At 55.2% G+C, this 55,914-nt stretch carries 57 protein-coding genes and 1 rRNA gene (1 of these 58 only partly in view); 26 read left to right on the top strand and 32 right to left on the bottom strand.

The features are described from left to right. Positions 1-216: 216 nt before the first annotated feature. The 3 genes from rrf to BT114_RS00015 all read left to right on the top strand — a co-directional run bounded on the left by rrf (position 217) and on the right by BT114_RS00015 (position 1,794). Positions 217-332 (top strand): 5S ribosomal RNA (rrf, locus tag BT114_RS00005). 245 nt (positions 333-577) lie between these two features. Beyond that, positions 578-1,153: a PRC-barrel domain-containing protein gene (locus BT114_RS00010; protein WP_218163423.1), complete on the top strand. Its 576-nt coding sequence runs from the start codon at positions 578-580 to the stop codon at positions 1,151-1,153. 305 nt (positions 1,154-1,458) lie between these two features. After that, the gene (locus BT114_RS00015; RefSeq protein ID WP_143142732.1) at positions 1,459-1,794 is read left to right on the top strand and encodes a hypothetical protein; all 336 of its coding nucleotides are present in this window, start codon (positions 1,459-1,461) and stop codon (positions 1,792-1,794) included. A gap of 218 nt (positions 1,795-2,012) precedes the next feature. Here the strand turns inward: BT114_RS00015 and BT114_RS00025 are convergent, their stop codons facing one another. The 8 genes from BT114_RS00025 to rsxA are packed head-to-tail and all read right to left on the bottom strand — an operon-like array spanning position 2,013 to position 7,721. Further along, complete coding sequence (locus BT114_RS00025; protein ID WP_218163424.1) at positions 2,013-2,378, bottom strand: hypothetical protein; 366 nt, start codon at positions 2,376-2,378, stop codon at positions 2,013-2,015. Positions 2,379-2,431: 53 nt separating this feature from the next. Then, positions 2,432-2,716 carry an RnfH family protein gene (locus BT114_RS00030; RefSeq protein ID WP_072324284.1) on the bottom strand — a complete coding sequence of 95 codons (285 nt, stop codon included), beginning with the start codon at positions 2,714-2,716 and terminating at the stop codon, positions 2,432-2,434. After that, positions 2,716-3,387 (bottom strand): electron transport complex subunit E, encoded by a 672-nt coding sequence (locus BT114_RS00035; RefSeq protein ID WP_072324285.1) that lies wholly within the window; start codon positions 3,385-3,387, stop codon positions 2,716-2,718. Before BT114_RS00035 ends, BT114_RS00030 begins: the two co-directional genes overlap by 1 nt. After that, a complete protein-coding gene (gene rsxG / locus BT114_RS00040; RefSeq protein WP_072324286.1) occupies positions 3,380-4,030 on the bottom strand; it encodes an electron transport complex subunit RsxG in 651 nt (216 codons plus the stop codon). Before rsxG ends, BT114_RS00035 begins: the two co-directional genes overlap by 8 nt. Then, entirely contained in the window at positions 4,027-5,112 is a 1,086-nt protein-coding gene (locus BT114_RS00045) for an RnfABCDGE type electron transport complex subunit D (protein ID WP_072324287.1), read from the bottom strand. Before BT114_RS00045 ends, rsxG begins: the two co-directional genes overlap by 4 nt. Beyond that, entirely contained in the window at positions 5,109-6,578 is a 1,470-nt protein-coding gene (gene rsxC, locus BT114_RS00050; RefSeq protein WP_072324288.1) for an electron transport complex subunit RsxC, read from the bottom strand. Before rsxC ends, BT114_RS00045 begins: the two co-directional genes overlap by 4 nt. 14 nt (positions 6,579-6,592) lie before the next feature. Then, complete coding sequence (locus BT114_RS00055) at positions 6,593-7,123, bottom strand: RnfABCDGE type electron transport complex subunit B (protein ID WP_072324289.1); 531 nt, start codon at positions 7,121-7,123, stop codon at positions 6,593-6,595. 22 nt (positions 7,124-7,145) lie between these two features. Next, the gene (gene rsxA / locus BT114_RS00060; RefSeq protein ID WP_072324290.1) at positions 7,146-7,721 is read right to left on the bottom strand and encodes an electron transport complex subunit RsxA; all 576 of its coding nucleotides are present in this window, start codon (positions 7,719-7,721) and stop codon (positions 7,146-7,148) included. A gap of 268 nt (positions 7,722-7,989) precedes the next feature. On the opposite strand from rsxA, the gene nifL reads away from it, so the two are divergent. The 5 genes from nifL (at position 7,990) to BT114_RS00085 (ending at position 13,768) form a co-directional block, all read left to right on the top strand. Continuing rightward, positions 7,990-9,528 carry a nitrogen fixation negative regulator NifL gene (gene nifL, locus BT114_RS00065; RefSeq protein ID WP_072324291.1) on the top strand — a complete coding sequence of 513 codons (1,539 nt, stop codon included), beginning with the start codon at positions 7,990-7,992 and terminating at the stop codon, positions 9,526-9,528. Then, positions 9,521-11,092, top strand: a complete 1,572-nt coding sequence (gene nifA / locus BT114_RS00070; protein WP_084661734.1) for a nif-specific transcriptional activator NifA — start codon at positions 9,521-9,523, stop codon at positions 11,090-11,092. Before nifL ends, nifA begins: the two co-directional genes overlap by 8 nt. 275 nt (positions 11,093-11,367) lie before the next feature. Beyond that, entirely contained in the window at positions 11,368-12,882 is a 1,515-nt protein-coding gene (gene nifB, locus BT114_RS00075) for a nitrogenase cofactor biosynthesis protein NifB (protein ID WP_072324292.1), read from the top strand. 35 nt (positions 12,883-12,917) lie between these two features. Then, positions 12,918-13,169, top strand: coding sequence for a 4Fe-4S dicluster domain-containing protein (locus BT114_RS00080; protein WP_072324293.1), 252 nt, complete (start codon positions 12,918-12,920; stop codon positions 13,167-13,169). A 26-nt stretch (positions 13,170-13,195) separates the two neighbouring features. After that, positions 13,196-13,768, top strand: a complete 573-nt coding sequence (locus BT114_RS00085) for a nitrogen fixation protein NifQ (RefSeq protein ID WP_072324832.1) — start codon at positions 13,196-13,198, stop codon at positions 13,766-13,768. A 63-nt stretch (positions 13,769-13,831) separates the two neighbouring features. Here BT114_RS00085 and paaE read toward each other — a convergent pair whose 3' ends face one another. The 13 genes from paaE to paaF form a co-directional block, all read right to left on the bottom strand. After that, on the bottom strand, positions 13,832-14,908 hold the full coding sequence (gene paaE, locus BT114_RS00090) for a 1,2-phenylacetyl-CoA epoxidase subunit PaaE (RefSeq protein ID WP_072324294.1): 1,077 nt from the start codon (positions 14,906-14,908) through the stop codon (positions 13,832-13,834). A 168-nt stretch (positions 14,909-15,076) separates the two neighbouring features. Next, positions 15,077-15,655, bottom strand: coding sequence for a 1,2-phenylacetyl-CoA epoxidase subunit PaaD (gene paaD, locus BT114_RS00095; protein WP_072324295.1), 579 nt, complete (start codon positions 15,653-15,655; stop codon positions 15,077-15,079). After that, positions 15,639-16,415 (bottom strand): 1,2-phenylacetyl-CoA epoxidase subunit PaaC, encoded by a 777-nt coding sequence (gene paaC, locus BT114_RS00100; protein WP_072324296.1) that lies wholly within the window; start codon positions 16,413-16,415, stop codon positions 15,639-15,641. The genes paaD and paaC overlap by 17 nt, the downstream gene beginning before the upstream one ends. Positions 16,416-16,427: 12 nt before the next feature. Then, positions 16,428-16,709: a 1,2-phenylacetyl-CoA epoxidase subunit PaaB gene (gene paaB, locus BT114_RS00105; protein ID WP_072324297.1), complete on the bottom strand. Its 282-nt coding sequence runs from the start codon at positions 16,707-16,709 to the stop codon at positions 16,428-16,430. An 18-nt stretch (positions 16,710-16,727) separates the two neighbouring features. Next, entirely contained in the window at positions 16,728-17,723 is a 996-nt protein-coding gene (gene paaA, locus BT114_RS00110) for a 1,2-phenylacetyl-CoA epoxidase subunit PaaA (RefSeq protein ID WP_072324298.1), read from the bottom strand. Positions 17,724-18,064: 341 nt separating this feature from the next. Then, positions 18,065-19,111, bottom strand: a complete 1,047-nt coding sequence (locus BT114_RS00115) for a 2Fe-2S iron-sulfur cluster-binding protein (protein WP_072324299.1) — start codon at positions 19,109-19,111, stop codon at positions 18,065-18,067. 92 nt (positions 19,112-19,203) lie between these two features. Continuing rightward, positions 19,204-20,229 carry a hypothetical protein gene (locus tag BT114_RS00120; RefSeq protein ID WP_072324300.1) on the bottom strand — a complete coding sequence of 342 codons (1,026 nt, stop codon included), beginning with the start codon at positions 20,227-20,229 and terminating at the stop codon, positions 19,204-19,206. 210 nt (positions 20,230-20,439) lie between these two features. Continuing rightward, complete coding sequence (paaK, locus tag BT114_RS00125; RefSeq protein WP_072324301.1) at positions 20,440-21,753, bottom strand: phenylacetate--CoA ligase PaaK; 1,314 nt, start codon at positions 21,751-21,753, stop codon at positions 20,440-20,442. Between the two features lie 166 nt (positions 21,754-21,919). After that, a complete protein-coding gene (gene pcaF / locus BT114_RS00130; RefSeq protein WP_072324833.1) occupies positions 21,920-23,137 on the bottom strand; it encodes a 3-oxoadipyl-CoA thiolase in 1,218 nt (405 codons plus the stop codon). Positions 23,138-23,151: 14 nt separating this feature from the next. Further along, positions 23,152-23,598 carry a hydroxyphenylacetyl-CoA thioesterase PaaI gene (paaI, locus tag BT114_RS00135; RefSeq protein WP_072324302.1) on the bottom strand — a complete coding sequence of 149 codons (447 nt, stop codon included), beginning with the start codon at positions 23,596-23,598 and terminating at the stop codon, positions 23,152-23,154. A 307-nt stretch (positions 23,599-23,905) separates the two neighbouring features. Continuing rightward, positions 23,906-25,450 (bottom strand): 3-hydroxyacyl-CoA dehydrogenase PaaH, encoded by a 1,545-nt coding sequence (gene paaH / locus BT114_RS00140; protein ID WP_072324303.1) that lies wholly within the window; start codon positions 25,448-25,450, stop codon positions 23,906-23,908. Position 25,451: 1 nt separating this feature from the next. After that, positions 25,452-26,243: a 2-(1,2-epoxy-1,2-dihydrophenyl)acetyl-CoA isomerase PaaG gene (paaG, locus tag BT114_RS00145; RefSeq protein WP_072324304.1), complete on the bottom strand. Its 792-nt coding sequence runs from the start codon at positions 26,241-26,243 to the stop codon at positions 25,452-25,454. A gap of 38 nt (positions 26,244-26,281) precedes the next feature. Further along, on the bottom strand, positions 26,282-27,055 hold the full coding sequence (paaF, locus tag BT114_RS00150) for a 2,3-dehydroadipyl-CoA hydratase PaaF (protein WP_072324305.1): 774 nt from the start codon (positions 27,053-27,055) through the stop codon (positions 26,282-26,284). Positions 27,056-27,511: 456 nt separating this feature from the next. Here paaF and paaN point away from each other — a divergent pair, with 456 nt between their 5' ends. The 4 genes from paaN (at position 27,512) to BT114_RS00170 (ending at position 31,310) form a co-directional block, all read left to right on the top strand. Beyond that, a complete protein-coding gene (paaN, locus tag BT114_RS00155; RefSeq protein WP_072324306.1) occupies positions 27,512-29,182 on the top strand; it encodes a phenylacetic acid degradation protein PaaN in 1,671 nt (556 codons plus the stop codon). 107 nt (positions 29,183-29,289) lie between these two features. Next, positions 29,290-29,883, top strand: a complete 594-nt coding sequence (gene paaY / locus BT114_RS00160) for a phenylacetic acid degradation protein PaaY (RefSeq protein WP_072324307.1) — start codon at positions 29,290-29,292, stop codon at positions 29,881-29,883. A gap of 9 nt (positions 29,884-29,892) precedes the next feature. After that, complete coding sequence (locus BT114_RS00165) at positions 29,893-30,678, top strand: enoyl-CoA hydratase-related protein (protein WP_072324308.1); 786 nt, start codon at positions 29,893-29,895, stop codon at positions 30,676-30,678. A gap of 83 nt (positions 30,679-30,761) precedes the next feature. Beyond that, the gene (locus BT114_RS00170; protein ID WP_072324309.1) at positions 30,762-31,310 is read left to right on the top strand and encodes a Pycsar system effector family protein; all 549 of its coding nucleotides are present in this window, start codon (positions 30,762-30,764) and stop codon (positions 31,308-31,310) included. A 111-nt stretch (positions 31,311-31,421) separates the two neighbouring features. Here BT114_RS00170 and BT114_RS00175 read toward each other — a convergent pair whose 3' ends face one another. The 5 genes from BT114_RS00175 to BT114_RS00195 all read right to left on the bottom strand — a co-directional run bounded on the left by BT114_RS00175 (position 31,422) and on the right by BT114_RS00195 (position 37,650). Continuing rightward, entirely contained in the window at positions 31,422-33,581 is a 2,160-nt protein-coding gene (locus tag BT114_RS00175) for a methyl-accepting chemotaxis protein (protein WP_072324310.1), read from the bottom strand. A 276-nt stretch (positions 33,582-33,857) separates the two neighbouring features. After that, entirely contained in the window at positions 33,858-35,531 is a 1,674-nt protein-coding gene (locus BT114_RS00180) for a flavin monoamine oxidase family protein (protein ID WP_072324311.1), read from the bottom strand. After that, a complete protein-coding gene (locus BT114_RS00185) occupies positions 35,524-36,309 on the bottom strand; it encodes a carbon-nitrogen hydrolase family protein (protein WP_072324312.1) in 786 nt (261 codons plus the stop codon). Before BT114_RS00185 ends, BT114_RS00180 begins: the two co-directional genes overlap by 8 nt. Positions 36,310-36,395: 86 nt before the next feature. After that, complete coding sequence (locus BT114_RS00190; protein ID WP_072324313.1) at positions 36,396-37,130, bottom strand: UDP-2,3-diacylglucosamine diphosphatase; 735 nt, start codon at positions 37,128-37,130, stop codon at positions 36,396-36,398. 7 nt (positions 37,131-37,137) lie between these two features. Further along, positions 37,138-37,650, bottom strand: coding sequence for a peptidylprolyl isomerase (locus BT114_RS00195; protein ID WP_072324314.1), 513 nt, complete (start codon positions 37,648-37,650; stop codon positions 37,138-37,140). A 125-nt stretch (positions 37,651-37,775) separates the two neighbouring features. Here BT114_RS00195 and BT114_RS00200 point away from each other — a divergent pair, with 125 nt between their 5' ends. Then, entirely contained in the window at positions 37,776-39,461 is a 1,686-nt protein-coding gene (locus BT114_RS00200) for a glutamine--tRNA ligase/YqeY domain fusion protein (protein WP_072324315.1), read from the top strand. Between the two features lie 19 nt (positions 39,462-39,480). Then, positions 39,481-40,878: a cysteine--tRNA ligase gene (gene cysS, locus BT114_RS00205; RefSeq protein ID WP_177247032.1), complete on the top strand. Its 1,398-nt coding sequence runs from the start codon at positions 39,481-39,483 to the stop codon at positions 40,876-40,878. A 50-nt stretch (positions 40,879-40,928) separates the two neighbouring features. Here cysS and BT114_RS00210 read toward each other — a convergent pair whose 3' ends face one another. Then, on the bottom strand, positions 40,929-42,023 hold the full coding sequence (locus BT114_RS00210) for a PDDEXK nuclease domain-containing protein (protein WP_072324317.1): 1,095 nt from the start codon (positions 42,021-42,023) through the stop codon (positions 40,929-40,931). 249 nt (positions 42,024-42,272) lie between these two features. On the opposite strand from BT114_RS00210, the gene BT114_RS00215 reads away from it, so the two are divergent. The 5 genes from BT114_RS00215 to BT114_RS00235 all read left to right on the top strand — a co-directional run bounded on the left by BT114_RS00215 (position 42,273) and on the right by BT114_RS00235 (position 47,264). Then, a complete protein-coding gene (locus BT114_RS00215) occupies positions 42,273-42,800 on the top strand; it encodes a GNAT family N-acetyltransferase (RefSeq protein WP_072324318.1) in 528 nt (175 codons plus the stop codon). A gap of 31 nt (positions 42,801-42,831) precedes the next feature. Continuing rightward, positions 42,832-43,254 carry a secondary thiamine-phosphate synthase enzyme YjbQ gene (locus BT114_RS00220; protein ID WP_072324319.1) on the top strand — a complete coding sequence of 141 codons (423 nt, stop codon included), beginning with the start codon at positions 42,832-42,834 and terminating at the stop codon, positions 43,252-43,254. 8 nt (positions 43,255-43,262) lie between these two features. Beyond that, a complete protein-coding gene (gene norR / locus BT114_RS00225; RefSeq protein WP_072324320.1) occupies positions 43,263-44,786 on the top strand; it encodes a nitric oxide reductase transcriptional regulator NorR in 1,524 nt (507 codons plus the stop codon). A gap of 99 nt (positions 44,787-44,885) precedes the next feature. Beyond that, positions 44,886-45,338, top strand: coding sequence for a PaaI family thioesterase (locus tag BT114_RS00230; protein WP_072324321.1), 453 nt, complete (start codon positions 44,886-44,888; stop codon positions 45,336-45,338). 231 nt (positions 45,339-45,569) lie between these two features. After that, positions 45,570-47,264 carry a diguanylate cyclase gene (locus BT114_RS00235; RefSeq protein WP_072324322.1) on the top strand — a complete coding sequence of 565 codons (1,695 nt, stop codon included), beginning with the start codon at positions 45,570-45,572 and terminating at the stop codon, positions 47,262-47,264. Between the two features lie 18 nt (positions 47,265-47,282). Here BT114_RS00235 and BT114_RS00240 read toward each other — a convergent pair whose 3' ends face one another. Next, positions 47,283-47,558, bottom strand: coding sequence for a hypothetical protein (locus BT114_RS00240; RefSeq protein WP_072324323.1), 276 nt, complete (start codon positions 47,556-47,558; stop codon positions 47,283-47,285). 184 nt (positions 47,559-47,742) lie between these two features. Here BT114_RS00240 and BT114_RS00245 point away from each other — a divergent pair, with 184 nt between their 5' ends. Next, positions 47,743-48,759 carry an adenosine deaminase gene (locus tag BT114_RS00245; RefSeq protein WP_072324324.1) on the top strand — a complete coding sequence of 339 codons (1,017 nt, stop codon included), beginning with the start codon at positions 47,743-47,745 and terminating at the stop codon, positions 48,757-48,759. A gap of 64 nt (positions 48,760-48,823) precedes the next feature. Next, positions 48,824-49,222, top strand: a complete 399-nt coding sequence (locus BT114_RS00250) for a NifB/NifX family molybdenum-iron cluster-binding protein (RefSeq protein WP_072324325.1) — start codon at positions 48,824-48,826, stop codon at positions 49,220-49,222. Positions 49,223-49,229: 7 nt separating this feature from the next. On the opposite strand, the gene BT114_RS00255 is transcribed toward BT114_RS00250, so the two are convergent. Then, positions 49,230-49,790 carry an LOG family protein gene (locus BT114_RS00255; protein WP_072324326.1) on the bottom strand — a complete coding sequence of 187 codons (561 nt, stop codon included), beginning with the start codon at positions 49,788-49,790 and terminating at the stop codon, positions 49,230-49,232. A 20-nt stretch (positions 49,791-49,810) separates the two neighbouring features. Beyond that, positions 49,811-50,458, bottom strand: a complete 648-nt coding sequence (locus tag BT114_RS00260) for a DUF2459 domain-containing protein (RefSeq protein WP_072324834.1) — start codon at positions 50,456-50,458, stop codon at positions 49,811-49,813. Between the two features lie 256 nt (positions 50,459-50,714). On the opposite strand from BT114_RS00260, the gene BT114_RS00265 reads away from it, so the two are divergent. The 5 genes from BT114_RS00265 (at position 50,715) to BT114_RS00280 (ending at position 53,603) form a co-directional block, all read left to right on the top strand. Beyond that, complete coding sequence (locus BT114_RS00265; protein WP_177247015.1) at positions 50,715-51,248, top strand: phosphate/phosphite/phosphonate ABC transporter substrate-binding protein; 534 nt, start codon at positions 50,715-50,717, stop codon at positions 51,246-51,248. 13 nt (positions 51,249-51,261) lie between these two features. Then, positions 51,262-52,050 (top strand): phosphonate ABC transporter ATP-binding protein, encoded by a 789-nt coding sequence (gene phnC, locus BT114_RS00270; RefSeq protein WP_072324328.1) that lies wholly within the window; start codon positions 51,262-51,264, stop codon positions 52,048-52,050. Next, positions 52,037-52,189 (top strand): hypothetical protein, encoded by a 153-nt coding sequence (locus BT114_RS15015; RefSeq protein WP_218163425.1) that lies wholly within the window; start codon positions 52,037-52,039, stop codon positions 52,187-52,189. Before phnC ends, BT114_RS15015 begins: the two co-directional genes overlap by 14 nt. 13 nt (positions 52,190-52,202) lie before the next feature. Then, on the top strand, positions 52,203-52,487 hold the full coding sequence (locus tag BT114_RS15020; protein WP_245770361.1) for a PhnE/PtxC family ABC transporter permease: 285 nt from the start codon (positions 52,203-52,205) through the stop codon (positions 52,485-52,487). Between the two features lie 222 nt (positions 52,488-52,709). Next, a complete protein-coding gene (locus BT114_RS00280) occupies positions 52,710-53,603 on the top strand; it encodes a DMT family transporter (RefSeq protein WP_072324329.1) in 894 nt (297 codons plus the stop codon). A gap of 4 nt (positions 53,604-53,607) precedes the next feature. Here the strand turns inward: BT114_RS00280 and BT114_RS00285 are convergent, their stop codons facing one another. After that, positions 53,608-55,563 carry an ATP-binding cassette domain-containing protein gene (locus BT114_RS00285; RefSeq protein WP_072324330.1) on the bottom strand — a complete coding sequence of 652 codons (1,956 nt, stop codon included), beginning with the start codon at positions 55,561-55,563 and terminating at the stop codon, positions 53,608-53,610. Next, a protein-coding gene (locus tag BT114_RS00290; protein WP_072324331.1) for a chemotaxis protein CheV crosses the window boundary here: on the bottom strand, positions 55,560-55,914 show its end. It continues 590 nt past the right edge of the window; only the last 355 of its 945 coding nucleotides appear in the window; the start codon falls outside the window, past its right edge; its stop codon occupies positions 55,560-55,562. The genes BT114_RS00285 and BT114_RS00290 overlap by 4 nt, the downstream gene beginning before the upstream one ends.

Raw genomic sequence — 55,914 nt, forward strand, 5'->3', positions numbered from 1 at the left:
CGCAACCATCCAGGTAACACAGTGAACGAAACACCGGATACAGTGAGACTGATCCCGCTTTGACACAGCAAGCTTCAAGAAAAAGCAACAAGCAGCATTAACAAGCAAGCGTAAATTAAAAACTCGGTTCTTGCCCCTTTTAAGGATGTTGGCGTCGCTGTACAACAGCACAGGCATCACAAGTATCAAAAAACACGCCAACCTCCAACAGTTACGCCTGACGACCATAGCGTCCGGGAACCACCTGATCCCATGCCGAACTCAGAAGTGAAACCGATCAGCGCCGATGATAGTGTGGGGCCTCCCCATGTGAAAGTAGGTCATCGTCAGGCACCTATTCAAAAACCCCTTGAGCGAAAGCTTAAGGGGTTTTTTTATTTTGGTTTTCATCTGATGAATAATTTTTCTTTGTTGTTTGGTGCGTTAGTGAACCGACGCAATAAATCCTTCATTGTATTTTAACACCTCAACCTGAATTCCAGTTCTACTGATAATTCAGTTTTTTTCGCGATAATCATGTCGTGAAGAAATGCTGTGTTGAGGCGGTAAAACAGACATCTTGTCTGGTTACATCCCAATGAAGGATATTCAAATGAAAAAGCTACATTCTTTTGTATTTTATGCGCTAGTTGCACCAGCCATTACCTTGGGCGCAGGTACAGTACTGGCTCAACAATCCACCGATCGCAGTACAGATCGACAGCAGCAGAACACACAGCCAGGACAGAGCGGCAACCAATCCAATCTGAAGTCCCTGCAAGGTGACCAAGGCAACAGGCAGCAAACCGGCCAATCTGGCTCCACGACAGGAACAGATGCTAATACCCTGCGTAACCAATCCAGCATGCAAAATCGTGGTCATATCAGATCAGTTCCTGCCAATGGCAACCAGGCCAGTGATCTAATTGGTGCCAAGGTTCGTACTGCTGCAAATGAAGATATCGGTTCAGTCAGTGAACTGATTATTGACCAGAATGGCCAGGTTGTAGCCATTGTAGTCGGTACTGGTGGTTTTCTGGGCATGGGTAAGAGTGACGTAGCAATCGGCTGGGATCACGTAACCATTTCTGGTGCTGCTGACAAGCGAGAACTACGTGTTGATGTGACCGGTGCCGATCTGCGCAATGCACCCAAGTATGAAAACAAGAAATAAACTCCTATACTCAAAGTTTAGTTGAAGTAAAGTTCGGCAGTGAGGAAACTCCCTGCCATTTTTGTATGGCTGACCCACTACATACAACGAATAGTTTTGTCACAAGTTTTCCTGAAAGGAAAATCCATCTGGGTTATATACCGCACTGAACTGATTTGGGCTTTTACCTAATCTGGTAAGCTGGTTTTGCTAGATCTGCTGAATAATCGAGGTTTCAGGTTATGAAGGATAATGTGCACCCATCACTGGTTAAACCCCATAGCAGTGACGGTATCATAGGTTTGATACACCTCATCAGGAGCATGTTGGCTGACCTGTTAAAACTTATTGCTGTTGAAGCAAAGTTGTTTGGCTACACAGCTCTGACAATGGTGGCCCTTAGCCTGTCGATTGCGCTGTTGATGGTGGGTGGGTGGCTGTTTGCTGGGGTGGCGCTGGTGATGGTGCTGGCTAACCTGTCGGTTTTTAGCCTGACGGGTGCTTTGTTAGCCGTGGCACTATTACATCTTGTGCTTGCAGCGCTGGTTTTCTGGCGGTTAGTGTTTATTACGCGGGACCTTACTTTTCGCGAGAGCAGAGCAAGCATGGATAACTTGCTGACCCATGCTCGAACACTTGTTGACCGGTCACTGGAGGAGTAAGCGTGCCATTAATCCGTAGACACGCTTGATACCGGGTACACGCAGCTGTTCCGCAACCATACCACAAACAAAGACCAAGAGCAGTGTGGCAGGGCAACGAGCAAGAGTACGTAGTTGTTGGAGCAGGCTATTGATACTCTGGTGTACAAGAATGGTACGATGCTCCATTTGGCCACGCAGTTGCGCGGCCTCCTGTTTTAACTGGCTACAACGTGACACTAGGATCGATGCTTCAAGGCTGAAAGCAAGGATCCTGCTGCAAAAGCAAGACCCAAGCAAATCAAGGGATTATCTTGCACATAAGCACTTACAGACTCCAGGGTTTTGTCACTGTATTTTTTGGTTTTGTGTCCGGCATCCTTCACATATTCCTCTGCATCTGCTGCATTATGGCGAATTCGCTCTTCCACCTTTCCTGCACTTCTGGCAATCTGGTCAACCGACTGGTGGGCACTTTCCGACAGCTGATCAGTGGTGGTGTGTTCGCTATTGCTTGGTTTGCTCATGGATTTCTCCGTTGCTGTGGTGGGTAGAGGTGGATACCGATCGATATCCACGATTAGGCAATGGATAGTCTCTTGCAAATCCCACTACCCGTCTGCGCGGCAACGAACAGAGGCATTAAAGAGCTGCAGTTTTAATCATCTTCACTGGCATCTGCAGTTTTGCGTCGTGGCACCAGTTTGGGGTCAGCAATGATTGGGCGGTAAATCTCAATCCGATCAAACTCTTGCAGCTGTTGCTCCAGTTTAACGAGCTTGCCGAAGATGCCAACTTTCTGTGTCTCGAGATTAATTTCAGGGTAGCGAGCAAGAATGCCGGAGGCCTGGATGGCCTGCTCAACATTGGCCCCTTCTTCCACCTGCAGGTCACTCCAGCTTTGTTCACCACTATTGCTGCTGTAGGCAATGCTGATCTGCATTATGCACTCCTCAGTTGTTCTGCTCGTTGTTGGCGTTGTTCAACGCGCTGATCAATCCAGCGTTTCAGTACCAGCAGGAAACCGACAGCAATAAAACCACCGGGTGGCAGGATCATGATCAGGAAACCTTTGTAATCGGGGATCAGGGTGATTTCCAGAAAACCAAAGGCTGGCCCTAGCAGTAGATCAGCATTTGCAAACAGGGTGCCACTGCCAATGATTTCACGGAAACCACCAATCGCAACCAGTGCCCAGGTCAGGCCGATTCCCATCAATATTGAATCCACAAATGAGTCCCAGGCAGTGTTTTTGGAAGCAAAGGCTTCTGCTCTGCCAAGAATGGCGCAGTTGACCACTATCAGGGCAATGAATAACCCCAGTACCTTGTAAAGCTCGTAGGCAAAGGCATTGATCAGCATGTCAGTCAGTGTCACCAGGGTGGCAATGATAACAATGTATACCGGGATGCGAATGGCCTGACTGATGGTATGACGAATCATCGAGATGATCAGGTTGGCACCCACCAACACAAACAAGGTGGCCAGTCCCATGCCCAGGCCATTGGTAGCGGTGCCGGTGACGGCCATGACTGGGCACAGCGCCAGCATCTGGGCGAACACCATGTTATTGCTCCACAGGCCATCTTTGGCAAGGCGGCGATAATCAGTCATGACTGACTCCTTCTGTAGTTGCCTGATAAGTGCGCAAGGGGTAAAGCAGCTGGTCCTGGCTGGTTTCAAAAAACTCCAGACCACGCTTGATGGCAGCAACGATCACTCGAGGAGTGATGGTGGCCCCGGTGAACTGATCAAAATGGCCACCGTCTTTTTTAACACCCCAGTCAGCAGGCAGTGGATTGTTCAGTGATTTACCACTGAAATAGGTGATCCAGGGGTCACGGGCTTCTTCAATTTTGTCACCCAACCCCGGTGTTTCCTGGTGTACCAGAACCCGGACACCGGAAATTTCACCGTTAGCCTTCACTGCCATCAGCATTTCAATACGACCGGCATAACCCTGAGCAGTCAGTGGAAAAATGACCGCGGTCACAGTGCCTTCGAGGGTGGCCTGATAATAGGTGAGCTCACCCCAGGGTGCGGTGATCATGCCCTGACTGCTCAACAGATCGTTGTCATGCAGGCTTGCGGGTAATACACGGGAGAAACTCTGGCGCATGTCATTTTCCAGTGCCAGGCGTATGGGTTCGCGTGTCAGTTGATAAGCCATGGCCAGTGCTGTACAGGTGACCAGTACCACCAGCCCCAGCAATGCCGCTTGATAATCCAGCCGATCACGAATGCCAGACAGGGTCATGATGCATCTCCTGAAGTTTTGCCGGTGGCTGGTAAGGGAGCACCGCTACTGGTACGACCATAAATGCGCGGTTTGAAGTAGCGATCGAGTACGGGAGTGGCACTGTTCATCAGCATCACAGCAAAGGCGATACCTTCGGGGTAGCTGCCCCAGGTGCGGACCAACCAGGCCAGGAGACCACAACCCAGGCCGAATACCAGGCGCCCGGTGGCGGTGGTTGGTCCTGTGACCGGATCAGTGACAATAAACCAGGCTGCCAACATGGCTCCGCCAGTGAACAGGTGAAAAGCGAGTCCGGGATAACTTTCCGGTTGCCAGAGATTCATCAACAGGGCAGGTACACCCAGTCCAAGCAGTAATCCGACTGGCGCCTGCCAGGTGATTACCCCTCGGAACAGCAGAAACAGTCCGCCAAGCAGTAACAGCAGTGCGGTGCTTTCACCTGTGCTGCCAGCATGCTGACCAAGCAGGGTTGCAGCCATGTTGTATTGTTGTGCTTGCAGAATATCGGGCAATGCGGCACCAAGGCTCTGCTGGTTTTTGACTTCGTCCAGCAGGGTTGCACCGGTATAAGCATCCAGCAGTGAAAGACTGCCAAAAGTCTGTCCCAGCCCAGCCACAAAATCTGGCCGATCAAGTTGCACCGCTTCTGGTGCAATCCACTGGGTCATTTCAACCGGGAAGGCAATCAACAACATCACGCGTGCTGCCATGGCCGGATTGAACACATTCTGCCCCAGCCCGCCAAAAATCTGCTTGATCATGGCCACCGCCAGAAAGGTTCCCACCACAGCCAGCCACCAGGGGGCCCAGGGTGGCAAGCAGAGAGCCAGCAACCAGCCGGTGACCAGTGCTGAACCATCCAGCAGGTGTCGCGGTACGTTCTTGCTGAAAAACTTCAGAAACAGGGCTTCCCAGCCGAGTGCGCTGAGCAGGCAGATCAACCACAGATTAAAAGCCGGCCAGCCGTAAAGCCAGAAGCCATAAAGGGTTGCTGGTGTCAGCGCCAGCAACACCTGCAGCATCATCAATGGCATGCGTTGATTGCTGTGTGCGTGCGGCCCATGAATGGGTTGGCTCATGATGCTTGCTCCTCTGCTGCCTGGGCCGCAGCTTTTCTGGCTGCTTCGGCGCGACGTGCGGCCATCAGTGCTTCCCGCTCACGTGCCTGACGTTCCAGGCGCTCTTCACGTCTTTGAGCCAGAACACGGGTGTTCTCCATTTTCTGGCGGGCACGCGTCTGGGCGGCCAGTTCACCCTTGGCATAGTTGAACAGGTGTACCAGAGGAATGCTGGAGGGACAGATGTAACTGCAGGCACCACAACCAACACAATCGTGCAGTCCCAGTGACGCAGCTGCTTTGACATTGCCGGAACGGATGGCTGCAGCCATTTCAAGTGGCTGCAAGCCCATTGGGCAGGAGCGTACACAGGTTGCACAGCGCACGCAGGGTTCAGGTTGTTTCTGCTGAATTTCTTCGCTGGTGAGCGCCAGGATGCCACTGGTGCCCTTGATGATGGGCACATGCAGGTTAGGTAGCTGAATACCCATCATTGGGCCACCCATGATCAGGCGGGCCGGGGTGACATCAAAACCACTGGCGTGATTCATCAGCTCACTGGCCAGGGTACCCAGTGGTACCTCCCAGTTACCGGGGTGAGTTACAGCGCCACCACTGAGCGTGACCACTCTGGAAATCAATGGACGACCTTCAACGATGGCTTGATACACAGCACGAGCGGTGGCCACGTTATGCACCAACAAACCTGAGTCAGCTGCCCGACTCATGGCAGGCAGCTCCTTCCCGGTCAGCTGTTGCACCAGTTGTTTTTCTGAACCCATCGGGTAACGGCTAGGGACCGCTCTGACTTCTATGCCAGTACCTGCGGCAGCCGTCTGCATGATCTGCAGGGCTTCTGGTTTGTTATCTTCAATACCAATGAATACCTGGCGAGCCTGTACGGCATGTTGCATCAGCAGAGCACCCTGAATGACATCTGTTGCCGATTCACGCATCAGGCGATCATCACAAGTCAGGTAGGGCTCACACTCGCCACCATTTAGAATCAGGGTATCAACACCTGTTTTCAGGCTTAGTCCCAGTTTTACCGCTGCTGGGAAGGTGGCTCCACCCAGTCCAACAATCCCGGCAGCACCAACCCGCACACAAACTTCTTCTGGAGCCAGTTTATAAGGATCAGCGACCACCAGTGTATCTTGCCACTGGTCACGACCATCACACTCCAGCGTTACGACCAGCACCGGCAATCCGGAGGGGTGTGGCGCAGTGTGTTCGGCAATGGCGGTGATGCGCCCTGAGGTGGGGGCATGTACCGGAGCGGAGATGTGTCCCTGGCTGGCACCGATGAGCTGGCCTTTTAATACCTGATCACCCACCCGCACCACCGGTGTAGCCGGAGTGCCCAGGTGTTGCTGCATGGAAATATGCAGACGTTGCGGCAATGGAAAACGCCGTATCGGCGAAGTGTTGCTGAGTGCCTTGTGGGCGGTTGGATGTACGCCACCGCGCAGGGATTTGCGAAACATGGCAAGGCTCCTGATCAGGATAAAAGGGCCGGTTGACTCCAGGTCCAGGTTTGCAGTGTGGGTTTCACCGGCTCCAGACGGATACATTCAGTTGGGCAAACATCTTCACACTTGCCGCAGGCGGTACAGGCTTCAGCAAACACCACATGCAAGTGTTTTGCGGCACCCAGAATGGCATCGGTCGGGCATACCTTGTAACAACGGGTGCAGCCAATACAGAGAGTTTCATCCACCCAGGCCACCTTGGGACCTTCATCACAAACACCGGACAGGTTCAGTGGAATACCCAGTTTTTCAGCGATGGCTTCAGCAACCGCACGGCCACCCGGAGGGCAGAAGGTGGCTGGTAGTTGACCAGCCGCCGCCGCTTCTGCAGCAGCACCACAACTGGGATTGCCACACTGGCCGCACTGGGTGCCAGGTAAGAGTTGCTCAATTTCTTCTGCAACATTGCTGCGCTCAACCTTTAATACCCGAGAAGCAACACCCAGCAGAAAACCCAGTGTGGCTCCCAGCAGGGTCAGGGGTAGGACAGACATCAGCATTTTGGCATCTCCTTTTTCAGCATCAGGCCAGACCGGCAAAACCCATAAAGGCTACCGACAGCAAACCAGCCACAATAAAAGCGATGGGTGCGCCTTGATAAAGTGCTGGTACTTGCAGTACCGCCAGGCGCTCCCGTAAGCCAGCAAAAAGTACCAGTACCAGGGTGAACCCCATGGCCGACCCAAAACCGAACATCAGGCTCTGAATAAAACTGTGGCCATCCTGCACATTCAGCAGGGCAACACCTAACACAGCGCAGTTGGTGGTGATTAAAGGCAGATAGATCCCCAGGATCTGATAAAGCGGTGGGCTCATTTTACGAATCAGCATTTCAGTGAACTGCACAACAGTGGCAATCACCAGAATGAAGGACAGGATACGCAGGTATTCCAGTCCCATGGGTTGCAGCAGCCAGTTCTCCAGCATCCAGCTGGCTGCAGCAGCCAGGGTGAGTACAAAGGTGGTGGCCAGGCCCATACCCAATGCACCGTCCATTTTGGTGGACACACCCATCAGCGGGCATAACCCGAGAAACTTGATCAGGATGACGTTGTTGACCAGCGCCGTGGAAACCAGCAACAGCAGATAATCCGACATGCCTTTCTCCGCATTCAGTCGTTTATGTCAGTGCTGGAGCAAGGAGTGTGCCATGGTTTTGGAAGGGCCTGGCACTGCCATTTTCTGGTGCATGAGGCGGTGACACCCTGTTTTGGAGCCACGAAACCGCCCATTTTTGTCGCAAAGCTGACAAAAACAGACTTGCATTTTAAAGACCCGGCTGACGCTGTTTTCTGCAATATGTGGCTTTGTATGACACTGGTACGCCTGTTGCATGGAAGACGACAAAGCACCCAGGAGCAGACCCATGCATGAATCCGGCGATACATCCCTGGCACTTCAACTCAAGGCGGCAGCAGAAGCATTGCCGCCAGAAGTGTTCAGGCTGGCAGTGGAACAGGCCGCAGTGGCGATCAGCATTACCGATACCCGGGCTCGTATAGTGTATGCCAACCCCTGCTTTGAGCAGGTGACCGGTTATACCGCCGAAGAAATCATTGGGCGCAACCAGTCCATCTTGTCCTACAAGGTCACACCACGGCTGGTGTATGAAAGCCTGTGGGCTCAACTGGCTCGAAAAGAACCCTGGAATGGTCTGCTGGTGAACCGCCGCCAGGATGGCAGTCGTTATCTGGCGGATCTGACCATCACACCGGTGATGAATGATGCTGGTGAAGTCACTCATTTTCTGGGGTTGCATCGGGATGTCACAGAGGTGCATCAGTTGGAGCATCAAGTGATGAACCAGCGGGCACTGATTGAGTCAGCAGTGGATGCTGCTGAAGTGGCAATGGTGCTGATTGATGATCAGCTACAACCAATCCTGAGTAACCGCAGTTACAAGGCCTTGCAACAGAAGCTGGGGCGCGAGCCACTAAAGGTGGTGTTTAATGCCTTGCAGCAGCAATGGCCGGAACGAGTGGCTGATCAGTTGGGTTTAACCAGAGGGTTTGCTGCCATGGAAGCCTGTCTGGATCTGCCAGAACTGCGCCAGACGGTGTTTCTGAACTGTTCCGGATCGGTGATCGAAGAGAAGGACACCAGTGCTGATGCTTATTACAAGAGCCAGGTACGCTGTTACCTGCTGGTGACCTTGCAGGACATCACCAGCCTGAAAGAGCAGCAGAACCTGATGCGCCTGAACAGCCTGCAAGCCTTGCTGGCTGAACAGGAGCGTATTCAGAGTGTACGTGAAGCCCTGTCGGGAGCCATTTATCAACTGGAGCGACCACTCAACCTGATTAACGCAGCTGCCCGCCTGGTGGAGCGGCGAGGTCATACCGACCCGGCAGAACTGCTGAAGTTGTTGAGCGAGGTGCAGCAGGCTGGTCGTCAGACCCTGGACATGCTGCAGGCTTGCATTCCGGCCCAGAGCGAAGAAGCCGCACAAAGTATCAACATCAATGAATTGCTGAAAAACACCCTCAGTCTGCTCACACCTCGCCTGCTGGCGACCGGCATCACCGTGGACTGGCAACCGGAAAGTCAGCTCAAGGCTGTGCGTGGACAGCCAACCCGTTTGTCCAGCTTGTTTAAACAGCTATTGGAAAATGCCATTGATGCCCTGGAAGACCATCGTGGGCCGGTACGGGAAATTCTGCTGGTGACGCGTAACCGGGATGAAAGTGTTGAAATTCTGCTGGAAGACAGTGGCAGTGGTATTCCGGTGGCTGATCAGTTGAAGGTGTTTGAACCCTTTTACTCCACCCGGGAACCCGGGGAGGGCCATCTCGGCATGGGTTTGACCCTGGCTCAGGATATTGTGAACAGCCACCACGGACTGATCGAAATAGACCCGGAAACGGTTTCAGGATGTCGGATTAAGGTGCAACTTCCCTATGTATGACTTAAATGATTCCTTCCCGGAAGATAAAGCGGATGCCCTGCCGCCGGATGTGCTGCAGGCGATACTGGTCGGTGAACTGGAAACCCTTTACCAGGTCAGTCAGGTGTTGTCCGAGTCCCTGAACCTGCAGGCTACACTCAGCCGGGTGCTGGAAGTGCTGGATGACCGGGTTGGGCTGGAGCGTGGACTGGTGGCGCTGGTTTCACCAGAAAAAGAAGAACTGGTGGTGTACGCCTTGCACGGCGTCCCTGATCTGACCGCTGGTGACATCCGTTACCGTTCCGGTGAAGGCATAGTCGGGCAGGTGTTGGACCAAGGTCGTAGTGTGATCCTGCATCGCATCACTGACGACTCCCGCTTTCTCGGGCGACTGGGTATTTATGATCCGCAACGTCCCTTCATCGGGGTGCCGATTCGCAGCGGTGATGAAGTGCTGGGGGTGTTTGCCGCTCAGCCCAGCAGCAACCAGAAAGAGTTGCTGGGTGAACGGGCCCGCTTTCTGGAAATGGTTGCCAACCTGATCGGGCAGACGGTGCGTCTGTCGCGTGAGGTGGAAAGTGAGCGCCGTGCGTTAAAGGATGAACGGGATGAACTCAAGCGCACGGTACGTGGCCAGTTCGGTTTTGACAACATCATCGGACGCTCCTTTGTGATGCGGCAGGTGTTTGAGCAGGTGCGGCAGGTGGCCAAGTGGAACACCACCGTACTGATCCGGGGTGAAACCGGCACCGGCAAGGAACTGATTGCCAATGCCATTCACTACAACTCACCGCGTGCACGTGGTCCGTTTGTTAAACTCAACTGCGCTGCGCTGCCGGAAAACCTGCTGGAGTCGGAACTCTTTGGCCATGAAAAGGGTGCCTTCACCGGTGCCGTGTCCCAGCGCCAGGGGCGTTTTGAGCAGGCCGATAAGGGCACCCTGTTTCTGGATGAGATCGGTGAAGTGTCGCCCGGTTTTCAGGCCAAACTGCTGCGAGTGTTGCAGGAAGGTGAGCTGGAGCGGGTGGGTGGCACTCGCAGCATCAAGGTGAATGTACGGGTGGTGGCGGCAACCCACCGGGATCTGGAAGCTGATGTTGAAAACGGCCTGTTTCGTGAAGACTTGTATTACCGCCTGAATGTGATGCCGATTTTTATGCCGACCCTGCGCGAGCGGCTGGAAGATGTGCCTGATATTGCCAACTTCCTGCTGCAGAAGGTGGCCGTGGCACAGGAGCGTGAGCTGACCATCACTGATGCCGCGTTGCGGGTGCTGATGCACCACAGCTGGCCGGGTAACGTGCGTGAATTGCAGAACTGTCTGGAGCGGGCAGCGGTCATGTCTTATGACGGGGTGATTGACCGGGACCAGGTACTGTTGACCGGCATTGAAGAGCAGGTGACCGGCTCGCGCGGCGGCCAGGTGGATCTGGCCGATGAAAACCTCGATGAGCGTGAACGGGTGATCGCTGCACTGGAGCAGGCCGGTTGGGTTCAGGCCAAGGCGGCACGTTTGCTGGGCATGACTCCGCGTCAGATCGCCTACCGCATTCAGACCCTGAACATTCGCGTCAAACAGATCTGAGTCTTCTTACTGGCCCGACTGACTTCCTGTGGAGTGGTCGGGTCTTTTTTTGTCTGGTGAATCAGTTGTCTGCTGAATCAGTTGTCTGGCGGATGGAAGGGTGACCCCATCAGTGTCTTGAGTGCGACAAGTGACTGTTCGGAACCTGTTTGATAACCGACAAATCATCATCGAACAAGAATTAAAATCCAGTAAATCAGGTGGTTATAACTTTTTTCTGAAGTGGGTACGGAATTTGCGAAGCAAGCAGTGAACCTGATGATGAGGAACTGACCGTGAAGCTGCCCGTTCTCAATGATGAAAAAACAGAATCCGCCGGTGGGTGCTCGTCCAGTGGCTGTGGCTCTTCTGCCTCAGCGATGGATCACCTGCCCGATACCATCCGTGACAAGGTGGCCAACCACCCGTGTTTTTCCGAGCAGGCACACCACTATTTTGCCCGCATGCACGTGGCTGTGGCACCGGCATGTAATATCCAGTGCAACTACTGCAATCGTAAATACGACTGCAGCAATGAATCCCGGCCGGGCGTGGTATCCGAAGTGCTGAGCCCCGCGCAGGCGGTGAAAAAGGTCAAGGCGGTAGCTGCCGCCATTCCACAGATGTCAGTGCTGGGTATTGCCGGTCCTGGTGACCCGTTGGCCAACCCGCAGCGCACCTTTGAAACCTTCCGTCGCCTCAGTGAAGAAGCGCCGGACATCAAGTTGTGTGTGTCCACCAATGGTCTGAATCTGCCTGCCTGTGCAGAAGAAATCAGCAAGCACAACATTGATCACGTCACCATCACCATCAACTGTGTGGACCCGGAAATCGGTGCCAGAATTTATCCCTGGATCTTCTGGGAAAACCGCCGTATCCGCGGTGTGGAAGCGGCGCGCATCCTCATCGAACAGCAGCAGAAAGGGCTGGAAATGCTGATCGAACGGGGCGTGTTGGTGAAGGTCAACTCGGTGATGATCCCGGGTATCAATGATGAACACCTGAAAGAAGTTTCACGCATCGTCAAGGAAAAAGGGGCTTTCCTGCACAACGTCATGCCCATTATTGCCGAGGCAGAACATGGCACCTATTTTGGCCTGACCGGACAGCGTGAACCCACCGCAGCCGAGCTGGAAGCACTGCAGGATGCCTGTGCCGGTGACATGAACATGATGCGCCACTGCCGCCAGTGCCGTGCGGATGCCGTTGGCCTGCTGGGTGAAGACCGTGGTGAAGAGTTTACCCTCGACAAGATCGATGCCATGGAGGTGGATTATGAAGCCGCCATGGTGCAGCGTGCTGAAGTGCAGCAACAGTTGCTGGCGCAGCTCAACAGTCAGCGCAACAAGTTGCAGAACCAGGTTCAGGAACAGCCGATCCGTATTTTGCCGCCATCACGTCCGGTGAAAATGGCAGTGGCCACCAAAGGGGGCGGCATCATCAATCAGCACTTTGGTCATGCCACCGAGTTTCTGGTGTATGAAGCCAGTCAGAAGGGGGTGCGTTTTATCGGGCACCGCCAGGTGGACAAGCCCTACTGCGAGGGTGGCTCGAGCTGCGGTGATGATGGTGAAACTGTACTGCAGTCGATTGTGCGCCAACTGGAAGACTGTGAAGTGCTGCTTTGCTCCAAGGTGGGTTATGAACCCTGGAGTGCACTGGAAGAAGCTGGCATTCAACCGGATGGTGAGCATGCCATGGAGCCGATTGAAGAAGCAGTGCAAGCCGTTTATCAGCAGATGCTGGCGCGCGGATTGGCAGAAAAACCGGCTGATCAGCAGCAAAGCCTGAGCCAGTTGCAAACAGCCTGAACAAGGCTGATCGACCAGATTTGAGGAGGTGAAACATGGCTTTTGAAATCGTGGCAGCCTGTGTCAGCTGCACGGCCTGTGAAATGGTTTGCCCCAATCAGGCCATCAGTGCCGGTGAACTGCACTTTGAAATTGATCCTGGCCTTTGTACCGAGTGCGCCGAGTCCTACCCGGATCCTCAGTGTGCCAGCATCTGCCCGATTGAAGGGGCGATTCTCGACGAGTTGGGTGATCCGCTGAATCCACCGGGTTCATTGATTGGCATTCTGCCGCAGGTAGCGGCCTGAGGCACCAGGTGATGGAGGGTCAGACCATGAATGCACAGGTGCAGCCTCCTCGAATCCGCTCACTCTACAGTTATTGGGTGGGTTGTTCGGATGGTGACATCAATGCCATTTATCTGGCACGCATGTTGGCTTCTCAGGCTGAAGGCCATTCAGTATTGGGCTGTTGCCTGGGATTAAGCCCCGATGCCTTTCAGTCTTTGTTGCAGCGCTATTTCCCACGTTGTTTCCCGATGGCAGAAGACTGGTTACCGGCTCAGGATGAACCGGTGCACGACTTTCCGGAGCAGGATTCACTGACGCGCTTGTTGCTGAGTTTTCGGGCTGCCAGGGACGAAAGCGAGACCTGGATTGCCAACATCCTGGCATCGGGTTGTGCCGGTCAGGAGCACCTCTGGTATGACCTGGGATTGTGGAGTCGCATGGATCTGCAAACCCTGCTGGCGCATAACTTCCCGGAGCTGGTGCGTCGCAATCATCTGGATATGAAGTGGAAAAAGTTTCTTTACCGCCAGTTGTGCATGGACACCGGCCTGACCTACTGCCGTTCACCCAGCTGTGATGCCTGCCCGGATTACAAGGAGTGTTTTGCTCCGGAATAAACGGCATAAAAAACCCCGCCGAGGCGGGGAATGACAGATGCAGATTAAACCGATTGCCGGGATTTACTGGTCAAAATCCAGCACTACCTTGTCACTGACCGGGTAACACTGGCAGGACAACACATAACCGGCTTCCACTTCATAATCTTCCAGGGCAAAGTTGGCATCCATATCCACTTCACCCTCCACTACCTTGGCGCGACAGGTGGAACACACCCCCGCCTTGCAAGACCAGGGCAGATCCGCACCATTGGCATTGCCGGCATCCAGAATGCTCTGGGTGTTGCGCGTCAGATCAAAAGTCAGTGCCCGACCATCGGCCACCACCGTGACCTGGCTGACGGCCTGTTGATCCACCTGCACATCCGCACGGTCCTTGCGAGCCACCGGGGCACCACCGGCCGGAGTGAACAGCTCATAATGCACGCGGCTCTTGTCCAGACCATGGTTGATCAGTGAGTCCCGCACACTTTCAGTCATCACCTGCGGCCCGCAGATGAACGCAGCGGTAAGCTCCGGCACCTTCACCCAGCGATCAAACAGGGCATCACACTTCTCATGATTGATATGACCGTTGTAGAGGTCAATGTCCTGTTGTTCGCGACTGAAAATAAACACCAGATTCAGGCGTTGCATGTAACGGTTCTTTAAATCTTCCAGCGCTTCACGGAACAGGGTGGTGGCGGTGGAACGGTTGCCATAAAAAAGCGTGAAGCGGCTTTGTGGTTCACTTTCCAGCGTGGTTTTGATGATGGACAGGATTGGTGTGATGCCACTGCCAGCGGCCACGGCCAGATAATCACCCTGGCGCTGAGGGTCCAGTGCCACATGGAAATGACCCTGGGGTGGCATCACATCCAGCGTTTGCCCGGCTTTTAACTGCTCGTTGGCAAAGTTGGAAAAACGGCCACCTGCCACACGTTTCACTGCAACGCGCAACTCGCCATCATTCACACCGGAGCAGATGGAGTAGGAGCGGCGGACTTCTTCGTTGCTCAGGTGGGTGCGCAGCACCAGGTGCTGGCCCTGAGTGAAGCGGAAAGTCTCCTGCAGCGAGGCAGGCACATCAAACAGCAGTGAAACCGCATCGCGGGTTTCCGGCCGGACCTCTTTCAGGGTCAATGAATGAAATTGGCTCATGGTTCTCTCATTTTGTTATCAGTATTCTGGTCCAGACTTCAGGACAACACTTGTACAAGGTAACCCGCTTCCGGCGTGTTCGGCTTTCCATGCCTCAAACGCCGCGCTACGCAGTCCCTGCTTCGCTTGCCGCAGGTTATCCTTGACGTGTTGTCAGCTTGGCAGCAATTAAATGCATTTAAAATAATCAAAGGGTTCCAGGCAGTCGATGCAGCGATACAGCGCCTTGCAGGCTGTTGAACCAAACTCGCTGACCTGCTCGGTGTGGCTGCTGCCACAATGCGGGCAGGAGATCTGTTCCGCATGACCCAGCAGCGTCATTTTGCTGGCGCTGCCCTGGGGTGGCGCAATGCCGTAAGCCCGCAGTTTTTCCCGCCCGGAATCACTGATCCAGTCAGTGGTCCAGGCAGGGTTCAGCACCCGGGTCACCTGTGGATCACGAATTCCTGCCTGCATCAGTGCGGCAGCAATCTGCTGTTCAATCAACTCGGTGGCAGGACAGCCCGAATAGGTGGGTGTCACGGCAACCTGCAGCTGATTGTCCAGCCACTGAATGCTGCGCACGATGCCCAGCTCCACCACGCTGACCACCGGTACTTCCGGATCTTTCACCTCATCCAGCAATTGCCACAGCTGGGTTTCGGTCAGCTGTTCTCCCCCCACATTAGCGGGTACCCGGTCGCTGGCAATGATTGGTTGCTCCAGCGGTGCCGGGATCGGGCGGGGTTGATTACCAGATTTTTGCATCCGGATAAGCCCTTTGCAGGAACTGCATTTCTGCCAGAATAAAACCCAGGTGTTCGGTGTGGCGGCCGGTTTTACCGCCCTGCTGCATCCAGGCATCTGCGGGTGGCAGGCTCAGGGTGGCTTCGGTCAGTACGCTATTGACCAGGCCCTGCCAGTCAGCAGCCAGTTGCTCAGCATCAGGTGCCAGTCCGGCAGTGGCCAGATGCTGTTCCACTGCATCAGCCGTCAGCATTTCACCGGTAAAGCGCCACAGGCTTTCCACGGCCACTTCCATGCGCTGGTGGCTTTCTTCGGTGCCATCCCCCAGGCGTTTCATCCACTCGGATGAACGGCGCAGGTGGTAGGTCACTTCCTTGAGTGCCTTGGCGGCAATGCCTGCCACCCGTTCATCAGGGGCATTCACAAGGGCTTGCAGGGTGAAATAATGCCAGGCGTCATAAAAGAACTGGCGTGCCATGGTGACAGCATAATCTCCGTTGGGCTGCTCAACGAGCAGCAGGTTACGGAACTCATGGGCATCACGGCGATAAGCCAGAGCATCAGCATCCCGCTGACCACCTTCCAGCTCTGCGGCATAGTCGTACCAGTTGCGCGCCTGACCAACCAGATCCAGCGCCACGTTCATCAGTGCCATTTCTTCTTCAACGGCCGGTGCCTTGCCACACAGTTCACAAAGGCGCTGGCCAAGGATCAGTGCCGAATCAGCCAGCCGCAGCAGGTATTCCTGCAATGCCTGATCCTGAGAGGGTTGTTGAGTCATGTTGTTCACTCCTTACATGTGACCGACTTCGTCGGGCAACTGGTAGAAGGAGGCATGGCGGTACACCTTGTCTTGTGACGGATCAAACAAGGGTTCTTTTTCATCCGGTGATGAGGCAGTGATCTGGCTGGAAGGTACAACCCAGATGCTGACACCTTCGTTGCGACGGGTGTAAAGGTCGCGGGCATTCTCAATTGCCATGCGGGCATCCGCAGCATGCACGCTGCCAACGTGTTTGTGGTTCAGACCGTGTTTGCTGCGTACAAACACTTCGTAGAGAGGCCATTCGGACATGTTGATTCTCCTGACAGATCAGGCAGCGTTCTGCTGCTTTTGTTGTTGTTTTACCGCATAAGCCCTGGCGGCCTGGCGTACCCAGGTGCCTTCATCAATGGCTTTTTTGCGGGTGGCAATGCGCTCGCGGTTGCAGGGGCCATTGCCTTTCAGCACTTCGTAGAATTCGTTCCAGTCAATTTCACCGAAGTCATAATGGCCGCGCTCAGCGTTCCATTTCAGGTCCGGGTCGGGTGCTGTGCAGCCAAGGAATTCCAGCTGTGGCACGGTCTGGTCAATGAACATCTGGCGCAGTTCATCATTGCTTTTGCGCTTGATTTTCCAGGCCATGGACTGCTGGGAGTTGGGTGAGTGCTCATCGGATGGGCCAAACATCATCAGCGAAGGCCACCAGAACCGATTGATGGAGTCCTGCACCATGGCTTTCTGCTCGGCGGTGCCTTCACGCATCAGGTCCAGCAGGATCTGGTAACCCTGGCGCTGGTGGAAGCTTTCTTCCTTGCAGATACGGATCATGGCGCGGGAGTAGGGGCCATAAGAGGTGCGCTGCAGTACCACCTGGTTCACGATGGCCGCGCCATCCACCAGCCAGCCAACCGTGCCCATATCGGCCCAGTTCAGGGTGGGGTAGTTGAAGATGCTGGAGTATTTGGCCTTGCCTTCGTGCAGTTTCTGGATTTCTTCATCCCGATCCGCACCGAGGGTTTCCATGGCGCTGTAGAGGTAAAGCCCATGACCGGCTTCATCCTGGATTTTGGCCATCAGCTGCAGTTTGCGTTTCAGGGTCGGGGCACGGGTGACCCAGTTGCCTTCTGGCAGCATGCCAACCACTTCCGAGTGGGCGTGCTGGGAAATCTGGCGGATCAAGGTCTTGCGGTAAGCCTCGGGCATCCAGTTTTTGGGTTCAATCTTGATTTCAGCATCAACCTTTTCCTGAAAGGCGCGCTCTTCAGGCGACATTTCTTCCAGGGTTTTCAGGCGCTTGACGCCGGTTTCGACGAGTTGGGCGTACATCTTGTGCCTCCGGTTCTGGTTTTTCTTCTTGTGTAACGATCTGTAGTTCAGTTGATCTGACTTGGCAACCTGGGTACTTTTTTAAGCGATACTGAAAAGAATAGCAAGTGATTATTTTGTGTGTCATGTTTATTTGATGGAAAAATCATCAAAAAAGTTCATTGATCTGTGTCAGATGGTATTTGTAGAAAAAATTGATCCAGATCAGCATGGAAAAGTGATACGTCAGTGATTTTATTTTTATCTTTTGTGTTGCTGTTTCGGGTGAAAATAAAAAACCGGCCCGCCTCAAAAGGCTGGCCGGTAAAAGGGAGCTGTTATTGCCAGTGTTGCAGGTTGGGTCAGGATACCAGGTGGCTGGCAGGTGCCGTCTGGGGTTGGGCCTGATCAAAATACCCCTCGGTATGAATCATTTCATCTTTGGCGCCCAGGGCTTTGGCTGCCTGAATGCAGGCATCCACAAAGCCGGGGCTGCCGGAGATAAAAATGCTGTGCTGAGACAGGTCTTTAAACGTCTGGGGCAGTACCTCGGGTAACAAGCCGTGCAGGTAGCCGTCTTTCTGCTGTTCGGTCAGCGTGGGTTTGTAGTTGAAGTTGCGATGTTTGGCTTCCCAGTATTTCATCATGCCCAGTTCGTAGAGGTCTTCTTCGGTCCGGGCTGAGAACATCAGGGTCACCGGTTTGCGGAAGTCACGGCGCAGGGCGGCTTCGGTCAGGGACAGGATGGGTGCCAGGCCGGAACCGGCCGCCAGGCACAGTACCGGTGTTTCGGTGGTAGGGTCGCCGATGAAGGTGCCGTAAGGGCCGTTCACCTTAACCATATCGCCCAGTTTCAGCTGCTGGTGGACCCAGTTGCTGGTTTTGCCATTTTCCACCTGGGTGATCTGCAGCTGGATTTCACCATCCGGGCGGGGCGCGTTGGCAATCGAGTAGCAGCGGGGTGGTGCGCCGGCACGGTCATCACCCAGGGTGACATATTGGCCGGGCCAGAAACGCATGGCAGGCCCGATTGGACGCAGGCGCAACTGACGAATGCGGGGTGTGCACTGGCTGATTTCGGAGATGATGTAACGCTGGTTTTCGCGTGGCGGGAAGAGCTTGGGTTTGGCGTCTTCGGTGCCCCACTCGATGATCAGTTCATCGGATAGCGGCTTGGCCATGCACATCAGTCCAAAGCCTTGTTTGCGCTCCTCCTGGCTGAGTGCCATGTCCAGTACCATACCCTGGTCAAACTGGCCGGATAAAACCTTGACCTTGCATTCGCCACAGGCACCCGCCCGGCAGTTGTTGGGAAGGGCGTAACCCTTTTTTTCCAGTGCCGCCAGCACGGTGTCGCCGGGTGTGCATTCCACTTCGCGGCCGGAAGGATGAAGGAGGATTTTCTGCATAGCCTGTCTCTTGCTGAGGTGGTTAATCGAGGTGCGTCATCAGACAAAGACAGCCTGCGGGTGCAGGCTGTCAGTTGCAGCAGGGGTGTTGATCAGAACACCGGGATAATGTCCTGCATATCGATGTCGGATACTTCCTGGCCGCTGATGCCTACTTCCGGGATGGCCGGGAAAGGAATGTTGTAGCGGTCCAGTACACCCTTCAGGTTCAGCATGGCATTACGCCAGTTTTCCTTCTTGGCTTCGTAGCTGGGTACACCAAAACCGGCACCGCGTGCCACTTCTTCTGCTTCGCGCTGGGTGGCAATGAAGTCATCCGGCAGATCCCAGAACTCCATCGGTGGTTCAAACAGCACCGCAGACAGGAACAGGTAACCGGCGCGGATTTGTTTGGTGACCATGGCGCGATCTTCTTCCGGCATACCGGGGTAGTCGCGTTCCATCAGTGCCATACAGATGGCCATGTGGCGGCCTTCGTCACGACCGATGTTCTTGAAGGCTTCCTTGAATACCAGTTCACGGCTGTTGGCATGCATTTGCTTGAAGATGGTGGCAGCGGCAATTTCACCCATCAGGAAGGAGCTGAACAGCACGGCCAGAGAATATTTTGGCACGGCGTTTTTGTAGCCATTCCAGTAGCGGCCACCGTTGTAGTACAGCCACTTGGCATTTTTCTGCAGGCGCTTGCCCAGCTCGGTTTTGGGTTCGTAGGTCAGGGGGTCCGGATGCTCCAGGAACTTGGTGATGGCCAGGCCGCACATTTGTTCGTGGTTTTGTTCGTCACGAGTGACGGAGAAGAAGCAACGACGCACGGCATCTTCTTCATGAACTTCATAGGTCTTGATAAAGGCTTCAGCAAAAACCGGCGGTGCAGAAGCATCAAAAACCGACAGCAGCGTCCACCAGTAGGCAATGGCTTCGCGCTCTTCCCAGCTGTAGGATTCAACGTCCAGGGTGTCCCAGGGCAGGTGTTTGGGGTCCCAGTTTTCGCGCTGGGCAGCATCCCATACTTCTTCCATCTTGGCGGTCTGTGAATGCCAGGACAGGGGGTAAACGTTGGGCTGTTCGGTAGCCGGGGGGAATTCCATCGTCTTGGCGAGTTGCTCGTTCTTAGCCATCTCGGGTGACCTCTTGAGATTGTTGTTTTTGTGGTTGGGTACATGGCCTTTTTGACCATGGTCATATTTGTATATGACACGCAAAGAACAGGCAATAGATCTATTTATGTATCATTTGTTTTGTTGATGTATATCAACAAAAAAGCTTGATCCAGGGCAAAAAAAAGCCCTGCAAAAGCAGGGCAAAAGGGCTGAAAAAGTCCGTGTGAATTACTGTTTGCGCTTGTCAAACACTCGCTTGGCCTTGCCTTCGGAGCGCGCCAGGCGTCCGGATTCACAAACCTCAATGCGAGTGCTGATGCCGATATACGACTTGATGTGATGCTGCAGCTCCTTGCAGATCTGCTGGCGTGTGTCGGCTTCTGCAGCGGAGGCTTCCGGTTTGAGCTCCACGCGGATATCCATGCAGTCGAGGTTGCCATCACGATACACTTCTATCTCATAATGAGGTGCAAGTTGTGCCATTTTCAGGATCTGTTCTTCGATCTGCGTCGGGAACACGTTGACGCCACGGATGATCAGCATGTCGTCACTACGCCCGGTGATCTTGTCGATGCGGCGCATCGGGCGTGCGGTGCCGGGTAGCAGACGGGTCAGATCGCGGGTGCGGTAACGAATGATCGGCAGGGCTTCCTTGGTCAGGGAAGTGAACACCAGTTCACCGTATTCACCATCCGGCAGTACTTCGCCGGTATTGGGATCAATGATTTCGGGGTAGAAGTGGTCTTCCCAGATGGTTGGACCGTCTTTGGTTTCCGCACACTCCTGACCCACCCCTGGCCCCATCACTTCGGACAGACCATAGATGTCCAGCGCCTGAATGCCCAGGCGTTCTTCCAGCTCCTTGCGCATGGAATCAGTCCAGGGTTCGGCACCAAAAATACCGATCCGCAGTGGCAGCTTGTGTGGATCGATGCCCTGACGATCCAGCTCATCCGCAATGTTGAGCATGTAGGAGGGGGTGACCATGATGATGTCCGGCTCAAAATCACGAATCAGCTGGACTTGTTTTTCGGTCTGGCCGCCGGACATGGGAATCACGGTGCAACCGAGTTTTTCCGCGCCGTAGTGGGCACCCAGTCCGCCCGTGAACAGGCCATAACCATAAGCCACGTGCACCTTGTCACCGGCATGGCCACCAGCCGCACGAATGGAGCGTGCCACTACGGTGGCCCAGGTGTCGATGTCGTTTTTGGTGTATCCCACAACGGTGGGTTTGCCGGTGGTGCCGCTGGAGGCGTGGATGCGGACTATATCACGCATCGGGGTGGCGAACATGCCGTAGGGGTAGTTGTCGCGCAGATCTGCCTTGGTGGTGAAGGGCAGCTTGCCGAGGTCGCTCAGGATGTTAACATCCATCGGGTGGATGCCTTTGTCATCAAAGGCTTTGCGATAAAACGGCACGTTGGTGTAAGCGTGGCTCAGGCTCCAGCGCAGGCGCTGCAGTTGTACGTGACGCAGTTCATCGATGCTGGCAGTTTCCAGCGGGTCCAGTGGACCGAGTTTCTGGTGGGGCAGGGTCATGTTGGTTTTCCTGTTATTTTTATCAAGTGTTTACCAAGGTTCCTGATGCTCCCCCGTGCCTGATCAGGACGCGTGAATACGTCCATGTAAGCTCTGCTGCAACATCCCTGTTGCAGACAGCCTGCTCAGGCAGGAGAAGCATCATTCACTTAAAGTGAGCTGCGATTCAAACCCGCTCGATGATCAGTGCAATGCCCTGCCCGACACCAATACACATGGTGCAGAGGGCATAACGGCTGCGTTGGCCTTCGGCGTGGCGTTTTTCCAGTTCATGCAGGGCGGTGGTGATCAGGCGAGCACCACTCATGCCCAGCGGGTGGCCAAGGGCAATGGCACCGCCGTTGGGATTCACGTGAGCGGCATCATCCGGCAGGCCCAGATCACGTGTTACGGCCAGTGCCTGAGCGGCAAAGGCTTCATTGAGTTCGATCACATCCATGTCGTCCAGCTGCAAACCGGCGACCTGCAGCACCTTGCGTGTGGCCGGTGCTGGGCCAAAGCCCATGATGCGCGGCTCAACACCAGCCGTTGCCATCGCCACTACGCGGGCGCGGGGTTTCAGGCCAAAGGCTTTAACACCTTCGTCATTAGCCAGCAGCAGGGCGCAGGCACCGTCATTGACGCCGGAGGCATTGCCGGGGGTGACGCGGCCACCTTCACGGAAGGGGGTAGGCAATTTGGCCAGAGCTTCCAGGCTGGTCATGCGGGGGTGTTCGTCGGTGTCGACCACCAGGGCTTCCTGTTTGCGACGCGGAATCACCACCGGGGTGATTTCCTGAGCCAGTCGTCCGTTGGCCTGGGCGGCGGCGGCACGTTGCTGGCTGCGCAGGGCAAAGGCATCCTGGTCTTCACGGGAGATGTTGAAGTCTTCGGCAACGTTTTCGGCGGTTTCCGGCATGGAGTCGATGCCGTACTGTTTTTTCATCAGCGGGTTAACAAAACGCCAGCCGATGGTGGTGTCAAAAATTTCCGCCTGACGGCTGAAGGCGCTGTCGGCTTTGCCCATGACAAAGGGGGCGCGGGACATGGATTCCACGCCTCCGGCCAGCATCAGTCGCACTTCGCCGGTGCGCAGGGTGCGGGCGGCGGTTCCCACGGCGTCCATTCCGGAGCCGCAGAGGCGGTTGATGGTGGTGCCGGGTACGTCAACCGGTAGTCCGGCCAGCAGTGAGGACATGCGTGCCACATCGCGGTTGTCTTCACCGGCCTGGTTGGCGCAACCATAGATGACGTCATCGACCTGAGCCCAGTCAAGATCAGGGTGGCGTTCCATCAGGGCTTTTAAAGGTACGGCACCCAGGTCGTCAGCACGTACGCTGGACAGAGCACCGCCGTAGCGTCCGATGGGGGTGCGAATGGCGTCGATGATCCAGGCGTTTTGCAGGGTGGCGTTCTGGTTCATGCTTGTTCCTCCAGGCGGCGTACGGTGCCGCGGACTTGATAGGATTTGCCACGGAAGAGCACAACAACCTGCTCGTCCTGGTTGGTGATGGTGATGTCGTAAACACCGGTGCGGCTGCCGCGACTGCGCTCTTCAGCGGTGGCGGTGAGGCGGTCGCCTTCTTTGGCTGGCGCAACGTATTCGATGCTGCAACCGGAGGCGACGGTGGCCAGGTCGTAGGTGTTGCAGGCAAAGGCAAAGGCGGAGTCGGCCAGGGTGAAGAGGTAGCCACCGTGGCAGTTGCCGTGGCCCTGGATCATGCGGTTGTCGACGGTCATGGTCAGTACTGCGCGTCCGGGGGATACGGAGACGATTTTCATGCCGAGCTGTTGGCTGGCCTGATCCCGTGAAAACATGGATTCGGCACAGGCTTCGGCCAGTTGTTGCGGTGTAAGTTGGGTCATCTTTTTGTTCTTCTCTATATTGATGTTCATTCAGGCAAGTACAGGTCTTGCTCAGTTTAGCTTCGCGACAGGGAACAGCTCTCGCTCATGTCCCCCGCCTGCGGCTCCTCCTTTACTTCGCCTGGAGCTGTTCCTTGCCGCTTCAGCTGTTCGGATACGGAGCCAGGAACGCTTCTCGCTCATGTCCCCGCCTGCGGCCTCTCCTTACTTCGCTCAAATCTGTTACTTGCCACTTCAGCAATTCTGCTGCGGAGCCGGTAGCTGGTTTCGCTCATGTCCCCCGCCTGCGGCTCCTCCTTTACTTCGCTTAACCAGCTCCCGGCTTCTTGTTGCTATCTGGTTGTTGTCCAGCGGTAAATGCCTGCTGGCGCAGCAGCAGGGAGGGCCGATAACGGTCTTCGCCGTAGCTGGTTTGCAGGTTTTGCAATACACGCCAGATAACCCCGTGGCCGAGGCGTTCGCTCCAGCTTAATGGGCCTTGTGGGTAGTTAACGCCTGCACACATGGCAAGATCCACGTCGGATGCGCTGGCAACACCTTGTAATACGGCATCGGCGGCTTCGTTGGTGAGCATGGCGAGGGTGCGCATGACAGCCAGTCCGGGGGCGTCGCTGAGTTGGCTGACGGCCAATCCGGCTTTTTGCAGCAGGGCGATGGCATCCTGCAGGGCGCTGTCGGTGGTTTGTCTGGCAGCAGCGATGGCCAGGCGAGTGGCTTTGCTGTAGTCAAAGGCCAGGTCGAACAGCACCAGTTGTTGCAGGCCGTCGCTGATGGTGCGTTCGGTGGCCATGCGGCCGTCGGTGAGTGCCAGAGTGGCGTCGCCGTAGCGGATGAGTCCGGCACCATCACGCTGGATGATTTGTAAACCGGCATCAGCAAAACGCTGGATCAATCCGGCGGCAGCACCGAGTTCGCCTTCGATGATGACTTGGTTGTCGCGGGCCTGAGCGGGTGGCAGGGTAGCGGCTTCCGGGCGGGTGGCACCTTCGGCATAGCTGTAGAAGCCTTGTCCGGTTTTGCGGCCAAGGCGTCCGGCTTCGACCAGGGCCTTCTGGATCAGCGAGGGCTGGAAACGAAAGTCGCCGTAGTAGGCGTCAAATACCGAGTTGGTAACGGCGTAGTTGACGTCATGGCCGATCAAGTCCATCAGTTCAAACGGGCCCATGCGGAAGTTGCCTGCTTCACGCAGCAGGGCATCCAGGGTGGCCGGGTCGGCAGCCTGTTCCTGCATCAGGCGCAGGCTTTCAGCATAAAAAGGACGTGCCACGCGGTTGACGATAAAACCGGGGGTGGAGGTGGCAAACACCGGTTTTTTGCCCCAGGCGGCGGCGGTGGCGTGAATCACTGCTGCCAGTTGTTTGTCGGTGGCCAGTCCCAGAATGACTTCCACCAGTGCCATCAGGGGTGCCGGGTTGAAGAAGTGCATGCCCAGCAGCCGCTCGGGGCGTTTCAGTTGTGCGCCCAGTGAAGTGACGGAAATGGAGGAGGTGTTGGTGGCCAGGATGACTTGCTCACCGCACAGGTCTTCCAGTCGTGCAAACAGCTGGCGCTTGATGTCGAGGTCTTCGATGATGGCTTCAATCACCAGTCCAGAATCAGCCAGTTGTTCCAGGCTGTCGACCGGCTGGATGCGTTGCAGCAGGGCATCCAGATCACGCTGTTGCATCTTGCCGCTGTCCACGCGCTTTTGCAGGGTTTTTGCCACACCGGCCTTGCCTGCCGCAGCCGCACCTTCGCGCTGATCCTGCAGGTATACGAGGTGTCCGGCCTGAGCCGCAACCTGGGCAATGCCGGAACCCATGGCACCGGCACCAATCACAGCAACTTTAACGGAGGTATTCAGCGCTTGCATGTCACTGCCCCTTGAAGTTGGGTTGGCGTTTTTCCATAAAGGCAGCAACCCCTTCGCGGTAATCTTCGGTGCGACCGGCCAGGCGCTGCAGGTCGCGCTCCAGATCCAGTTGTTCATCAAAGGAGTTGCTGGCGCTGGCGTGCAGGGCACGTTTGATCAGTGCCAGTCCTTTGGTCGGCTGGGTGGCCAGATGGCGTGCCAGTTTCATGGTCTCATCCATCAGCTGTTCGTTGTCGACACAGCGCCAGATCATGCCCCAGCTTTCGGCCTGTTCCGCACTGATCTTGTCACCCAGCAGTGCCATGCCTTTGGCACGGGCCATACCGGCCAGCCGCGGCAGGGTCCAGGTGCCGCCGGAATCCGGAATCAGGCCGATTTTGCAGAAGGCCTGAATAAAGCTGGCGGAACGAGCGGCCAGGGTGATGTCACAGGCCAGGGCAATGTTGGCACCGGCACCAGCGGCCACACCATTCACGGCACAGATCACCGGAAGGGGCAGATCCCGCAGGGTGCGGATCATCGGGTTGTAGCGTTTTTCAATCGACTCACCCAGATCCGGCACTTCGGCACCGGGTGCCACGTTACGGTCAGAAAGATCCTGACCGGCACAGAAACCACGGCCAGCGCCGGTGATCACCAATACGCGCACGCTGGCATCCTTGCGAACCTGGCTCAGGGCTGCGCGCATCTGGTCGTGCATTTCAGCATTAAAGCTGTTCAGGCTATCCGGGCGGTTCAGGGTCAGCAGGGCCACACCCTGATCAATTTCAAGCAGAATACTGGGCTGAGACATAAAAAATTGTCCTGTTAAAGTCGATTGTTGGATTGGAATCAGCAGCCTTTGAACTGCGGTTTGCGCTTTTCCTGAAAGGCTTTTAAACCTTCAGCGCGGTCGGCAGTGCCAGCCAGTAGCGTAAAAGCATGGCGCTCAAAACGCAGGCCGGTCGCCAGGTCGGTATCAGCCGCCTTGTGCACTGCTTCCTTGGTCAGGCGGACGGCCAGCGGCGCTTTTTCGGCGATGATTTCGGCAATGCGGATGGCGCGCTCCACGGTCAGCTCGGTGGGGCAGATTTCACTGATCAGGCCTGCCTGCAAAGCACGTTCGGCACTGATCTGTTCACCGGTCAGCACCAGCTGCATGGTTAAGGACGGGCCAAGGGCGCGACGTAATCTTTGGGTGCCACCGGCTCCGGGCATGATGCCGAGGTTGATTTCCGGCTGGCCAAAACGGGCATTTTCACCGGCAATCAGGATGTCGGCGTGCATGGCCAGTTCGCAGCCGCCACCCAGAGCAAAGCCATTGATGGCCGCAATGATGGGTTTGGGAAAGCGGGCGATGCGTTGCCAGTGTGCCTGACGGGGGTCTTCAAGGATGCCAACCAGGTCACGTGCCGCCATTTCATTGATGTCGGCTCCGGCGGCAAAGGCTTTTTCACTGCCGGTGATCACCACTGCACGGGTTTCCGGATCGGCTTCGGCCTCATCCAGTGCAGCAGCAATTTCACCCAGCAGGGCGGTATTCAGGGCATTCAGGGCTTCCGGTCGATGTAGGGTGAGTAGACGGACACCCTTCTCCGGCCCTTTGATGAGCAGGTTTTGCGGCATAAGCAACCCGTTTGGTGTTTGTTCTTTTCTTTATAGTCACTGCTGCGGTGATGCGGATCGCTTTTCAGCGACCTCTGGGTAGCAGTTGCGCCGTTTTGTCTTGTCTTAATTGTGAACCATGTTGGCCCGGGCGACTTGCTGCTGATGAGTATATCTAAAATTTGACACTCATCAAGATTTTAAAATCAAATTTGTGTATCGCTTTTGAGGGTTGCTGCCTGGTCTTATGTGTAATCTATTGAAAGTAATCAATAATATCTCAGGTTTTGGCTTTTTTGTGACGCTTTGGTCAGTCGAAAAGGGGTTGTTTACAGGCTTTTTTGGCCGCTTTCCTTTGCTTTGTTGGCCTGATGTGATACAAAAAGCGCGTCTTGATCTGAATTGTTGTTGCCATGTTGGCGCGGTAAGCGGCTGCCTGTCCTATATTAAGAAACTGAATCTTTCAGGAGGCTTGCCATGTCCAACACATCACCTGCGGCTCTGTTTGAGCGGCATCAGGAACTACTCAACCGTGCCGTTGAGGCCATTCACACCCGTGAATACTGGTCACCCTATTCCGAAAATCTGAAAAAATACAATGAAGAAGCGGTCAAATCTGCCCCGGCGGATTTTAAAGCGCTTTGTGATAGCCACTTTGCCATTGAAGGCGTCACTGGTGTGAAAAAAATCACCGGCGAGCGTTCCCCTTATGGTTTTGATCTGGGCATCAGTTATGACCAGCCCGACATGAACGCGCTGGTGGATGAAATGCATGCTGCATTACCACAGTGGCGTGATGTGGGTGCCAAAGGCCGGGTGGGCGTGTGCATGGAAATCCTGCATCGCCTGAATGAACTCAGCCCGCTGATGGCCTACACTGTCATGCACACCAGTGGCCAGGGTTTCATGATGGCTTTCCAGGCCGGTGCACCGCACGCGCAAGACCGTGCACTGGAAGCTGTGGCTTATGGTTGGGATGCCATGAAAGGTATTCCTGAAACGGCCCGCTGGAACAAACCCCAGGGCAAGATGGATCCACTGGTGATGGACAAGCAGTTCCACATTGTACCGCGCGGTGTGGCACTGGTGGTGGGCTGCTCCACCTTCCCGACCTGGAACACCTATCCCGGCCTGTTTGCCAGCCTGGTCACCGGCAACCCGGTGATTGTCAAACCCCACCCCACAGCGATTCTGCCCGCAGCCCTGACCGTTAAAGTGGCGCGTGAAGTACTGAAGGAAGTCGGCCTGAATCCGACGCTGGTCAGCCTGGTACCGGATACCGTGGCAGAACCAGTCACTAAAGCGCTGGCGCTGAACCCCAAGGTAAAAGTGATTGATTTCACTGGCTCCAGTGCCTTTGGCAACTGGCTGGAAGACAATGCCCGCCACGCCCGTGTGTTCACCGAAAAAGCCGGGGTCAACTCCATCATTGTGGACAGCGTTTCCGACCTCAAGGCGGTAACCCGCAACCTGGCCTTTACCCTGAGCCTGTATTCCGGCCAGATGTGTACTACTACCCAGGCCATTTATGTGCCTAAAGACGGCATCAACACTCCTGAAGGCAAGGTCAGCTTTGACGAGTTTGCCCAGGCTCTGGCCACTGCCACCAGTAAGTTCCTGTCCGACAATGACCGTGCCTGCATGGTGCTGGGTGCCATCCAGTCTGATGCCACCTTCCAGCGCATTGATGAATGCCGCAAACTGGGTGCCCTTGTGCTGGATAGCGAAACCCGCCAGCACCCGGAGTTTCCGGAAGCCCGCATTTGCACCCCGCTGATCCTGAAAGTGGACGGCAAGGACAAGGCGGTTTACTCCGAAGAGCGTTTTGGCCCCATCTCTTTTGTGATCGCCACCGAAAGCACTGAAGACTCCATGCGTCTGGCGCGTGAGGTCATCAATGAAGAGGGTGCTATCACTCTGGGCGTTTATTCCACCTCGGATGCCGTACTGCAACAGGCTGAAGAACTGGCCATGGATGTGAAAGTGGCACTTTCCTGCAACCTGGATGGCGGTGTGTTTGTGAACCAGTCGGCAGCTTTCAGTGACTTCCACGCCACCGGCGGTAACCCGGCAGCCAATGCCTCCCTGACCGATACCGCATTCCTGGTGAACCGCTTTGTGGTGGTACAGAGCCGCCGGCACGTCTGACACGCCACTCGCTGAAAACACCGTGACCCGGTCGTCAGTTTTGTATTTGGCTACCGGGATCATGGTCAGTTAGTCTGGCGGTTTCGGATCGAAATCGAGGAACCCTTATGCCCTGTTACAAGATCGAAGGTGTGGTGCCGGTGGTGCATCCCACCGCTTATGTGCATCCCACTGCAGTATTAATCGGTGATGTGCAGATCGGCCCACGTTGTTATGTTGGCCCCACTGCCTGCCTGCGGGGTGATTTTGGCCGCATCCTTCTCAAGGAAGGTGCCAATGTGCAGGATACCTGCGTGATGCACGCTTTCCCCGGTTTGGATGCCGTAATCGAAAAGGATGGTCATGTTGGCCATGGCGCAGTGCTGCACGGCTGTATTGTTGGTGAGGATTCACTGATTGGCATGAACGCCGTGGTGATGGATGGCGCGGTGATTGCCCCTCGCTCGATTGTGGCGGCCACGGCTTTTGTTAAAGCCGGTTTTACCTGTGAACCCGAGTCACTGATCATCGGTTCACCGGCCAAGGTACACCGCAAACTCAGTGAACAGGAAATCGCCTGGAAACAGGAAGGCACCGGTGAATACCAGCGCCTGACCCTGCGTTGTCTGGCCAGCATGGAAGAATGTGAACCCCTGTCGGAAGTGGAACCCAACCGGCCGCAGGTGGATGCCGGTGAAACCCAGCCCAAGCACAAACAATGAGAAAAAAGCATGGCTTACGAACATATTCTGGTAGAAACAAAAGGTGCGGTCGGGGTGATCACCCTGAATCGCCCCAGGGTGTACAACGCCCTGTCGATGGCACTGATCGCCGAAGTCGGGCAGGCCATCACCGCGTTTGAGCGGGACAACACCATTGGCTGCCTGCTGATTCAGGGCAGTGAGAAGGTGTTTGCAGCCGGTGCCGATATTGCTGAAATGGCAAACAAGGAATACGCCGAGCTGTTCATGAGCGACTTTCCAAATCTTCCCGGTGATGGCTGGGATGCACTGGAATCACGCCGTAAACCCATGATTGCGGCAGTATCCGGTATGGCGCTGGGTGGTGGTTGTGAGCTGGCGATGGCCTGTGATTTTATTCTGGCCAGTGAAACTGCCCGTTTTGGACAGCCGGAAATCAAGCTGGCAACCATGCCTGGTGCCGGTGGTACACAGCGCCTGACCCGTGCCATCGGCAAGGCCAAGGCGATGGAAATGTGTTTGACCGGTCGCATGATGGATGCGGCAGAAGCCGAGCGCAGTGGACTGGTCAGTCGGGTGTTGTCGGTCGAAGAACTCTTTGGTGAGGCATTAAAAACGGCTGAACTGATTGCGGCACAATCCCGCCCGGTGACCTTGATGATTCGTGAGGCGGTGGATCAGGCTTATGAAACGAGTCTGGCGGCCGGGCTGAAGTTTGAACGGCGTGCCTTCCAGAGCAGCTTTGCCTTTGAAGATCGCAGTGAAGGCATGCAAGCCTTTGTGGAAAAACGTGCAGCAAACTTCCGTCACCGTTGAAAAACGGCGCTGAAAGGCGTTAAATCCATCCTTCGTGTAACAGGTTTTTCATTTTTTGTAACGCCGAAGGATGGATTCCCATCATGCAAACGCAGGAGCTGTTGCAGTCGCTGGTTGATTCAGATGGTCGACTGCGCATCGAAACGGCCAACTCTGATCGTTCCACCAAATTCAACTTTGTTTATCATCAGCACCTCTACCTGAACAATTCCAATCGTTTTGCTGATCTTAAAGCTGCCGCCCTGGCTGGTGTGAACGGTACATTGCTGGGCCTGCTGATTCGTGAAATGGTGATTAATCACCCGCTGTCTGCCTTGACCTTTACCCTGGGTGCGGCCCTGCTGTTTACCGGTATGGCCCTGGCTTTAACCGTGGCTTTTCCACGTCGGGTCAGGCGTCGGGACAAGGGGTTGCTTTACTGGGAAGGGGTGCGAGCTTATCAGGAGCAGGAGTATGTGGATGAGCTGATTCAGATGTCGCGCTGGGAACTGCTGGAAAAAATGCTGCGCCACAATCATCTGTTATCCGGCATCGTGTCACGTAAATACAGCCTGTTGAATAAAGCCTTTGTGGTTTCGATTTCGGGTTATCTGCTGCTGGTATTTGCCTTTTTGTATAACCTGCTGGCCTGAATCGAAAAAAGGGGCAGGTGTTGTTTCCTGACCCCTTTTATTGATGAGTAGCACTTTTAATCGGCTATGGAGCCGCTGATTAAGGTCATGAACGCAATAGTTAATCAGGTGTTACTTGACACCGGTGACGGTGAAACGTCCCACCAGCTGCTGCAATGACTGCGTGGCGTGTTTGACCTGATGAGCGCTGTCATGCAGCTCACCCATCACCTGTGTCATTTCACCCGAGGCCACTTCCACCTGGCGAATGGATGCGCCGTAAAAGTGGCTGCGTTCATTCAACTGGGTGATGATATTAAACATCCGTTCCACGGCCTGATGCAGCTCGGTGTTTTCCGAACCGGCCGTTTCAGCAGCCTTCAGGCGCTGGTCCACTTCCTTGACACCATCTTCCATGAAATCGACGGCGGCGCGGGTTTCATTCTGCAGGCTGGCAACCGTCTGCTGGATTTCCGAGGCGGCATCAGCGGTACGGCTGGCCAGTGAACGAACTTCATCCGCGACCACCGCAAATCCACGTCCGGCTTCACCGGCACGAGCCGCCTCAATGGCTGCATTCAGAGCCAGCAGGTTGGTCTGGCTGGTGATGTCGGTGATCATCGAAACAATGTCACCAATTTCCTTCATGCGGCTATCGAGGTTTTGCACTCGTGCAGCGGTGGTATCGACCACCTTGCGAATGCTGAGGGTGCCGGTGCGGGCCGCTTCAAACTGTTCACGGGCGTTTTGCACCACCTCATCCATGGCACGTTTCATGGTCTGGGCGGTTTCCGAGGCCTGGTTGATTTCACCCAGTTGCTCCTCCACCAGCGTCAGCATCTTGCCAACCACTTCATTCACTTCGCGGCTGGTCTGACTGGCTTCACCGGCACGGGACAACATGGTGTCATTGCTGTGTTTGACTGCATCCGTGGTATGGATCACCTGGCTCATGATGCCATCCAGGCTGTCGAGGAAACTGTTGAACCAGCGCCCCATACTGCCACTTTCATCACGGGCCAGCTTGCCGGTATCCAGACGTTGCTGCAGATTGCCTTCCCCTTCAGCAATGGTGCGAATGATCTGGGTGGTTCTGCGCAAGCGTTCTGCCACCCGCTTCGGACCCGTGTTGGCAAATACCCAGGCAGACACCAGCAGCAGCAAGGCATTCAAACCCAGGGTGGGCAGCAGGTTGAAGGGTGAAAAATGCTGCAGCAGGGTGGTGGTGACCAGCAGGCTGATCACGGTTGCCAGGTAGGTGTTCATCAGGCCAACACTGATCGAGCGGCGGCGGTACACCTCTTCCAGATCCCCTTCACACATCATGCCCCAGCGGTCTGGTGAACCGGGCAACTGGAAGGTGACACCCTTGCCAATGACGGGAATGTGGCGATAGTCGGAATAACCCGGATAGGTGATGAACAGGTTGCTGCCGTTGGCCATGGTTTCACGCACACCGGGGTGCAGTTGACCGGTGGCCGGGTCAGTGAAGCGCAGTTCCAGTTCGGTGTGGTGTTTAACACTGACCACGCCCCAGCGGGTGTGGATGCCCTGTTTGAGGTTTTCGCCGTGAGAAAAGGTGCTGTCTTCAAAACGTGAGCGTGACAGGGCTGTGCCGGGCTGCACACTGGTATCAAAACCGGCCTTGACCATAAAGATGTAGTTGTCGCCGGATTCGGGGTAAACGTGCCCGGCTTCACGCTGGATCAAGTCACCAATCACGTCATTGGGTACACGACCGGCAATGCAGCCGATCACCTTGCCGCCACGCACCAGCGGCTGATAAAACATCAGGGTGACGGCATCATGAAAACTGGAGGTGGATGGCCCCAGCTCCAGAGTGACGGGGTCTGCATAGGGGCCATGCAAAAAGGGTTTTTGTAATCCCTCTTGCAATGCACGACTCAGCAACCCACCCTGATGCACCTGGCTGGTGCGAGCGGCGTGGGTTGATGCCAGGATGCGACCTTCCCGATCCACAATGAACAGTTCAGAAAAATCATTGGCTTGCTGCTGTCGGCGCTGCAACAACTCTGGCCATTGGCTGTTGTTGAGCTCGCCGCATTGTGTGGCCAGCTCATCCAGGTGCTGCCAGCGACTGGTGGCCCACTCTTGCAGCAGACGCACACGGGTGCTGGCAATGCCTTCAAAAATCTGCTCAATCACTGGGTAAAGCTTGCGGTTTAAAAAGCAGGACCAACCCAACTGGATTTTGCCGTTGCCACCAAAAACGGGTAACCAGCGTTTTTCAGCAGCGGAAAGGTTCATGTTATGGCTTTGCAATGCAGTCATTGGTAAAAGTCTCCGTTTACCAGGAATCATGGAAGTGGGTGTTTTTGGTGCTGTTATTATTTGATGTAAATCAAGGATGCCTGGTGTTAAGCAAGATGTGGGCCATAAATAAAGCCCCTTTTATTTCAGTGGGATGCGGGGTGATCCACATAAAAAGCACATGCATTTGCACTGTGCTGGTGCGCCGTGTGTGATGACTCAGGGGGTAATGTGCTTCTTTCTGGTGCGGAAAAATTATTTGTTCTGTTTTTGTGCCTGATCAGTTGTAGATTGTAATTAGTTGTCAAGCGTAATGGGTTGCCAGGTGTGCCAGCAGTCACCAGGGCCGGGGTTGTCCGGGTGGGTGTGACCACCCAGGTGGTGCAGCACGCCCCACACGGCATTTAAAGCCGTTTGCACTGCTCCTTCGGCCCAGGCTGGTGTCCAACTGATGTCGTCACCGGCCAGGAACAGCCCGCGTTGCCCTGCGGGCAATTGATCCTGCATGAAGTGGCTGTACATCCGCTGGTTGTAGCGGTAATGCCCCGGCAGCGCACCCTTGAAGGCACCCAGGAAGTTGGGATCACTTTCCCAACTGACGGTGATGGGATTGCCACGGATGTGGCTGGCCAGATCCACATCTGGATAGATTTTTTTCAATGCCGCCAGTGCCAGTTCAACACGTTTTTCTGCATCCAGTGGCAGCACTTTCAAGGCATCCGACATCCAGGCATAACTCAGGCAGATCACGCCCGGCCGATTGTCACCCTGATCAAACAGGTAGGTGCCCCGGGTCAGGCGGTCGGTCAGGGTCATCGACATGCAGTCTTCCCCGGTTTGCGGGTTTTTGTCTTTCCAGAAGGGGCGGTCTGTCATCACAAAGGTTTTGGCTGATTGCATGTAACGGGTGCGATCCAGCGCCATCCACAAGGGTTGGCTGAACAGGTTTTCTTCAGTGTCGATGGCTGTGGTCAGCAACCAGCTCTGGCAGGTGGTGATGACGGCAGCAAAACTTTCCTGATGGCCGCGGCTATCCGTCAGGGTCAGTTGCCCCTGGTCATTCCGGTGGATGCGTCGAACCGCCGGTCGGGGTGCACCCTGATTCAGCTGTTGCAGGCTGGTGCCGGGAGGCCAGTGAACGGCTTGTTGTAGCGGCTGCTGCCACAGGCCTTGTGGTAACTGTTCGGCACCCCCGATGATCAGGTGCTGATCTTCATCACAGCGGGTGACATTCACCCGCAGGATTTCCAGCATCGAATTGGGAAAGTCGGAGTCCCAGCCACCAGTACCAAAGCCCACCTGACCAAAAACTTCCCGATGTCGAAAGCTCAGTTGCTGAAAGGCGCGGGATGAAGCAATGAAGTCATAAAAGGTGCGTTCATCCCAGTCTTTCACCAGTGGATTCCAGATGGCCTTCACGGCGGCGGCATCGCGTTGCTGGATGGCTTCCTGCAGGGCACTGAAACTGGCCTGTTCTTCCAGTGCCTGATCATAGGCTGCCGCCACCTGCTGAAACAGGGGTGGCAGATCACTGAGTCGGCGGGCATAAAAGCGCTCGCCTTCCAGTTCGATCACAGTGGAGCCAGCGGCTTCAGTCAGTGGGTTAGGAAAGGGAGCGGTGTGCAGTCCGGTTTGTTCCACATAGTGGTAAAAGCCGCGAGAAGAGCGGGGAAAACGCATGCCACCCAGCTCGGCAATCACCCCGTCACTGCCGTCAAACACGGCTGAGCGTAAACGACCACCGAGACGTCCGGCTTCATACACCACCGGGTGCAGGCCCATTTTCATCAGCTCGTGACCACACACCAACCCGGCCAGTCCGGCACCAATGATGGCGACACGGGTGCCGTGTTGTGTGGGTGGCAACTGGCCGAGCCCGGCCGGGTGTTGCAACCAGTCATCATAAGCAAAGGTGAAATCCGGTCCGAACAGGGCAAAGGGTTTCTGGTGGGGCGAGCGGGTGTCACTCATACAGGCCGGGCCTCCGGTCTTTCAGGTAGGTCAGTTGCTGGCGTACATGCAGCAACTGGCGGTGTGGCAGATCCACCAGTAACAGCCGTGGGTCATCATCCGCACGGGCCAGGTCTTCACCCAGAGGATCGCAGATGCAGGAGTGGCCACAGTAGTGGAGCTCGGCTTCCTGCCCGCAAAAATTGGCATAGGCCACAAACAGGGTGTTTTCTTCCGCACGGGCGGGCACCAGGCGTTGAGCCACGCTGGTGTAAGGGTGCATATTGGCGGTGGGCACCAGCAGCAGTTCAGTACCCTTCAAGGTCAGGCTACGAACCACTTCTGGAAATTCCACGTCATAACAGATCGCCAGGTTGATCAGCCAGCCCTGCCATTCCACTGGTTTCATCAGCCGTTCACCGGGTGTGAAGCGGCGACGATCCAGCTCGCCAAACAGGTGGGTTTTGCGGTAGTTCAGCAGCGGCTCGCCTTCATTGGAAATCAGCAGCGCGGCATTATAAGGCAGTGGGCCTGTGGCTACTTCCGGGTAACCGACGACCAGTGCCAGATCATATTGGCGTGCCAGTTCGCTGGCGCGGCTGGTCAGTGGGCCCAGCAGGGGTATTTCTGCCAGTTGTATCAGCTCGGTGGTTCTGGTGGCATAACCGGTCAGACTCATTTCCGGGGTGAGTAGCAGATCGGCGTCGGCCTTGGCCGCTTCGGCACAGAGCCATTCCAGTTGATGCATTGCCGCTTCGGGCGTGTCGGGGGGCAGGGTTTGAGCCAGAGCCAAGCGCATAGCGTACCTCCGCAGACTTTAATCTAAGCCTAGTCGGGAAGCTGGTGAGTGCAAGCTGTTGCTGCAGGGCTGGGGTCGTTGTTCGATCAGTAGTTGAAGGGCAGCAAGCGCAAGCCGGTTTCATCCAGCTCCAGTTTCCAGGCACCGCTATCCGTCCAGTCACCCAGCACATAACGTTTGCCGGGCAGGGTTTGTTGCTGGATTTGCAAGGTCAGATCATGCACGGCCGGTCGATGAGTGTGACCGTGAATCAGGGTGGTGACCTGATGTTCCTGCATGCGACGAATCACTTCGTCTTCGGTGACATCCACAATGCCTGCTTCTTTTTTACTGCTGAGAGACTTGCTGATCTGCTGGGTTTTGGCAGCCAGTTTGCGGCGCTGGCTCAGGGGCAGGTTGCGCAGGATAAAGTTGATGATGGGGTTGCGCAGCACCCGGCGCATCTTCTGGTACTGTTCATCCCGGGTGCACAAAAGATCACCATGCATCAGCAGGATGGGTTCACCATAAGGGCGAATCACACAGGGATCCGGCAGGAGTTCGCAACCGGCCAGTCTGCAGAATCGATGGCGCAGCAGAAAGTCCCGGTTGCCATGCATCAGGTAAATCCGTGTGCCGGTTTCACTGAGTTTTTTCAGCGCGGCGGCCATTTCCTGATGGTAAGGCGTCATGGCGTCATCACCAATCCAGATATCAAAGATATCCCCCAGCAGATAAAGCACTTCCGCACGTGGCGCCTGCTCGGCCAGAAAATGCAAAAACGCCCGGCTGAGAGCCGGGCGGTCTTCGTGCAGGTGCAGATCGGAGATAAACAGCTGCATCAGATGATCACTGCACCACTTCAGCTTTTTCGATCACCACGTTTTCACGTGGTACATCCTGATGGCCCATCTTGTTGCCCGTGGCAACGGCCTTGATCTGCTCAACCACATCCATGCCTTCGGTGACCTGACCGAATACTGCATAACCCCAGCCCTGCATGTTCTTGCCGCTGTGGTTCAGGAAGTCATTGTCTTTTACATTGATGAAAAACTGGGCGCTGGCAGAATGCGGATCCATGGTGCGTGCCATGGCAATGCTGCCGGCGACGTTTTTCAGGCCGTTGTCGGCTTCGTTTTCAATCGGCTTCTGGGTCGGCTTCTGGTTGAAGTCAGCATCAAAACCGCCGCCCTGAATCATGAAGTTGTTGATGACGCGGTGGAAAATGGTGCCGTCATAATGACCGCTTTCCACGTAGCTGATGAAGTTGGCCACTGTTTTCGGGGCTTTTTCGGCATTCAGCTCCAGCACGATCTCGCCGAAGTTGGTGGTCAGGCGAACCTGAGGATTGGTATCGGACATCAGTAAACTCCATCAGTGAGGGTGGTGCGTAATAGTTAACCAGAGGTTTCCTAGTCTCCGGCGCGATCCATCCGCTATAATACTTTCTTTCGATTTTTTCACCAACCCGTCAAGAAGCGAGCGCCATGAGCCAGCCCGAGATTACTGCTGCCCCCAATTTTATCCGCAACATGATCGTCCAGCAGCGCGAGGCGGGCCAGCAACAGAAGGTTGTCACCCGTTTTCCCCCTGAACCCAATGGGTTTCTGCATGTTGGTCATGCCAAAAGCATCTGCCTGAACTTCGGTATTGCTCAGGAGTTTGGTGGTGACTGTCACCTGCGTTTTGATGACACCAACCCGGAAAAGGAAAACCAGACTTACATCGACGCCATTCAGGAAGATGTGCAGTGGCTGGGTTTCCAGTGGGCGGGCAAGGTGCGTTATGCCTCGGATTATTTTGAACAGCTTTACCAGTGGGCGGTGCACCTGATCCGTGAAGGCAAGGCCTATGTCTGTGAGCTGAACGCCGAGCAGATGCGGGAATACCGTGGCACCCTGACCGAACCGGGCAAAAACAGCCCGTTCCGTGAGCGCAGTGTGGAAGAAAACCTGGCTGAATTTGAAGCCATGCGCGCCGGTACTTACCCGGATGGTGCCAAGGTGCTGCGTGCCAAAATTGACATGAGCGCACCCAACATCAACCTGCGCGATCCGATCCTGTACCGCATCCGCCATGCCCATCACCATCAGACCGGCAATCAGTGGTGCATCTACCCCAGTTATGATTTCACCCACGGCCAGTCGGATGCGATTGAAGGCATCACTCACTCCATTTGTACCCTGGAGTTTGAAGACCACCGGCCGCTCTACGAATGGTTCCTGAACAACCTGCCAGTGCCTTGCAAGCCGGTGCAGACCGAGTTTGCCCGCCTGAACCTGAACTACACCGTGACCTCCAAGCGCAAGCTGAAACTGCTGGTGGATGAAGGCATCGTTGAAGGCTGGGATGACCCGCGCATGCCCACCATCTCCGGCATGCGTCGCCGTGGTTACACTCCGAAATCCCTGCGTGATTTCTGTGACATGATTGGTGTGACGCGCTCCGGTGGAGTGGTGGACATCAACATGTTGTATTTTGCCCTGCGCAACGATCTGGAACATTCCGCGCGTCGTGCCATGGTGGTGTTGAACCCGATCAAGGTGGTGATCACCAACTGGGAAGCCGGTCGGGTGGAAAACCTCACCAGCCCCAGCCACCCGGCGCGGGAAGATCTGGGTGAGCGCACCCTGCCGTTCACGCGGGAACTCTACATCGACCGTGACGACTTCATGGAAGAACCACCGAAGAAGTACTTCCGTCTGGCACCGGGTCAGGAAGTGCGCCTGCGTAATGCCTGGGTGATCCGTTGTGATGAAGTGATCAAGGATGCCAGCGGTGAAATCATCGAGCTGCGTTGCAGCCATGACCCGGACACCCTCGGCAAGAATCCGGAAGGTCGCAAGGTCAAGGGTGTGATTCACTGGGTCAGCGCCGAACATGGCATTCCTGCCGAAGTGCGCCTGTATGACAACCTGTTCCAGGTGGAAGCACCGGACGCTGACAAGGATGTGGATTTCCTGCAGCACCTGAACCCGGAATCCCTCAGTGTGGTGCAGGCGGTTTGTGAACCCAGCCTGGCCAGCGCTGAGCCGGAAGACAAGTTCCAGTTCGAGCGGGTGGGTTACTTCTGTGCCGACCGCCGTGAACACCAGCCTGGCAGCAAGCTGGTGTTCAACCGCACCGTGGGTCTGAAAGACTCCTGGGCCAAAATTCAGCAAAAGCAGGATTGAGATGAGCCAGCTACCCGAGATTCACCTCTACAACACCCTGACCCGTCAGAAGGAAGTGCTGAAACCGATTCAGCCCGGCACCGTGAAAATGTACGTCTGTGGTGTCACGGTTTATGACCTCTGCCACATCGGCCATGCCCGTGTGATGGTGGTGTTTGACATGATCACCCGTTACCTGCGTGAGCGGGGATATGACGTGGTGTATGTGCGCAATATCACCGATATTGATGACAAGATCATCCGGCGTGCAGAAGAAAACGGCGAAAGCATGGTGCAACTGACCGAGCGCATGATTGCTGCCATGCATGAAGATGAAGCTCGCCTGGGGGTGTTGCGCCCGGATATCGAACCCCGTGCCACCGCGCACATTGAAGACATCATTGCACTGGTGCAGAAGCTGGAGAAAAAAGGTTATGCCTATGCCGCCGACAATGGTGATGTGTATTACCGGGTGCGCAAGTTTGAAAACTACGGTCAACTGACCAATCGCAAGCTGGACGAACTTCAGGCTGGTGCCCGTGTGGATGTTGAAGATGCCAAGGAAGACCCGCTGGACTTTGTGTTGTGGAAAGCCGCCAAACCCGGTGAACCCAGTTGGACTTCGCCCTGGGGTGATGGACGCCCCGGCTGGCATATTGAATGTTCGGCCATGTCTACCTGTTGTCTGGGCAACACCTTTGACATTCACGGTGGTGGGCCGGACCTGCCCTTTCCACACCATGAAAATGAAATTGCCCAGAGTGAAGCCGCCACCGGCCAGAAGTACGTCAACGCCTGGATGTATGCCGGTGCTGTGCGGGTGGATCAGGAAAAAATGTCCAAATCCCTCGGTAACTTCTTCACCATCCGTGATGTGCTGGAAACACACGACCCGGAAGTGATCCGTTACTTGCTGCTGGGCAGCCACTACCGCTCGTCCATCAACTACGCAGAAAGCGCCTTGCACGATGCACGCAAATCGCTGGAGCGTTTTTACACTGCCCTGCAGGGTGTGACACCGGTGGAAGATGCCGCTGCTGTGCAGCAGGCCGGTCACTGGCGGGAAGACTTCCATCGCGTGATGGATGATGACTTCAACACCCCCGAAGCCCTGGCTGTGCTGTTTGATCTGACCCGTGCCCTGAATCGTGCGCGGGAAGCGGGTGATCAGCCTCTGGCTGCAGCGCTGGCGTTTGAACTGAAAGCCCTGGGTGACATCCTGGGACTGCTGCAGCAGGATGCCGAACACTTCCTGAAAGGAGGCGATACCGCCAAGGGCAGTATCAACCCCGACGTGATCGAAACCCTGATTGAAAAACGCCTGCTGGCCAAACAGGAACGCAACTTCGCCGAAGCCGACCGCATCCGCCAGGAACTGGAAGCACAAGGCATTCTGTTGAAAGACACCAAGGACGGCACCAGCTGGACCAGAGCCTGATGGTTTTGGGTTTGTGGTGTTGGAATGAATAAAACCGGCTGAGGCCGGTTTTATTTTAAATAGTTTTCTACGTCGACATTTAATGTCTGCCAGGATGGATTGTCAGTTTTGTACTGGGCTTGTGCTTCCTGGATGCGCAGTACTTTTTCTCGTTCACGCTCCAGTTCTTTTTGAAGCTCTTCCTCGCTGGGGAGTTCGGTAACGTATTTTGAGGCAAAGAGCTGTTTGCTTTCGTTGAGTACGGAATACCTGGCAACGGTCTGGTTGCGCTCGCTGCACAGAATCAAGCCGATAGTGGGGTTGTCGTCGGGGCGACGTTTCTGTTCTTCATACATGCGCACGTACATGTCCATTTGTCCCACATCCTGATGGGTGAGTTTGTGCATTTTCAGATCAATCAGCAAAAAACACTTCAGGTGAAAATTGTAAAACACCAGGTCGATGAAGTAGTCACCATCATCGGTGCGGATACGTTGCTGGCGCTCAACAAAAGCAAAGCCTTTTCCCAGCTCCAGCAGAAATTGTTGCAGGTTGCTGATGATGGCTTGCTCCAGATCACTTTCCTGCCAGGTTTTATCCTGCAGGTTCAGGAAGTCGAGTATGTAGGGATCACGCAGATAGTCTCTGGGGCTTTCCAGCAGTTCAGTAGCTTTTTTGCGTGCCTCTTGCTCTACCGGTGCTTTTTCTTTGCTGGTCAGCAGGCGCTCGTAATAAAACACACCAATCTGGCGCTCCAGTGCCCGCACACTCCAGTTTTGTGCTGCTGCTTCATCTGCATACCACTGCCTGGCAGCGGGGTTTTCGATACGCATCAGAGTGCGGTAATGACTCCAGCTCAAAACACTACACAGCGTGTAGTGTTTTGGAAAGGTAAGGTAGAACTGACGCATATTGCGTAGGTTGCCAACATCAAAGCCTTTGCCAAACTCACTCTGCAGCTGCTCTGACAAATGCTTGAGCTGTTGCTTGCCATACTCAGCACGCTGCTGCCCCTGCTGCTCCTGCTCAACAATTAATCGCCCAATTTCCCAGTAAGCCAGCACCATCTGTTGATTGATCGCTTGCCTGACTTGCTGGCGTGCTTGCTGAATGACTTGGGCAATTGCGGTAAACAAATGATTGGCGGTGGGTTCCTTGTTGGTCATGCTGTGCATCCTGCTTGATAAAGCGTTTGAGTCGTGCTTCCTTGAGTAGGCAAAACGTTGGTCTGCTCATAACCGCCTGGTGGAGCATGCGGAGCAGCAGTCGAAGCACATGGCTCCAGATAACTCACCTGGAATTGCTGGAAGACTGTGATACAACAGTTACCATGTGAGAAAGAATAAACATCATGTCCTTTTCGTACAACGCCATCCTCTCGCTTTCTCTGGCTGGCCAACATAAAAGAAAGAATAATGAAGTGTACTTTGCCCTGCATCACTCCTCGTCTGGTGGTTCGTGAGTTCACTCAGGGGGATCACCCGCAACTGGCTGCCATGCTGGCCGATCCCGAGGTGATGAAACATTCCCTGCGTGGTGTGTGTGATGCTGCCATGACGCAGACTTTCCTGGATTGGTGCCTGCGTTGTTATACCACCTATGGTTTTGGTCCCTGGGCACTGGAAGCGCGTTCATCCGGTGAATTGGTGGGTTTTTGTGGCATCAGTCCGGAGCTGGTGGCTGAACAGCTGGAAACCAATCTGGGGTATCGGCTGGCGCGTGGTTTCTGGGGGCAGGGATTGGCAACCGAGGCAGTGCAAGCGGTCTTGTCGCTGGCTTTTGAGTCGCTGCAGCTGGATTCAGTGGTGGTGATCATTGAGCCGGATCACCCGGTTTCGCGCCGTGTGGCGGAAAAGGCTGGTTTCCTTGATCCGCAGCGGATGGTGTTTCACCAGCGCCAGATAGACCTGTATCGCATGAAACGGCAGGATGCAGAATTTTGAGAAGGCGCTGAATAGGATCTGAGGAGTTCCCATGTGGCATCAGCAGTTGCTGCAGCTTAAACCCCGCAAACGCGGTTTTCATCTGATCACCGATGAGGTGCTGGCGCATTTGCCTCAGTTGCGTGATCTGCAGGTGGGATTGCTGCATCTGTTCATTCAGCATACCTCGGCAGCGCTGACGGTTAATGAAAATGCTGATCCTGCCGTCAGGCGGGATTTTGAAGTGTTTTTTAATCGCCTGGTGCCGGAAACCACTGAGGGCTATGAGCATACTTACGAAGGTTCGGATGACTTGCCCGCCCATTTCAAGAGCAGTCTGCTGGGACCTTCTCTGACCTTGCCGATCAGTCACGGGGCGCTTGCGCTGGGAACCTGGCAGGGCATTTATCTGTGTGAGCATCGCAACCATGGCGGTTCGCGCCGTCTGGTGGCAACCCTGCAGGGTGAAGGATAAAACTGGCCATGATGGATTCCCTGTTGTTGACTGACCTGACCACTGAGCTGGCACCTGCCGTGCGTTTTCAGCGGCTGATTCAAGCCTTGCGGGAGGAGTTCAGCTGTGGTGCAGTGGCCCTGCTGAAAAAAGAAGATGAGGTGTTGCGTCCGGTGGCCGTGGCGGGCCTGGTTCGTGAAACCCTTGGGCGGCATTTTCGTGTGGCACAGCACCCCCGTCTGGCAACCCTGCTCAGCAGCCGCGAACCGGTGATTTTTGATCCGCACAGCAATGTCCCGGATCCTTATGACGGTCTGCTGGATTCACTGGCCGGAGAACCCTTGCCGGTGCATGACTGCATGGGGGTGAGTCTGTATGTGGATGGTCAGCAGTGGGGTGTGTTGACGCTGGATTCACTGGTGCCCGGAACCTTTGGTCCCCAGTCTGCGGATCAGTTGAAGCAGTACACCCTGTTGATTGAAACCTTCATTCGTGTCACTCGTCTGGAACAGGAGCGCATGGCATTGCGCAGCCTGTCACGGCCATCAGAACATCTGGCAACACCTGCTTCCGGTTCGGAAATCATCACCCGTGACTCAGCCATCAGTCAGTTGCTGCATGAACTGGATGTGGTGGCTCAGTCCGATCTGCCCTTGTTGCTGCTGGGTGAAACCGGAGTCGGCAAGGAATTGTTTGCGCGTTTTGTGCATCAGCATTCGCGTCGCCGCAAGCAGCCGATGATTCATATCAACTGTGCTGCCCTGCCGGAATCACTGGCTGAAAGTGAGTTGTTCGGTCATGTCAGAGGTGCCTTTTCCGGTGCCACCCAGGATCGCCCCGGCAAGTTTGAAGCGGCACAGGGTGGCACGCTGTTTCTTGATGAAGTCGGTGAGCTGCCGCTGAATATTCAGGCCAAGTTGTTGCGGGTGCTGCAGAGTGGTGAAATTCAGCGTCTGGGTTCGGATGCCACACATCAGGTGGATGTGCGGATTGTGGCAGCAACCAACCGCCATCTGCAGGAAGGTGTACGCAACGGTTCTTTCCGGGCTGATCTGTATCACCGGCTGTCTGTTTATCCGGTGCCGATTCCACCCTTGCGTGAGCGGCGTGAAGACCTGCTGTTGCTGGCCGGTCATTTTCTGGAATTGAATCGTGCTCGTCTGGGGGTGCGTTGCCTGCGCCTGTCGGCTGCAGCGGAAGCGGCGCTCTTGCAGTATGACTGGCCGGGTAATGTGCGGGAGCTGGAGCATGTGATCAGCCGTGCGGCGTTAAAAACCCTGGCACGTCAGGGGCGGTCGGATGACAGTGACTGGATCACCCTGGAGCCGGAAGAGCTGGATCTGCAAAGCAGTAAACCACCAGACCTGAAACTCGATGAACCCAGCCAAACGGCTGAGGTGCTGCCATTGAAACATCAGGTGGAAAGCTTGCAGCGTCAGGCCATCCGCCAGGCGCTGGAGCAGACACAAGGCAGCTGGTCAGCCGCGGCCCGCCTGCTGGATCTGGACTCCAGTAACCTGCATAAACTGGCACGACGGCTGGGCATCAAGTAGTTGCTTCCACAGAGTCTGACTCCTGAGTCGCTCACACTATTTGGCATTGAATGAAATATGAACCAGACTCCAGACTGTTCATACAGATGGAGAGCGCCGATGAAACAACAAAAACAAGCATTTGAGCCAGCCAACCCGAACTACCAGACTGAAGTTGGGCGCATCATGCATGCTGCGCCCTTTATGCAGTTGCTGGGTCTGGAGGTGGTGAAGGTGGCACCGGGCCACTGTGAGACTCGCCTGAAGATACGTCGTGAAGTGCAACAGCAGGATGGTTTTGTGCATGCCGGCGCACAGTGTTCGCTGGCGGATCATACTGCCGGTGCTGCGGGTGCAACCCTTATTCCTGCAGGATTTATGGTGCTGACCGCAGACTTTAAAATCAGCCTGTTACGCCCGGTGTATGGCAAGGAATTAAACTGTGTGGCGCGAGTGATCAAGCCGGGCAAGGGTTTGATTGTGGTGGAGTCTGATCTTTTTGCCGATCAGCAGCAGGATCGCCTGCTGGCGCGGGCTTCGGTGACTCTGGCGGTGGTACGCAAACCGGAATAGGCTTGTATTAAGAAACCTCTGATTAACTACTTTGCTGGCTTATGCTGTGTTGAAATTGGCCTCAAAATGCTCATTTACTCTGTGTAAACTCCGCTTTTTCAGCCAATTTCGCCTTGCCTAACCTGCGCTCGTGACATTAATCAGAGGTTTCTTAACAAATTATTATATCGAAAACTTGCATCAGGCTTACCTATAATCAAGGCCCCCGCTGCTTTGAGGCGAAGATTTCTGATGCCAGTTTGCCGGTTACTGCTGTGTTTGCTGTTGCTGGTTGTGGCCACCACAACCAGTGCTGCCGTTTCGGTGATGGACAGGCACACCGGCCCGTTGGGGCAGGCGGTGGTTTATCTTGAAGACCCGCAGCAGCAACTGGATTATCAACAGGCTTATCAGCGTTGGTTGCAGGGTGATTTTGTACCGGGCACTGATGCAACCCTGACTTTTGGGATTGGTGGTGCCAGTGTCTGGCTGTTGCTGGAGCTGGACAACACCACACCACTCACTCAGTTTCGCCATCTGTTGCTGGATACCCCCTGGATTGATGAGGTGCACTTCCACGTTTTTCGGCACGGGGTGGAGATCAGTCGCTGGATCACCGGTGATAACTATCCCTTCACCGGTCGCAGCCAGTTGCAGACGGGTTTTGTCAAATCACTCGAACTGCGCCCTGGCCTGACTCAGGTGCTGATTCATGCGTCCACACCCGATCCGATGCTGGTGCCCCTGCGGGTGATGGATGATGCCGAACTGATGGATTTTTCATTGCGTCGGGTATTCACCTATGGCCTGGGTTACGGTTTCCTGCTGGCACTGATCTTCTACAACACCGCACTTTATTTTGGTATTCGTGACCGGCGTTACCTGCTTTATGCGCTCTATCTGAGTGTATTCACCATTGCCAATTTCTCTTACACCGGCCATGGTTTTGCCTGGCTCTGGCCTGAGTCAGTGGAATGGCAACGCTGGGCGCAGCCGCTGCTGATGATCAGTTTTGGTTGTGCTGGTCTGCTTTTTGCCACCACTTTTCTGGATATGCGTCGCCACTGGCGTCCGGCTTATCGTGCCGCAGTTGTCAGTGTGGTGCTGGTATTGCTGGCTTTCACCCTCAGCCTGGTGCTGCAAAATCAGCCAATGGCACTGTTGGTGGCTTTTGTATTCATGCTGGTATTCACCCTGCTGATGTTGCTGATGGGGCTTTATCGCGTGCGGCAAGGCAGTGTCAGTGCACGTTTTTACCTGGCTGCCGTAGTGTTTGGTGCGGTGGGTACACTGGTGACCACCCTGTCGGTCTGGGGTGCACTGCCAAGCAGTGAGTGGACGTTTCGGGCGGCTGAAATGGGCATGCTGGTGGAGGCCACCCTGCTGGCACTGGCATTGGCATCACGCATTCGTCGTGCCCAGCAGCGCCAGCAGCAGGCCGAACTGGCAGCCAATACTGACTCACTGACACAGCTCAACAATCGCCGGGCACTGTATCAACGGGCCGAAACCTTCTGGGGTGTGGCTGAGCGGCGTAAAGTACCGCTCAGTGTGGTGGTGCTGGATATTGATCACTTCAAGGATTTTAACGACACCTATGGCCATGCTTTTGGTGATGCGGTACTGCAGCGCTTAGGTCAGTGCATTCGTGAGAACATTCGTGAGCAGGATCTGGCGGCTCGCTGGGGTGGTGAGGAGTTCATCATCCTGATGCCCAACACCACCCTGGACAAGGCAGTCACCTTTGCCGGGCGCTTGCTGGAAGTGTTGCGAAACACGCTGATGGAATATGAGGGGGAAAGGGTGCAGATTACTGCCAGTTTTGGTGTGGCGCAGATTGAACGGCAGGATCTGAATCTGGATGACCTGATCCAGCGAGCGGATCAGGCTTTGTACCAGGCCAAACATGAAGGCCGCAACCGGGTGTGCAGTTGCGGCCAGATGTAGCACTGTTTCCTGATCACCTTAATAAAGTGCCTGGCTTTCTTCCACCACTTCTTTCAGCAGTTCCAGAAACAACTGGTCTGCTTCGGTACGCTCTTCCGGGGTCATCGGGATTTTCACCAGGGTTTCAGCGGTGATGTCATCAGCCACCTTGTCCAGCATCTTGTGATCGCCGTAATGGCGCTTGGCAATTTCCAGGGTTTTTTCCAGGGTGCCCGGTTCCAGCAGCAGTTTTTTCAGGAACTGGCGCAGTTCGGACAGGGCGCGGGCTTTACTCATTTCTGTTGAGCTGCTCATGAACAGGCTCCTTGTCTGTGGGTTTGCATAAAGGGCATGGCTTTAATCTTACTGGATTTTTACCCCATTTGCGGTTTTTTTATCATGCCAGTCAATTGCCGAACCTCTGGTCTGTTGCAGTCTTTGAGATTTCCACGACTTTTAGGCAATATGGATTTTTTGTGTATTCCAATCAGGTGAGTCGATGAACGAAGAACTGTTGCAACTGGCCGAAGCCATGCCCAAGGCCGAGCTGCATCTGCACATCGAAGGCAGTCTGGAACCGGAACTGGTGTTCCAACTGGCCGAGCGCAATGGTGTGAAGCTGGCTTATTCCAGTGTGGATGCGCTGCGGGCGGCTTATGCCTTCAACAACCTGCAGGAGTTTCTGGATGTTTATTATGCAGGCATGTCGGTGTTGCTCAAGGAGCAGGATTTTTATGACCTGACCTGGGCCTACCTGAACCGGGTGCATCAGGATCATGTGGTGCATGTGGAGATCTTTTTTGATCCTCAGGCGCACCTGGAGCGTGGCATTCCTCTTGATGTGCAGATCAGTGGCATTCGCCGGGCGCTGGAGCAGGGACAGGCCGAACTGGGTATCAGCTTCCGGTTGATCCTGTCTTTTCTGCGCCACCTGTCGGAAGACAGTGCACTGGAAACCCTGGAGCTGGCACGTCCTTTTTACGATCAGTTGGATGGTTTTGGCCTGGATTCCTCCGAGCAGGGGCATCCACCGGAAAAATTTGCCCGGGTGTTTGCACGCTGCAAGGAACTGGGGTTCCGGATCACTGTTCATGCCGGAGAAGAAGGTCCGCCGGATTATGTTTATCAGGCGCTGGATCAACTCCAGGTGGATCGCATTGATCACGGTAACCGTTCCATGGAGGATGAGGTCTTGGTACAGCGATTGGTTGGTGCCGGTCTGACACTGACCGTCTGCCCCCTGTCCAACCTGAAACTCTGTGTGGTGAAGGATATGGCGCAGCACCCGATCCTGAGCATGCTGAAAAAGGGTCTGAAAGCCACGGTGAACTCGGATGACCCGGCCTATTTTGGTGGTTATGTGAATGACAACTACCGGGCCTTGATCCAACACCTGCCGGTGACTCGGGACCACCTTTACCAACTGGCCCGTAATGCCTTTGAAGGGGCATGGATCAGTGATGATGAAAAGGAAGCTCACATCAACGAACTGAACCGGGTGTTTGCCTTGGGTTGATGCGGTACAGCTTTTGCTTGTGTTCGCCTGAAGGGTTCATTCATCAGCCGATCAGGAGAGGTACATGCGCATTGCAGCTGCCAGCCGTGACGGTGTGACACTTGCCGGGCACCTAGGCAAGTGTGACCGCTGGATTGTTTATGAAGTGACAAGTGATGTTGACGGGGAGCCGACGCTACAGGAAGTGGAGCGGGTGCATCTGCCAAAAGCGCTGGTTTTTCACCATTTCAGGGATGACTGCCCTCACCCGCTGGGCGATTGTGTGGCGGTGCTGGGGGCCAGTGCCGGTGACAACTTCATCCGCAAGATGCAACAGCGGGGAATGACTGCGCTGCTCACGGCGGAAACTGACCCGCGGCAGGCCGTGCTGGATTATTGCCGCAACAACCTGCCGCCGCCAAAACCCCGCCCTATCGGCAGCCTGATCTGCAAGGTGCATGACCTGCTGTCGTCAGACAAATGATGGCTGCTTATCCCCACTTGTGACGCGGTGGCTGATAATCGCGGATGCCTTGCAGCAGTGCTTCAGGTTCAGCGGTGCGAATCAGCATCGCGGCATGTTCCGGTTTCAGGAAGCCGCTGTCTGTCATGCGATCAATCATGTTCAGCAGTGGATCATAAAAGCCGTTGACGTTAAAAAAGGCGCAGGGTTTGCGGTGATAACCCAGTTGCCCCCAGGTCCAGGTTTCAAAAATCTCCTCCAGGGTGCCAGCTCCACCGGGCAGTGCCACAAAGGCGTCAGCCAGCTCAGCCATGCGGGCTTTGCGCTGATGCATGTCGGCCACCACGGTCAGCTCAGTCAGTCCGGTGTGAGCCACTTCTTTTTCTTTCAGGGCTTCAGGAATCACACCATACACCTTGCCGCCACCGTCCAGCACGGCATCAGCGATGCAACCCATCAGCCCGGTGCGGCCACCGCCATACACCAGATCCACCCCCTGGGCGGCCATAAACAGTCCCAGCTCACGAGTGGTCTGGGTATAAAGCGGGTCATGGCCGGAGCTGGAACCACAGAAAACTGCCAGTTTCATTGTCGAGAAAATCCTTGTGTTCAGGGACAGTCACTGACCTGTTGACGGGCAACACGCATCAGGCTGCCAGCTGTCATCCGATTGGCGGCAGTCAGGCGCATGCCGCTGCTTTGCAGGCCGCGAGCCGTCCAGTTGTTACAGGTGTTGAAGAGGTGATAGTGCCCATTAGCCTGATGAAAATCACTTTGCCCATAACGCCCAGAGCCCAGGTGCAGCCGTCTGCCATCTGCATCCTGCTGGTAACTCTGTTGCAGGAAAGTCAGCAAGGATGCCAGCTCAGCATCGGTCAGACAATGATGCAGGCGTTCGGTACCGGGTAGCGATTGGTCCGGATGGTCAGTCAGTGCCACCTGATGCATCACGGTTGGACTGGGCCAGAAGAGTGCCCTGGCACCCAGCCACAGGCTTTTCTGTTCAGCACGATAATAACCGGCATCCCCCCAACCGAACTCATACCAGCCAGCATCCGGCAAGCCGCTGCTCATCGTGGGCAGGTGGTGTTTGATCTGATCAGCAGGCAAAGCCAGGCCAGTATGCCAGCCATGATTGATGATCACCAGCGGATGGCGGGGTAATGCATCACTGGTGTTTTTCAGTGGTTTCACTGCTTCCGGCGTCGCTGTGCAAGCGGTCAGTAAAAGCAGTGGCAACAGCAGGATTGCCTTCATGGTGGGGTCATTGTTTCGACATGAAATGGCCATATTTTTTAAACACCTCTGTCATGCAGCTGCTTCAAGGTATTCATCCAGAAACGGGCAGGGAAGCTCGGTGATTTTTGATTTCCCTTTCCCATAAACTGGAGTGAAGCACGATGAAGATGAAGAAAAAAGCCCTGCTGGCTGCCGGTGCGCTGGCTTTGTCCACCCTGTTTTCAACGGCTGGAATGGCCGCAAACCCACCTGCTTCCTGCGTGCCCAGCCGTTGGTGAGTCTGGCACGTCCTTCATATGCCTCCATTTTTATTGTGCCGGAAAACAGCCCTTATCAGACGTTGGCTGATCTGAAGGGTGCGCGTATTTCAATGAAAAGTGTCGGCTCCACCACCGGTCATATCATTCCAGCTTACATGTTGGTGGAAGCAGGATTGGATGTGGATCGTGATGTGCGCATTCTGAATCTTGGTGGCACCTTGTTTGAAGCGTTGATTTCCGGTGATGTGCAGGCTGCTGCCACCGGTGTACGTGACTGGGATGGTTTCATCAAGCGTACCGGTGGCGGTTACCGTATTCTGGCGCAGTCACCGCAGATGCCGGATGATCTGGTGGTGGCTGGTCCACACATTGATCCGACCTGCGTGGCGTACATTCGTGATGCCATGATGAAAAATGGTGATGCGTTGATTCAGGCAACCCTGAAGCCGGAAGGCCGTGAGCGTTATCGGGGTGCCCGTCTGATGGCGGTGAATGATGCCAGTTATGACGTAGTGCGGTGCGCAAGGCTTATGCCGCACTGGGTCTGAAGGCGGAATAAGCATGGATGTTTGTCTTCAGAACGTTGGCAAAATCTGGCCAGATGGAACACCAGTACTGGATTCAGTGGATCTGTCGATTGCTTCTGGTGAAGGGGTGGTGCTGTTGGGTGCCAATGGCTGTGGTAAATCCACGCTGCTGCGTTGCATGCTGGGACTGGAATCCATCAGTCGGGGCGAAATCCGCATGGGTGAAGTCTCCCTGACACGTGCACGAGGTGGAGAGTTGCGTCGCCTGCGTAGTCGCATTGGCAGCGTATTCCAGCAGTTTAATCTGGTGAACAATTTGTCAGTGTTCCAGAACGTGCTGTTCGGACGACTGGGCAATGATGGGCTGTTACGCAGCTTGAATCTGACCTGCAGTGCGACCACTCGGGATCGTGCCATGCACTGTCTGGAGCGTGTGGGGCTGGCTCATCTGGCTCAGCGCAGAACAGATCACCTGTCTGGCGGGCAGCAGCAGCGAGTCGCCATTGCCCGTATGTTGATGCAGGATGCCCGACTGGTCTTTGCGGATGAGCCGGTGGCCAGCCTGGACCCTCGTGCCGGGCGTGAGGTCATGGATCTGCTGTTTGAAATTGTGCATGAACATCGACTGACCGTGGTTTGTGTATTGCACCAGCTGGAGTTGGCTTCAGAATATGCTGATCGATTGGTGGGGCTGAAAAACGGGCGAGTGGTGCTGGATGGCAAGCCGTCCGGCATCAGCCCGGAAGCGCTGGCCGAACTTTATGTGGGTGAGGACCTGGCTGACGATACTGACGCAATGGGAGGTGTTTATGCCTACCAGTGAGTCGCGTTATCAGCAGCCGCAGCGCTTTCAGAATCCTTCGGTGTTTATGTGGGTGGTGCTGCTGGTGTTTCTGGCCATTGTGATGGATACCATTGGTTTTTTGTGCACGGTTTTTTTCCGAGCGGATCGAGGAAATTAATCCCAAACCAGGCATGGCATTAAAAGCCGCTGGCGCATCACGTACAGCCGTGGTGGCGGGAGCCATTCTGCCAGAATGTTTCCCTTCCTTTGTGGCAACCAGCCTGTACAGTGTTGAAAAAGCCGTGCGCAGTGCAGTGGTATTGGGTCTGGTAGGTGCGGGTGGTATTGGCGTGGAGTTGACCTCTGCGATGAACCTGTTCCGTTACAACGAAGCCATCAGCATCATTTTGGTGATTCTGGTGGTGGTGATTGCTGTGGAACAGGTGGCCAAGGCCATACGTAAGTGCATTATTTAAACCTGAATTAACCCTTGCATCACGGCGTGCTGTCTTGCCGCTGCCCTTCTTCTCCGAAGATCAAAGGTGCAGCGGCTTTTTTGTGTCTTGTTGTTTTGCGCCTCAGAAAATGGAGGATTGTTTTAAATGTATGAGCACCCAGGAATTATTCAGTGAGTTTTGTTGTGCTTTATGATTTGATGTTGCGCTCTTGCCTCTTGATCTCTGTCTGCAACAACTGAAATGACTCCAATATCAGATAAACAACACCTTCAGGCGGATCTGCTGCTGGTGCTGACCACGTTAATTGCCGCCGCTGGATGGATTTTTTCCAAGGAAGCGCTGGCCGGTTTTGCCCCTTTGTTATTTATTGCCTTGCGGTTTTCAGGTGCCGGGCTGGTACTGGCCTTGTTATGCCTGACGCCTTTGCGTGGTTTGAGTCGTGCCCAGTTCATCAGTGCCTTGCAGGTCGGGGTGTTGTTTGGTGCGGCCATGGTGTTCTGGATTCTGGGGTTGGAGTTTGCCCAGCATCTGGGGGTGGGGGCTTTTCTGACCAGTCTGGGCATCGTTCTGGTGCCCTTGCTTAATTTGTTGATGGGTGGTGAGAAACCAGGCCGTCTGGTTTATTTATCCTTGCCCTTTGTGTTGGCTGGGCTGGCTTTTTTATCGCTGGACAGTGAGTTTCATCTGGGTTTCGGCGAGTTATGTTTTTTATTGTCGGCGTGTTTTCTGGCTTTGATGTTTATCCAGAACAGCCGGGCTGCCACGCGTATACCGGCTTTGCCATTAACGGCCATTCAGCTGTTGGTGACGGGTGGGATCACTGGTTTGTGTTCACTGGTTTTTGAGGATTGGAGTTTCCAGTTTCCTGCGGCTATCTGGGGCTGGTTCCTGGCCAGTATGTTGCTGGCCACCAGTCTGCGTTTTCTGCTGCAGACCTATGCACAGGGTCTGGCACCACCCAGTCACAGTGCCATTATCATGACGCTGGAACCAGTATGGACGGCAATGCTGGCCAGCTATTGGTTCAGCGAAACCATGAGTTTATTTCAATTGATCGGTTGTAGCCTGATTTTTACCGCAGTGCTGGTGAATCGGGCACCAGCACTGCGTCAGTGGTTGCGGCGGGGCGGCTGATCCATTATTGGGTTTCCGCTTCCAGCTCCAGCCAGCGTTCCATTTTCTGCTCCAGCTGCTGCTGAAGCGCTTCCAGTTGTTGCAGTTCGCTGGCCACCAGGGCGGCATCCTGCTGGTAAAAGGTCGGGTCGCTGACCTTGCCTTCCTGAGTGGCTATCTGCTGTTCCAGCTGTTCAATTTCACCGGGTAGCAGGTCCAGTTCACGCTGCAGCTTGTAGCTGAGTTTTTTGGCTGGTTTCTGAGGCTGTGACTGGGTCTGAGAGGCTGTTGATGCCTTGGGCTGCGATGGGGCCGTATCGGTTGTCGCAGCAGGTGCTGAGGCAGCCACCTTGCCAGCTGTTTTTAAGCTGCCGGGTGTTGGCAGGGGTGGGAAACGCCCGCCCTGACGGATCCAGTCTTCATAACCACCAATGTATTCCTTCACACGGCCATCACCTTCAAATGCCAGGATGCCGGTGACCACGCTGTCGAGGAAGGCACGATCATGGCTGACCAGCAGCAGGGTGCCTTCGTAGTTCAGCAGCAGTTCTTCCAGCAGCTCCAGGGTTTCCAGGTCCAGGTCGTTGGTGGGTTCGTCCATCACCAGCAGGTTGGCCGGTTTGGCAAAGAGCTTGGCCAGCAGCAGACGGTTCTGCTCACCACCGGACAGGGCGCTGACCGGTTGGCGGGCACGTTCAGGTGTGAACAGGAAATCCTGCAGGTAACCGATCACGTGTTTGTCACGCCCATTGATGGTGACACTGGTGCGGCCTTCCGCGAGGTTGTCGAGCACGGTTTTCTGCGGGTCGAGCTGACCGCGCAGCTGATCGAAATAGGCCACTTCCAGTTTGGTGCCGATCTTGACCTGACCTTCCTGCGGCTGCAGTTCACCCAGCAGCATTTTCAGCAGGGTGGTTTTGCCGGCACCATTGCGGCCGAGAATACCGATCTTGTCACCCCGTTGAATGCTGGTGGTGAGATCGCGGATGATTGGAACACCCTCGTAGCTGTAGCTGGCATGCGTCAGCTCGGCCACCAGTTTGCCGGAGCGTTCTGCCGCTTCCAGCTGGATATCTGCCTTGCCCTGGCGCTGCAGACGTTCAGCACGCTGTTTGCGCAGTTCCTTGAGGGCACGAACACGGCCTTCATTACGGGTGCGGCGAGCCTTGATGCCCTGACGAATCCAGACTTCTTCCTGGGCCAGTTTTTTGTCAAAAGCAGCCTGGTGGCGGGCTTCCACTTCCAGTTGATGGGCTTTGAATTCAAGAAAATCCAGATAACGACCTTCCCAGCTGGTGATTTCACCCAGATCCAGCTCCAGCATGCGAGTGGCAATGTTCTGCATGAAGGTTCGGTCGTGGGTGATCAGCAATACCGCACCGGGGAAACTTTTGATCTGCTCTTCCAGCCACTGAATGGTTTCAATGTCCAGGTGGTTGGTGGGTTCGTCCAGCAGCAACAGGTCCGGCTCACTGACCAGCGCCTGGGCCAGGGCCACACGACGACGCCAGCCACCCGACAGCTCCGACATTCTGGTGTCGCCATTCAGGTGCAAGCGCTTCAGCAGTTGCTCCACCTTTTGACTGAGTGCCCAGCCATTGCAGGCATCCAGTTGATGCTGCAGTTCATCCATGCGTTTCAAGTCCACCTGATCCGGTGGCAGGTGGGTGATGTGATGGAACTCCTCCAGCAGGCGACCGGCTTCTGCCAGTCCCAGTGCCACCACTTCAAACACGTCACGGTCATCGGCTGCGGGTAGCACCTGTGGCAAAACACCGATGCGCAGACCGGGTTTGCGCCACAGGCTGCCACCATCGGAATGGACTTCTCCGGCCACCAGTTTCAGCAAAGAGGATTTACCTGCGCCATTACGGCCCAGAATAGCCACCCGCTCACCCTCTTCGAGGGTGAGGTTGGCATCATTCAGCAGGGGGGTACGGCCATAGGCCAGGTGGAGATTTTCAAAACGCAGAAGGGTCATGAGGCTTCAGCAAGACCTGCTTTTACACGAACACGGTTTTCAACCAGGGTGGCCAGCAGCTTGGGCTGGAATTTGGAAAGGAAATCATCACAGCCGACTTTTTGCACCATGGCCTTGTTGAAGTTACCAGACATGGAGGTGTGCAGTACCACAAAGGTATCGCGCAGGCGCGGATCTTCACGTACCGCACTGGTCAGGCTATAACCATCCATTTCGGGCATTTCGGCATCGGTGATCAACATCAGCAGTTTTTCAGGCACATTTTCACCGGCATCAGCCCACTGCTTCATCAGTTCCAGGCCTTTTTTGCCGTTGGTGGCAGTGTGCACGGTAATACCCAGGGGGGCCAGG

The sequence above is a fragment of the Marinospirillum alkaliphilum DSM 21637 genome (assembly GCF_900119735.1).
Lineage (GTDB): Bacteria > Pseudomonadota > Gammaproteobacteria > Pseudomonadales > Halomonadaceae > Marinospirillum > Marinospirillum alkaliphilum.

Excerpts from the sequence above, each read along its gene's own strand:
- BT114_RS00010 (WP_218163423.1), top strand. The coding sequence starts at position 578 with ATGAAGGATATTCAAATGAAAAAGCTACATTCTTTTGTATTTTATGCG.
- BT114_RS00030 (WP_072324284.1), bottom strand. The coding sequence starts at position 2,716 with ATGCAGATCAGCATTGCCTACAGCAGCAATAGTGGTGAACAAAGCTGG.
- BT114_RS00035 (WP_072324285.1), bottom strand. The coding sequence starts at position 3,387 with ATGACTGATTATCGCCGCCTTGCCAAAGATGGCCTGTGGAGCAATAAC.
- rsxG (WP_072324286.1), bottom strand. The coding sequence starts at position 4,030 with ATGACCCTGTCTGGCATTCGTGATCGGCTGGATTATCAAGCGGCATTG.
- BT114_RS00045 (WP_072324287.1), bottom strand. The coding sequence starts at position 5,112 with ATGAGCCAACCCATTCATGGGCCGCACGCACACAGCAATCAACGCATG.
- rsxC (WP_072324288.1), bottom strand. The coding sequence starts at position 6,578 with ATGTTTCGCAAATCCCTGCGCGGTGGCGTACATCCAACCGCCCACAAG.
- BT114_RS00055 (WP_072324289.1), bottom strand. The coding sequence starts at position 7,123 with ATGCTGATGTCTGTCCTACCCCTGACCCTGCTGGGAGCCACACTGGGT.
- rsxA (WP_072324290.1), bottom strand. The coding sequence starts at position 7,721 with ATGTCGGATTATCTGCTGTTGCTGGTTTCCACGGCGCTGGTCAACAAC.
- nifL (WP_072324291.1), top strand. The coding sequence starts at position 7,990 with ATGCATGAATCCGGCGATACATCCCTGGCACTTCAACTCAAGGCGGCA.
- nifA (WP_084661734.1), top strand. The coding sequence starts at position 9,521 with ATGTATGACTTAAATGATTCCTTCCCGGAAGATAAAGCGGATGCCCTG.
- BT114_RS00080 (WP_072324293.1), top strand. The coding sequence starts at position 12,918 with ATGGCTTTTGAAATCGTGGCAGCCTGTGTCAGCTGCACGGCCTGTGAA.
- BT114_RS00085 (WP_072324832.1), top strand. The coding sequence starts at position 13,196 with ATGAATGCACAGGTGCAGCCTCCTCGAATCCGCTCACTCTACAGTTAT.
- paaE (WP_072324294.1), bottom strand. The coding sequence starts at position 14,908 with ATGAGCCAATTTCATTCATTGACCCTGAAAGAGGTCCGGCCGGAAACC.
- paaD (WP_072324295.1), bottom strand. The coding sequence starts at position 15,655 with ATGCAAAAATCTGGTAATCAACCCCGCCCGATCCCGGCACCGCTGGAG.
- paaC (WP_072324296.1), bottom strand. The coding sequence starts at position 16,415 with ATGACTCAACAACCCTCTCAGGATCAGGCATTGCAGGAATACCTGCTG.
- paaB (WP_072324297.1), bottom strand. The coding sequence starts at position 16,709 with ATGTCCGAATGGCCTCTCTACGAAGTGTTTGTACGCAGCAAACACGGT.
- paaA (WP_072324298.1), bottom strand. The coding sequence starts at position 17,723 with ATGTACGCCCAACTCGTCGAAACCGGCGTCAAGCGCCTGAAAACCCTG.
- BT114_RS00115 (WP_072324299.1), bottom strand. The coding sequence starts at position 19,111 with ATGCAGAAAATCCTCCTTCATCCTTCCGGCCGCGAAGTGGAATGCACA.
- BT114_RS00120 (WP_072324300.1), bottom strand. The coding sequence starts at position 20,229 with ATGGCTAAGAACGAGCAACTCGCCAAGACGATGGAATTCCCCCCGGCT.
- paaK (WP_072324301.1), bottom strand. The coding sequence starts at position 21,753 with ATGACCCTGCCCCACCAGAAACTCGGTCCACTGGACCCGCTGGAAACT.
- paaI (WP_072324302.1), bottom strand. The coding sequence starts at position 23,598 with ATGACCCAACTTACACCGCAACAACTGGCCGAAGCCTGTGCCGAATCC.
- paaH (WP_072324303.1), bottom strand. The coding sequence starts at position 25,450 with ATGCAAGCGCTGAATACCTCCGTTAAAGTTGCTGTGATTGGTGCCGGT.
- paaG (WP_072324304.1), bottom strand. The coding sequence starts at position 26,243 with ATGTCTCAGCCCAGTATTCTGCTTGAAATTGATCAGGGTGTGGCCCTG.
- paaF (WP_072324305.1), bottom strand. The coding sequence starts at position 27,055 with ATGCCGCAAAACCTGCTCATCAAAGGGCCGGAGAAGGGTGTCCGTCTA.
- paaN (WP_072324306.1), top strand. The coding sequence starts at position 27,512 with ATGTCCAACACATCACCTGCGGCTCTGTTTGAGCGGCATCAGGAACTA.
- paaY (WP_072324307.1), top strand. The coding sequence starts at position 29,290 with ATGCCCTGTTACAAGATCGAAGGTGTGGTGCCGGTGGTGCATCCCACC.
- BT114_RS00165 (WP_072324308.1), top strand. The coding sequence starts at position 29,893 with ATGGCTTACGAACATATTCTGGTAGAAACAAAAGGTGCGGTCGGGGTG.
- BT114_RS00170 (WP_072324309.1), top strand. The coding sequence starts at position 30,762 with ATGCAAACGCAGGAGCTGTTGCAGTCGCTGGTTGATTCAGATGGTCGA.
- BT114_RS00175 (WP_072324310.1), bottom strand. The coding sequence starts at position 33,581 with ATGACTGCATTGCAAAGCCATAACATGAACCTTTCCGCTGCTGAAAAA.
- BT114_RS00180 (WP_072324311.1), bottom strand. The coding sequence starts at position 35,531 with ATGAGTGACACCCGCTCGCCCCACCAGAAACCCTTTGCCCTGTTCGGA.
- BT114_RS00185 (WP_072324312.1), bottom strand. The coding sequence starts at position 36,309 with ATGCGCTTGGCTCTGGCTCAAACCCTGCCCCCCGACACGCCCGAAGCG.
- BT114_RS00190 (WP_072324313.1), bottom strand. The coding sequence starts at position 37,130 with ATGCAGCTGTTTATCTCCGATCTGCACCTGCACGAAGACCGCCCGGCT.
- BT114_RS00195 (WP_072324314.1), bottom strand. The coding sequence starts at position 37,650 with ATGTCCGATACCAATCCTCAGGTTCGCCTGACCACCAACTTCGGCGAG.
- BT114_RS00200 (WP_072324315.1), top strand. The coding sequence starts at position 37,776 with ATGAGCCAGCCCGAGATTACTGCTGCCCCCAATTTTATCCGCAACATG.
- BT114_RS00210 (WP_072324317.1), bottom strand. The coding sequence starts at position 42,023 with ATGACCAACAAGGAACCCACCGCCAATCATTTGTTTACCGCAATTGCC.
- BT114_RS00215 (WP_072324318.1), top strand. The coding sequence starts at position 42,273 with ATGAAGTGTACTTTGCCCTGCATCACTCCTCGTCTGGTGGTTCGTGAG.
- BT114_RS00220 (WP_072324319.1), top strand. The coding sequence starts at position 42,832 with ATGTGGCATCAGCAGTTGCTGCAGCTTAAACCCCGCAAACGCGGTTTT.
- norR (WP_072324320.1), top strand. The coding sequence starts at position 43,263 with ATGATGGATTCCCTGTTGTTGACTGACCTGACCACTGAGCTGGCACCT.
- BT114_RS00230 (WP_072324321.1), top strand. The coding sequence starts at position 44,886 with ATGAAACAACAAAAACAAGCATTTGAGCCAGCCAACCCGAACTACCAG.
- BT114_RS00235 (WP_072324322.1), top strand. The coding sequence starts at position 45,570 with ATGCCAGTTTGCCGGTTACTGCTGTGTTTGCTGTTGCTGGTTGTGGCC.
- BT114_RS00240 (WP_072324323.1), bottom strand. The coding sequence starts at position 47,558 with ATGAGCAGCTCAACAGAAATGAGTAAAGCCCGCGCCCTGTCCGAACTG.
- BT114_RS00245 (WP_072324324.1), top strand. The coding sequence starts at position 47,743 with ATGAACGAAGAACTGTTGCAACTGGCCGAAGCCATGCCCAAGGCCGAG.
- BT114_RS00250 (WP_072324325.1), top strand. The coding sequence starts at position 48,824 with ATGCGCATTGCAGCTGCCAGCCGTGACGGTGTGACACTTGCCGGGCAC.
- BT114_RS00255 (WP_072324326.1), bottom strand. The coding sequence starts at position 49,790 with ATGAAACTGGCAGTTTTCTGTGGTTCCAGCTCCGGCCATGACCCGCTT.
- BT114_RS00260 (WP_072324834.1), bottom strand. The coding sequence starts at position 50,458 with ATGAAGGCAATCCTGCTGTTGCCACTGCTTTTACTGACCGCTTGCACA.
- phnC (WP_072324328.1), top strand. The coding sequence starts at position 51,262 with ATGGATGTTTGTCTTCAGAACGTTGGCAAAATCTGGCCAGATGGAACA.
- BT114_RS15015 (WP_218163425.1), top strand. The coding sequence starts at position 52,037 with ATGCCTACCAGTGAGTCGCGTTATCAGCAGCCGCAGCGCTTTCAGAAT.
- BT114_RS15020 (WP_245770361.1), top strand. The coding sequence starts at position 52,203 with ATGGCATTAAAAGCCGCTGGCGCATCACGTACAGCCGTGGTGGCGGGA.
- BT114_RS00280 (WP_072324329.1), top strand. The coding sequence starts at position 52,710 with ATGACTCCAATATCAGATAAACAACACCTTCAGGCGGATCTGCTGCTG.
- BT114_RS00285 (WP_072324330.1), bottom strand. The coding sequence starts at position 55,563 with ATGACCCTTCTGCGTTTTGAAAATCTCCACCTGGCCTATGGCCGTACC.